The sequence below is a fragment of the Consotaella salsifontis genome (genome assembly GCF_900167365.1).
GTDB lineage: Bacteria > Pseudomonadota > Alphaproteobacteria > Rhizobiales > Rhizobiaceae > Consotaella > Consotaella salsifontis.
On sequence record NZ_FUXL01000009.1, the window covers coordinates 56,614 to 113,168 of the forward strand.

Here is a 56,555-nt window from a genome sequence, read left to right on the forward strand (position 1 = left end):
CACCAACACCGAGATGCGCGCGTGGGCCGCTTTCGCGGCGCCGGCCAAGCTGCCGGAAGACGTGCGCAGCCAGCTCGACGCGGCCTTCAAGGCGGTGGCGGCCGATCCTGAGTTCCAGGAGGCCATGAAGAAGCAGGGTATCGTTCCCGGCGACATGGTGGGCGACGACGTCGACGCCATGATGAAGCAGGACCACGAACTCTACGGAAAGCTGATCGCCGAGTCCCAGAAGGCTCAGTAAGCGACAGCGACACCACCGGGATCTGCGGCGCGCCATGCGCCGCAGACTCCCTCGGAGCGGCCAATGAGACATTACAACATCATGGTTGCAGGCCTATCGATCCTGATGGGCGGGGCAATCTTCTGGCTATCGCGCGATCTGACGGGTTTCAGCGAAACCGGCGTGCCCGGAGAGGCCTTCTGGCCGAGCATGATCGCCGGCCTTTTCATCCTGCTCGGGCTGCTCCAGCTCGCCGAAGTGGTCTTCTTCCCTTCGGTCAACGCGGGGCGCACGGTCGATCTTCACTCGGCCCCGGTGCGCACGAGCTACGTCGCCGCGCTCGTCGCGCTCGTCTTCGCGACGATCATGACCTGGCTCGGCTTCATCATCGGCGCCGTGCTCTTCATTCCGGCCATCATGCTCTTGATGGGCGAGCGCCGGCCACTGCTGATCGTCGGCGCGACGGTGGCGATCGTCGCGGTCATCTGGTTCGTCTTCGTCAATTTCTTCAACATCACGCTGCCGGTGGCAGTGTTCTTCGAGTAAGCGCGCCGGAGGCCCGAAAGTCATGAGCGACCTTTACCAAGCTCTCGGCGTCGTCTTCGGCTACGAGGCGCTGCTTCTCACCTTTCTCGGCACCCTGGCCGGCATCATCATCGGAGCGCTGCCGGGGCTGACCGTCAACATGGGCATCGCCCTGCTGATGCCCCTGACCTTCACCTTCCAGGGCATGGGCGGCATCCTGATGCTGCTGGGTGTCTATTGCGGCGCCATTTATGGCGGCTCGATCAGCGCCATTCTCATCAACACGCCGGGCACCCCGGCATCGGCGGCCACCGTGCTCGACGGCTATCCGATGGCGCTGAAGGGCGAGGCGGGGCGCGCGCTCGGCCTTTCGACGGCGAGCTCCATGTTCGGCGGCCTTTTCAGCGCCGTGGCCCTGGTCGTCGTGGCGCCGCAGCTGGCCAAGGTCGCCACCGGCCTCTCCGCGCCGGACTATTTCGCCCTCGGCGTCTTCGGTATCTCCATCATCACCTCGGTGTCCTCCTCCTCGGTGATTAAGGGACTGATCGGCGGTTGCATCGGGCTGTTCATCGCCACCATCGGACTCGATCCAATGACGGCGGGCATGCGCTTCACCTTCGGGTCGTACTACCTGATGGGCGGCATCTCGTTCGTGCCGATCCTCGTCGGCCTCTTTGCCTTCTCCCAGGCGCTGCTCGGCATCGAGGAAAACTGGATCGAGCGCAGGCAGCCGGGCGGCGCCCGCAAGGTGACGGCGCGGATCAGCCGGCTTTTGCCGAGCTGGGCGGACTTTAGGCGCGTCCTGCCCACCTATCTGCGGTCCTCGGTGATCGGCACGGCGATCGGCACCATCCCCGGCACGGGCGGCGACATCGCCTCCTTCATTTCCTACACGGAGGCCAAGCGCTGGTCGAAGCACCCCGAGGAGTTCGGGCACGGCTCCATCGAGGGCGTCTCGGCGCCGGAGGCCGGCGCCAACGCCGTGGCGGGCGGCGCCATGGTGCCACTGATGACGCTCGGCATTCCCGGCGACGGCGCCACCGCTATCATGATGGGCGCGTTCATGGTGCAGGGCCTCTCCCTCGGGCCGTTGCTCTTCACCGAGCATCCGGTGGAGGTCAACACCATCTTCATCGGGCTCTTCCTCGCCAATCTGATGATGGGAATCCTCGGCTTCTCCGGCATCCGCATCTTCACCCGGGTGATGGCCGTGCCGCGCCAGATCCTGGTGCCGATCATCCTGGTCCTGTGCGCGGTCGGCTCCTACTCGGTCAACAACACCATGACCGACGTCTTCGTCATGATGATCGCCGGCATCTTCGGCTACATCATGCTGAAGCTCGACTTCTCGATGTCTCCCATCATCATCGGCATCATTCTCGGACCGATGGCGGAGAGCAACCTCAGGCGAGCCCTGACCATGTCCGACGGTGATTTCTCGATCTTCGTCCGCAGCCCGGTCTGCGCGACCTTCCTGACGATCGCCCTTCTGACCCTCTTCCTGCCGATCGTCGGCCCGCGCATCAAGGCGTGGTGGCGCCTGCGTGGCGGAAACACCGCCGGCGACCCGTCGGCCGGCGTCTGACCTAAAATGGCCGGCGCCTGGCGCGCCGCCTCCCTTCTCGATCAATGCCGGCGAACCTCGCGAGAGGCGGCCTCGGAAGGCTTCAAACCGGCAATTCACCTCATGGGACAAAGCCAATGAACGACCGAACGACAATCGTAATGGTGGCCAGCGGCGACCTCAGGCCGAGCGCGAACGAGACGTGCTGGCCGACCCAGGAAGCAATGGAGGCACAGCTCACGGCCGCCATCGAGCGCCTTGGCGGCAAGGTCGAGCGTGGCCACGCCTACGATCCGGTGCGCAAGCACGGCTTCATCGCCAGCCAGAAGGAAGGGCTGGAGGTCTTCTCCAAGATCGACCCGAACGCGCCGCTCATCGTCGCCGAGTCGGTCTGGCAGTATTCCCAGCACGTCCTGGCCGGCCTCATCGCCCACAAGGGCCCGATCCTCACCGTCGCCAACTGGTCCGGCACCTGGCCCGGCCTCGTCGGCCTCCTGAACCTTAACGGCTCGCTGACCAAGGCTGGCGTCGCATACTCCACGCTGTGGAGCGAGACATTCGAGGACGAATGGTTCGTCGGCAAGCTCAAGCAGTGGCTCGAGGTCGGCAAGGTCGGCCACGACACCAGCCATGTGCATGCCTATGCGGGATCGCAGGACGCAGAGGCCGCGGCGCTCGCCAGGACCATCGCCGACGATCTCAGGACCCGCCGCTCCATCATGGGCATCTTCGACGAGGGCTGCATGGGCATGTACAATGCCATCATCCCAGACGAGCTGCTCTTCCCGCTGGGCGTGTTCAAGGAGCGGCTGTCGCAGTCGGCGCTCTACCATGCCACGACCCAGGTGCCCGAGGAGGAGGCGAAGGCCGCCTTCGACTGGCTGGTGGCGAAGGGTCTCAAGTTCCACTTCGGCACAGACGGCGCCAAGGAGCTGACGCCCGACCAGGTCGTGACCCAGTGCAAGATGTACATTGCCGCCGTTCGCATGGCCGAGACCTTCGGCTGCGAGACCATCGGCATCCAGTATCAGCAGGGCCTCAAGGACCTTCTCCCCGCCTCCGACCTGGTGGAAGGCCTCCTCAACAACGACGACCGCCCGCCGGTGACGGGCGCCGACGGCAAGATCATCCGTGACGGCAAGGCGGTGGTCCACTTCAACGAGGTGGACGAGTGCGCCGGCCTCGACGCGCTGATGACCAACCGCATCCACCGCGCGCTAGGCCAGCCGGTGGAAACGACGCTGCACGACTTGCGCTGGGGCGACGTCGATCGCTCCGGCTCGACGGACGATTACGTCTGGGTGTTCGAGATTTCCGGCGCCGTGCCCGCCGCCCATCATGAGGGCGGCTATGCCGGCTCCTCCTCCATGCGCCAGCCGCCGATGTTCTTCCCCTTCGGCGGCGGCACGCTGCGAGGCGTCGCGAAGGCCGGCGAGCTCGTCTGGTCGCGCATCTTCATCGAGAACGGCCAGCTCAAGATGGATATCGGCCGCGGCAAGGCCGTCACCCTGCCCGAGGAAGAGAGCGAGCGCCGCTGGAAGCTGACGGACTATGCTTGGCCGATCATGCACGGCGTCCTTTACGGCGTCTCCAGGGATCAGATGATGGCCCGTCACAAGGCGAACCACATCCAGGTGGTCTACGCCACGGACGCGGCGGCGGCCGACAAGGCCATGCGCGCAAAAGCCGCGCTGGCCGCCGAACTCGGCCTCGAGGTGGCGCTCTGCGGCACCGCCGCCGACGGCTCGCCGCTTCGCGGCTGACGGGCTGACCAACCGACGACCCTCCGCCCGAACGACAGGACTTGCCGTTCGGGCGGATCGGCTTCAAGAGTGCGCTCCAGGAGACTGTGGGGACAGCGAAGGGGGACCTGAACATGGCGGATCATTTCATCGGAATCGATGTCGGCACGGGCAGCGCGCGGGCGGGCGTATTCGACAGCGAAGGCCGGCTACTCGCCTCCGCCAAGCGCGCCATCTCGATCTGGCGCGAGGAAGGCGACATCGTCGAGCAGTCGTCGAACGACGTCTGGCAGGCCGTGGTGTTCTCGGTCCGGGAAGCGATGCGCCAGTCAGGCGTCGCGCCTGAGGACGTCAAGGGCCTCGGCTTCGATGCCACCTGCTCGCTCGTCGTGCTGGACGGCGAGGGCCGCCCCCTGCCGGTCGGCCCCTCCGAGGACCCCGAGCGCAACATCATCGTGTGGATGGACCACCGCGCCCTGGATCAGGCGCAGCGCATCAACGCCGGCGGCTACGACGTCCTGCGCTATGTCGGCGGCAGAATCTCGCCGGAAATGGAGACGCCCAAGCTCTTGTGGCTCAAGGAGAACCGGCCGCAGGTCTTCGGCGCGGCGGCGCACTTCTTCGATCTTGCCGACTATCTCTCCTGGCGCGCCACCGGCTCGACCAACCGCTCCGTTTGCACCGTCACGTGCAAATGGACCTATCTCGCCCACGAGAAGCGCTGGGACGCAGGCTACTTCAAGGCCATCGGCCTCGGCGAGCTCGCCGAGAACGACTTTGCTCGCATCGGCACCGAGGTCGTCGACATTGCGACCCCCCTGGGCAACGGATTGACGACTGATGCCGCCGAGGAACTGGGGCTGGCGCCGGGAACGCCCGTCGGCGCGTCGCTGATCGACGCCCATAGCGGGGGCGTCGGCACCTTCGCCGGCCGCCGGGCCGATGGCACGACGCTCGCCCCCGAGCGCCAGATGGCCCTGATCATGGGCACATCGGCCTGCGCCATGACGCTGTCGCGCGAGGCGACCTTCGTCGACGGCGTCTGGGGCCCCTATTCCGGCGCGATGGTTCCCGGCTTCTGGCTGCTGGAGGGCGGACAGTCCGCCTATGGCGCGGCGCTCGACCATCTCGTCACGCTGCATCCGGCCTACCCGACGGTGAAGGCGGCGGCCGATACCGCCGGCCAATCGCTGCCGGCCTATCTCGAAGCACAGGCTCTGGCGCTCGCCGGCTCCCTGGAGGAGGCCGCCCTCCTGGCGCGTTCCGTCCATGTCGTGCCGGAATTCCTCGGCAACCGCGCGCCCTATGCGGACCCCGAGGCGACGGCCGTGATCGATGGTCTCGGCCTCGACGCGAGCCCGGCGAGCCTCGTGCGCCTCTATGTCGCCGGCCTTTGCGGCCTCTGCTACGGCACGCGCCAGATCGTCGCGGCCGAACAGGCGAAGGGCGTTCCGCTGGACACGCTGGTCGTCAGCGGCGGGGCGGCGGTGAGCCCGCTCTTCCGCCAGATCCTCGCCGATGCGACCGGCCTTGCAGTGGCGCTGCCGCAGACGAGCGAGCCGGTGCTTCTGGGCGGCGCGATCGTCGGCGCGGTCGCCGCCGGCGCCTATCCCTCGATCGAGGCGGCGGCAGGCGCCATGTCGCGCATCAAGGAGACGATCTCGCCAGCAGGCGGGAGCGTCGCGGCGTTCCATGAGGCGAAGTTCAAGGCATTCTGCCTGCTTCAGGATGCCGACCGCGAGATTCGCGGCCTGATGCGCGCCGCCGGCTAAAGCATTTTCCGGTGAAAATAGGTTCACCTTCAATGCTCTAGGCCTTTGACCCATGAGCAATTCCGGACGCAAAGCCGCTTCACGCTTTTGCTGGATTTGCTCTAGGCGCAGACGAACCTGGCGGCGCGGCAGCGACCATTGCCGGCGCGCCGCCCGTGGCGCTCTATCGCTCCAGATCGCGGAATCGGCTCGGCGGCAGGCCGACCACGCGCTTGAAATCACGTGAAAAATAGAGCGGATCCTCGTAGCCGACCCGCCGCGCGATGACGCCGATGGACTCGTCCGTCTCCACCAGAAGCCGTTTGGCCTGGGCGATTCGGTATCCGCGGAGCCAAGCGTTCGGGGTCTGGCCGAAGGCCAGCTTGAACAGTCTAAAGAGATGGGACTTGCTAACCCGGCAGGTTTCGGCGAAGCGCTCCGTGGTCCAGACATCATTGTAGTGGAGATGCATCTCCTGCATGAGCCCGGCCAGGCCGCGATGTCCGGCGACGGCCGGCTCCAGGGCGCGGGTGCTGCGGCTGTCGATCAGCCTTTCCATCAGCCCCGCGGCGGTCCGCTCCGTGGCGGCCGCAGCTACCAGGGAATGCTGCTGGATCTGACCGAGCGCCTCCTCAAAAAGCCGGCGCACGTCATCCGGTGTGGCGAAGCGAAACACCGGGTCGCTGTCCACCGACAGTACCGTCGCCAGCCGCCCGAGGTTCGGGCTTTCAATCCGCAGCCACAGAATATCCCAGGGATTGGCCGGATCGGGATAATGAGCATGGGGGCGCTCGACAGGTAGCCAGACGAGTTGCCCCGCCTCGACACGGGCAAGCGTCGCTGCGATCCGCACATAACCGGCACCCTCCAGACAGAAGATGAACTCATGGCCGGGCACGCTGGCGCGCTCGATCCGGTAGTCCGCCCCCGCCATGATCCACCCGGCCCTGAGCAGCCGATAGTTGAAAGGATTGGTGCGGTTGTCGAGGCCGGAATAGTAGGAGTTGACGATCCGGGTGACCCTCAGGCTGCGGCGCAAGGCGCCCTCCGCACTCGCCGGCATCCTCGTCGCCCCCTCCTACGACCACCCTTCGGTACGCAACGCGACAGGTGCCATCACCCCATCGAGTCGTTCCGCCCTCGAATTATCGAACATGATGCCGACCGCTTTGCAACAGCGGCCCATTGGAACGCAGGACGCGGGCTCAAAGAACGCCGCTCGCCAACAGCGCCCGCCGAACCACCTCCGCGTGCTCGGGCTGCAGCGGGGTCGCCGGCGCCAGAACTGTCGTGGCGTCGCAGACGCCGGCCTGGCGCATCGCCTCCTTCACGACGGCGTAAAACGGGCTTTCGATCGCATAGAGATGGGGAACGTGGACGAGCTTCTGTTGCCAGGCGACGGACGCCCCATAGTCACCCGCGCGATAGGCCTCGTAAAGGCGGCAGGTAAGCTGGGGCGCAAAATTGGCCGAGGCGGGCACACAGCCATCGCCGCCCATGATCAGCGTTCCGAAGAGATACTCGTCGTAGCCCGCGAAGACGCGAAAGTCCGGCCGCTGGGGCTTGATCAGGTGAATGGCGCGGCGAATGTGGCTCAAGGTGTCGACGGTATCCTTCAAGCCGACGATGGAAGGGCAGTCCATGGCCAGGCGCAGAACCAGTTCCGGCCGCAGATCCTGCTTGGTGACGCCAGGAAAATTATAGACCATCAGCGGCAGCCTCACGGCTGCGGCGACATCGCGGAAGTAGCGGTAGATGCCATCCTCGGACAGGGCCGCGTAAGACGGATTGATTGCCACCACCCCGTCGGCGCCATGGTCGGCAGCGTGGTGGCCGAAGCGGATCGTTTCGGCCGTGCTCGGCACGGAGATGCCGATCAGCGCGGGCCGGCGCCCCGCCAGATACTTCAGGCAGAACTCCGCCACTTCCAGGCGCATCTCTGCCGACATGTGCGCGGCCTCGCCGGCGCTTCCAAGAAAAAACAAGCCATGGACCCCGCCATCGACGAGATGATCGATGAGCTTTCCCTGCGCCGCCGGGTCGAAGCGGCCGTCGGGGGTGAAGAGGGTGGCGACGGGCGGAATGACGCCGTGGAACTGGGGCATGGCAGCGAACCTGTAAATCGCCCGGCGGTGCGCTCGCTCAGCAACTCGGGCATAGCGGGAAAATCGGACGAAAGGGCGAGCGAGCAGCGCCTTCGCGGGTGGATCAAGGGTCGAGGCGATAGAGGCGAACGGCGTTCGCGCCGAACAACTTTTCCAGGAATCGCGCGGGGCGGCGCCGCGTCGTCTCCAGCAGGAGGTCGAGCCAGGGTCGGAACGGAATGCCAAGTTCGCAGACCGGATAGTTGGAGGCGAACATCACCCGATCCTCGCCGAAGGCATCCAGGCAGAAATCGATCCCGGCGCGGATGCGCTCAGGCTCCGCTGCCGCCGGCACCGGAAAACCGGAGATCTTGCACGAGACGTTGCGGCAGCGCGCCAGCGCCTCGATGCCGCTGCGCCATTCCTGAAGCTCGGGCGCGGACAGACCCGCCGAAAACAGTGCCTCCCCCGGATTGCCAGCGTGATCCAGCACGATCGTCGTCTCCTGGCAGGCATGGGCGAGGCGGGCGAGATCGCCGAGTTCGTCGCGCCGCATGCAGGCGTCAAAGGTCAGGCCGAGACGGCCGAGCACCAGCATGTTGGCAAGAAAATCCGGCGCCAGACAGGCGCCTCTTGGACTTGCCGGCATGTGCAGGACGTGGCGAACGCCCTTGAGGCGCGGTTCACCCAGCCAAGACGCAAGGTCCGCCTCAATGTCAGATCGGCTCAAATCGGCGGCGATCACGACACCCGCGATCGGGCTCGCCGGCTTGCGGGCGAGTGTGAAAACCAGCTCGTTTTCCCTTGCCCGGTCGGCGGGCGCCGCATCGATTTCGACATAGACGGCGCGCTTCAGGCACCATCCGTCGCCGATGCCGGCCGCCCCGCGCCAATCGTCGAAGTCGAAGCGACGCAACAGTTGCGGCGCCTTCCCGAGCCATGGCGGCACAAGGCTGGCGGGGTCCCAGAGATGCAGGTGTGAATCCACGATTTCAAGCATGACAATCGATCTTTCGACGGAGGCGCTTGGCGGGAGGGCGCCCTTTTGGGCCGGCCGCCGACTCGTCGCGACTTCAGCGGCCAGCCTTGCCGCCATTGCCCGGCAGCACATCCCAACCCGCGTTCATCACCGGCTCGAGGACGGCCTCCACCGCCTTCATAAGCTGCGGATCGGGAGCATGACCGACCCTTGCGGCGTTGGCGCGAACATTGCCGGCGTTGGCGGTGCCGACCACTGTTGTGGCGATGTCGCTTTCATGAGCCGTCGAGAGGGCGAAGCGCATGGCGAGATCGGAGATGTCGCCGCCTGCGGCACGGCAGAGGCGCGCGGCGGCATTGGCGAGTTCGATGACGCGCTCGTTGCCGGGGTGCCAGTCCGGCGCGCCGCGGTTGGTCAAGAGACCCATGCCGAGCGGAGAGGCGTTGAGGACGCCGATGCCGGCGGCGGCCAGACGCCGGGCCACCGGCGCGAGCCGGCGATCCTGCAGCGTATAGGTGCAGTAGGTCATCACCGTGTCGACCTTTTCGGCGATCGCCACGGTCTCGATAACATCGAGCTCATAGCCGGTGATGCCGATGAATCGGACGACGCCCTCCTCGCGCAGCCGGCGCAGCGCCGGCAGACATTCCGCGACGAGCTGCCGACGGTCGCCGCACTCAATGTCATGGCACTGAATGACGTCGATCACATCAACGCCGAGGCGCTTCAGGCTGGCCTCGACCGAACGCCGCGTGGCGTCGGCCGAGAAGTCCCAGTCCTTGTCGCCGTAGCGGCCTACCTTCGTGGCCAGGTGATAGCTCTCGCGCCGGACACCTGATAGCGCCTTGCCGAGCGCCGCTTCGGCCGTGGTGAGGCCGTAATAGGGCGCAACATCGAAGTAATCGAGGCCGCACCCAAGGGCGGCCTCGACGGCGGCGTTGGCTTCGTCCTGTGACACTGGATGATAGACGCTGCCGAGCGAGGCCGCGCCGAAGGACAGCGCCGGCACCTGGATTCCGGTTTCTCCCAACGGGAATCGGTTCATCATGTTTCTCTCCCTTTTGTCTTGGCGCGGCATCCGCGCCGTCTCATTCCCCGCCGTCTGGCACCAGCCTGAGGCCCGCTCGGGGCGGCCGGACATGCGGACCGGCGACGGTGGTCCAGGACGCGTCGCAGGATCGGGCGGCAATCGCGCGCTCATCGATCTCGAGACCCAGGCCCGGCCGATCGCCGAGAATGATGCTCCCGTCGACGATCTCCTGGTCGACGTCGACGCCGAAAGGCGCGCCGAGATCCTGAATCTCATGACTGAGAAGGTTGGGAACCGCCGCCGCCGCATGGGCAACTGGATTGGTGTTGTAGCCGACCGGACTGACCGGCAGATCGTAGGCATGGGCGAGCGCTGCGACCCGCAGGAAATGGGTTATGCCCCAGCAGCTTCCGGCCTGGACGATGTCGACGGCGGCGGCCGAGAGGAAGGGGCGGTACTGTTCGAGCCCGGTGAGGTTTTCGCCCGTCGCGACAGCAGCGCGCGCGCCCCGGCCAACGGCGAGATGACCATCGACATCCCAGCGCCGCACTGGCTCCTCGATCCAGCTGAGATCGACCTTTTCCTCGATAAGCGCGAGATGCCGCACGGCCTGCTTTCGCGACAGCGATTCATTGACGTCGAGCATCATGGCGGGCGCCCGGCTGTTGCGGGAAAGAACGTCGCGCACCGCCAGCAGCCGCCGAACGTCCGCCCCGGCCTCCCGCCCACCCTTCAGCTTGGCGGCGGTAAAGCCGCGTTCGGCCCAGGTCTCATAAAGGGCGACGAGCTCATCGTCGCCCAAGCCATAATCCAGCGCCGAGGCATAACCGGATACCTTGCGATCCCGACCACCGAGGAGTCGCCAAAGCGGCTCGCCCGCGAGCTTGGCCTTGAGATCCCATAAAGCCATGTCGGCAACGCCGATGGCGCCGAAGACCGAGCCGCCATGGCCGCTCTTGAACACAAATGCCTGCATGCGGTCGTAGAGCGCGGTCGCGGCCCGCGGGTCCTCTCCTTCGAGAGCTGGAAAAACCCGTGCGATGTCGGCATGCCCGCCAAGGCCGACGCCCGTCACCCCGATATCGGTTTCCAGGATCAGAATCGGGACCTCGGTGACGCCCGTTTCGATGACACCGTTGACATCGCCGATCGGGCGGCCCCAGTCGACCGTTGTGGTGAGGCTGCGATAGCCGGTAATCTTCATGGTCGGGACCTCTTCTCAGCGCGTCCAAAGGACGAACGGCTGCGATGCGAAAATTGATAATACATATTATGTACGATCTTTTAGTTATCCGCTAGGGTTGTCGATGCGTCAGATTGCGCCATCGGCGAAGTCGCCATCCGCCTCCATCCGATGCAGCGAAAGCCGCTGAATATCGTGCTATCCATCGCCAGAGATGTTTTGAGGTGCCCTGGGTCGTGGGCTGCTTCCCCGGTGGCTTGCGAGCCCTCGCAAGCACCGGACGCGGGCATGAACGGCGCCGACAGGAGATGACGCGGTTGAGTGATCCACAGGAACCGTCGGTCGTGCCCGGATTGACCCGGCCAATCGTGTTCGCGCGGCGCGGGCGCCTCGCGGAAGCCGTCGTCGAGCATCTGACGATGGCGATCGTCACCGAAGTCTATCCGGCAGGAACCTCGCTGCCGACCGAAGCCGTCCTGTGCGAAATGTACAAGGTCAGCCGCACGGTCATTCGCGAAGTGTCGACCACGCTTGCGGAAAAAGGGCTGATCGTCAGCCAGCAGGGGCGCGGCACCATCGTTCAGGACAAGTCCCACTGGAACCTCCTGGATTCGATCGTTCTTAGAGCGCTGTTCCATCGCGATGACGGCATCTCCTATCTCGACAACCTGATCGAGATCCGCCTGCTGCTCGAATGCGCGATGGCGGCCAAGGCGGCGGCGCGGATCAGCGACGACGACATCGAAAGAATGAAATCGATGCTCGGCAACATGGAAAAACTGCGAGGCGATCCGGCCGCCTACAGTCGCGCCGACGTTGAACTCCACAACTTCATCATGGCCGTGTCGGGAAACGAGCTGGGCCGCGCGATCATCAACGGCATCCAGGGCCAGGCCCTGACCAGCCGCGAGTATAACGGGCGGCCGACCCCGACCGACATCACCCAGACCCATCGCGCCCACGAGGCCATCGTCGCGGCGATCTGCCGCCGCGACAGTGCGGAGGCGGCGCGGGAGATGCGCCACCACATCGAAATATCCTGGCATCATCGCAGAACCGGGGAGAAGCCTGCGGATGCACCGCCGGCGTAGCGGCCCGCCCGCGGATTCTGTCATCGCGCCCGGTCAAGGCTGCTCGGAAAGGGAGTAGATGCGCTCCATCTCCACCCAGGTCGAGCCCTTGGGCGCGAAGGGCAACGCCTTCTGGAAACTTCTCATCAGAGCGTCCCAGGCGCGGACCTCGGCGTTCTCCGCATCGCTCTTCGACTTGGCGACCGCGTCGAACCTGTCGCCCTGCTCCATGAGCATGAACATGCGGTCACCGACGAGATAAATCTCCAGGGCGCGGATATCATCGGCGCGAATGGCGGCGGTCACGGCCGCCGGCGGTCCACCCGGCCGATGCCATTCGCGGTAGCGGGCGATGAGTTCGGGATCGTCGTGAATGTCGACGGCGAAGCACTTGCGGACGGTGCCCATGAGGTTCTCCCATAATGCCAGTGATGCGGCGGTGCGCGAAACCGCCACTGCGCGGCAAGCGGCTCGCGGGCACCACCGCCCGCGAGCCGCTTCGCTCATTTGACCGAGCGGATCGGCAGTACGAAGAAGGAGCCCAGGCCGACGAAGATCACGGCGACGATGAAGAGCACCCGGTAGTCGTGGTCGAACATGCTCAGGAGAATGGCGGCCATCGGCGGGCTGATGATCTGCGGAATGTTGATGGCCGTCGTCAGGACGCCGAGATCCTTGCCGGCATTGTCTTCGTCGGTCTTCGGCAGGACCTGCGTCATCAGCGCCAGGTCGATGGACATGAAGGCGCCGTACCCGATGCCGATGAGCGCGGCATAGATGTACATGCCCTCCACGGTCGGCATCCAAAGCGGCACGACCATGGCGGCCGTCATGAACAGGCTGGCGAAGAAGACGAAGGGTTTGCGCCGCTTCATCCAGTCGGAGAGATAGCCCCCGCCGAGCGAAGCGATGACGACGAAGACGAAGGTCAAGCTGGCAAGATTGCCGATGGTGATGTTCGCCTCTTCGTTGGACAGCTTGATGTAGTCCTGCAGGATGTAGAGCAGGTACGTGGCGATGGCCTGATAGCCCATGTAGATGACGAAGCGCCCGGCGAAGGCCCAGGCGAAGTCATGCGAGGTCAAAGGCTTCCAGAAGCCGTTCAAAAAGCTGACGAAGTCGAACTTCTCGCGCTTGGCGTCCAGCGACGGCGCCTCGCGGTTGATCAGCACGAAGGCGACGCAAGTGACGGCGATGGCGGCCGCGAAGAGGCCGTAGGCGGCCACCATCTGGTTGGCCAAGCGTCCGGCGATGAAGGGTCCTGCCGCGACGCCCGCCGTCATGCCGGCTCCCACGAAGCCGCCGGCGATGCCGCGTGAGCTGATGGCGAAACGGTCCGCCACCACGGTCGTCAAGGCCGGCTGCATGGAGTTGAGCGCCACCGTCGCCATCACCCAGATGACGGTGATCGACACCAGCGTCGTCATGAACGACACGCCGAAGAGCGCGGCCGCGCCGACCAGTGCGCCGAAGGCGATCCAGGGCGACCGCCGCCCCCAGCGGCTGCGCGTCCGATCGGAGAGGGCGCCGGCGATGGGCGTCGTGAGCGTCGAGAAGACCGAGGTGATCGCGAACAGAATGGCGAGGTTGGCGGCCTTGTTCTCCGGGTCCAGCGCGGCGATCTGATTGGGCAGCAGAACGCCGAGAACCCCGCAATAGAGGGCCAGGAGCACGAAATTGTTGATCAGCAGGGAAACCAGCAGCGTCCACCGGCGCCGCCCGCTGACGAAGGGCGTGTCGGCCTCCTCATAGCGCAAGGCGTCGCTGGTTATGTTGGGAATGGACATCCCTCACTCCTCCGTTAGTAATATATAATATGTATTACCAATTTTGAGCGAAGTGCAAGAGAGGGCGCTGCGGCAAACCGCTCCGCATTGCCCCTAACGAAGATATGCGGCGCCGTCGCAGAGCCGGAAAAATGCGAGGAGGCGTCATTTTCCTCTCCTCCTCTCGGGGGATGAAGAGACCTCGGCGGAAATCGCCTGCTCGCCAGCGAACGGTTGAGGTGGATCATCGCGCCCCCCTGCCCGGCACGGCTTCCTTGGCCGTCCGGCTGCACGGCAAAGAACCCAAGGCGCGCCGACGAACCTCTTGTCGGTGACTTCGCCGTGAGCCCCGCCTTCATGCCATTCCCGCCCGACCGCGATGAGAATCCTGTCCATACTTTTGAGAAGCCACGCTATCCTCCGCACCGGCGAGCGGCCGTACGATCCCACCAATCGAAACAAGAGGGAGAGGCGGCGATGATCGATTTTTCGGATCGCGCGCAGGTCGCCAAGGCCATCCAGTACACCAACGTTAATCCGGATCTGACCCGCGAGGGGCTGCTCGCGCACGTCAAAACCTGTGCGGAGTACGGGTTCGACGCCGCGATGGTGCCGCCCTGCTGGGTGCGGCTCGCCAAGGCAGAGCTCAAGGGAACTGGAGTCAAGGTCGCCTCGACCGTCAACTTCCCCATGGCCAACGACACGTTGGAGATGAAGCTCGCGGTGGTCCGGCTGCTCGCCAAGGAGGGCGCGGACCAGTTCGACTTTCCGCCCAATCCCGGTCTGCTGCTGGGCGGCGAGGAAAAGGAATACGCCGCCGAGCTGCGTGAAGTGACGCGGGTCGCTCACGAAGAAGGCATGGTACTCAAGGCCATGCTGGAGTTCGGCTACATCACCACGCCTGATCTCAAGGCCAAGGCGGCCCGCTTTGCCAGCGAGGCCGGCATCGACTGGGTGAAGCAGTCGAGTGGCTGGGGCAAAGGCGGCTGCGAGGCCACCGTCGAGGACGTCAAAATTCTCAAGGCAAACATCACCGCGCCGTGCAAGGTCAAGGTGTCGGGCAAGGTCAACACGCGCGAGAAGATGAAGGCGCTGTTCGAAGCCGGCGCCGAGTTGGTCGGCACGAGTTCGGGTCCGGCCATCGTCGACGGCATCGAAGGCAATCCGAACGCCTATTGACGCGATCTTTCGCAATCATCGTTCGTCGGGAGGATCAACGATGTCAGTGCTTGTTTTCGGGAGCTATGCCAAGGCGCTGGTGATGACCGCCGCGCGCATTCCGACGATCGGCGAGACCTTGCTCGGCAAGGATTTTCGCCAGACTTTCGGCGGCAAGGGCTCGGATATGGCGGTGCAGGCGGCCCGGCTCGGCTGCGCCACGGAATTCGTCGGCGTCGTCGGCGACGACGCCTTCGGCCACGAATTCATCGCACTCATGAAGGCCGAGGGCATCGGCATCGCCGGGCTCAGGGTGACGGGCGAACAGCCCACGGGTGCCGGCTTCATCATCAAGGACGAGGCGGCCCGCAACATCATCGTCGTCGACATGGGCGCGAATGCCCTTTTCGGTCGTGCCGATGTCGATCGCGCGCTTGGCGGGCTCGCCGCGCCCAAAGTGGCGCTCGCCCAGCTTGAAATTCCGCTCGATACCGCGCTGTACGGCCTTTCTGCCGCCCGCGCGAAGGGCGCGACGGCCATTCTCAATCCCGCCCCGGCGCTGCCCCTGATCGGCCAGGACCTTTCCATGGTCGATATTCTGACGCCGAACGAAACCGAGGCGCGCGTCGCGCTCGGTCTTTCGCCGGACGATCCGAGAGACAACGCCGAAATCGCCGCCGAACTGATGAAGACCGGCTGCGGCGCCGTTGTCATGACGCGCGGCGAGGATGGCGTTCTCGTTCATGACGGGCAGAAAACTCTGACCCTGCCGGCCTTCAAGGTCGACCATGTCGACAGTAACGGCGCCGGCGACAGCTTCAACGCCGCGCTCGCCGTCGCCCTCGCCGAGGGACGGGCATTGCCCGATGCCGCCCGCTTCGCATCGGCGGTAGCGGCCCTCTGCTGCACCCGCTGGGAGACGGTGCCCTCGTATCACACGCGGGCGGAGGTCGAGCGCTTTTTGAAGGAATCCGCCTGAGACAGGCAGGCGAGGCGACATGAGGAGGATCACGTCGTGAGACCAAACCGCATTCTTCACCCTGAGCTGGCGCGCGCCCTGGCGACGCTCGGCCATACGGACATCGTGCTCGTCACCGACGCGGGCTTTCCAATTCCCGCCGGTGCCAACCGCATCGATCTCGGCTTCTACGAGGGCCTGCCGGACATCTGCGACATCCTGCGCGTGCTGCGCCAGGAGATTTTCGTGGAGGAGGTCCACTTCGCGACGGAGGTGCGCGACCGCAATCCCGACCTCTACGCCAACCTCCAGGAGATCTACACCGGCGCCGGGGCCGTCTTCAAAGGCACGACGCACGAGGAGCTGTGTGCCGACTATGCGAAGCGTGCCAAGGTGATCATCCGTTCGGGATCGTTCAATCCGTGGGCCAACATCGCGCTCATCGCCAGCACCGATCCCTTCGCCTGGTTCAGCCCCGAGTCCAATACCAAGGTGCTGCCTGCCTATGAGGAGCGGCGCCGCCTGATGACGGAGAAGGTCGTTCCCGCTCTCGCCTGAGGGGGGGGGAGACGCCGCCTTACGACGACAGCCGTTCCGGCGCCGGAGCGCCGGAACGCCAAAAATCGACCATCGACAACCATGACAGGGAGGACGTCATGTTTGGCAATCCCTTCGCGGGACTGAATCTCGCGATCGACCCGGTTCTGCCGGAGCGCAAGGACGCGCGCATCGGCTGCATCGGTTCCGGCTTCATCATGCGCGACTGCCATCTCGTCGCCTACCGGGAAGCGGGCTTCAACCCGGTAGCGATCGCCTCGCGCACCCGCGACAACGCGGCCGCCGTAGCCGAGCGTCACGGCATCGGGAAGGTTCACGACAGTTGGCAAGATTTGGTCAGGGACCGCGACATCGAGATTCTCGACATCGCGCTGCCGCCGGATGCGCAGCTCGAGGTGGTGCGCGAGGCGGCCAAGGAAGCCGGCCACATACGCGGCATTCTCTGCCAGAAGCCGATGGCGATGACGCTCGCCGGTGCCCGTGAGATGGTAGAGCTTTGCGAGCGCGCCGGCATCACGCTCGCCGTCAATTCAAACATGCGCTACGACCAGTCGATCCGGGGGCTCAAGTCCCTGCTGGACCAGGGCGCTCTCGGCGAGCGTGTGCTGGCGACGATCGAGATGCGGGCGATCCCGCACTGGCAGGATTTCTGGCGCGTCTACGACCGGGTGGAAATCCTCAACATGGGCATCCACCACATCGACGCCTTCCGCTATCTCTTCGGCGATCCCGAAAAGGTCACGGCGATCACCCGGTCCGATCCGCGGACGCGGTTCAGGCATATCGACGGCATCTCGCAATACACCTTCAAATATGCCGACGACTTCATGGCCACGAGCCTTGACGACGTCTGGGCCTGGCCGGGCGGCGAGAGCGAACCCGACATCTATATCAAGTGGCGGGTCGTCGGCACGGAGGGCCTGGCGCAAGGCACCATCGGCTGGCCCAGATATCCGATCCGCACGCCGAGCACCCTCACCTTCACCTCGAATCTCATGCGGCGCGGCTGGATCAGCCCGAGCTGGGACAAGGTGTGGTTTCCCGACGCCTTCGTCGGAACCATGGCGCAGCTGCTGCGAGCGGTCGAAAGCGGCACGACGCCCGAGATTTCGGGTCGCGACAACCTGACGACGCTTGCCTGTGTGGAGGCCTGCTACCGCTCGATCGCCGAGGAGCGAACGGTGGGTCTCGGCGAGATCGTCCGGGACATGCTGGCCTGATCAAACTCAACGAAAAAGTGGGAGAGAGACAATGATACCGGTCGGAATCTTCAGCGGATATTTCCCCTACGACCTCGCCACCGTAATCGACAAGGTCAGGGGGCACGGCTTCAGCACGGTCCAGTTGGACCTGTCCTTCAAGGACCTCGACTTCACGCCGGGTAATGTCACGCGGCAGAAATGCCACAAGGTGCGCGATACCTTCCGCCGCGCCAATCTGCCGATCTGCGCAATCTCGGGCTACACCAACATCGTCCACCCCGATCGCGCCGAACGCGAGCGGCGGGTCGGCTATCTGACGGAGATCATCCGCAGCGCCCGCGATCTCGGCACGCCCTACGTCATCTCAGAGACGGGCACGTTCAACACCGAGAGCGACTGGGTCGACCATCCGCGCAACAAGACGCCGGAGGGCTACCAGGAAGCACTCGACGTCATCGCCGGCCTTGCGCAGGAGGCCTACGACCATGGGGCGATCTTCCTGGTCGAGAACTACGTCAACAACGTCGTCGGCTCGGTGAAGGAGGTCCTGCGCCTGTTCGCCGACCTGCCGCATCCGGGCCTCGGCCTGCTGATGGACCCGACGAACTATTTCGACGGCACCAACATCGACAATGTCGAGGCCACCATCAACGAGATGTTCGACGCGCTCGGAGAACGTATCAAGATCGCCCATGCCAAGGACTGCAAGCGGGCGGAGGACCAGGGCGAGAAGCATGTCGAGATCGAGGGGCCGGAAGCCAACACCTTCCGCGGCGCCGGCGCCGTCGAGCTTCCGGCCGCCGGCCTCGGCGTCCTGAACTACGAGCTCTATCTCAAGCGTCTCAGCCGGCTTCATCCGAACATTCCGCTGATCATCGAGCATCTCGACGAGGACGATGTTCCGCGCGCCAAGGCCTTCGTTGACGATACGCTGGTCAAGATCGGCGCCTGACGAGGAGCCGCGCCCTCCGACAGCGGCCGTGCCCGACGCCGAAGCACCGGGCACGGCAAGACGCTGCGGCCCTCGTGTTTTCCGACGCGGCTACTCAGCGGCGGACGTCGCGGCCGGGACCGTCTCCGCATGGGCGTGGAGCACGAAGGCGTGAGGCCGTGTCAGTTCGTCGGGCTGGAGGATCTCGTCGAGACGCTCGCGCGTCAGTAGCCCCATCGTCAGCACCACATCATAGACGCTGAGCCCGCTTGCCAGCGCGTGTTTGGCCACCGCCGTGGCGTTGGTATAGCCGATATAGGGGTTGAGCGCCGTGACGATGCCGATGGAGTTCTCGACGGTGCGGCGCAGATGCTCGCGGTTGGCGGTGATGCCGACGACGCAGCGCTCGCGCAAGGTATCGCAGGCGGCGCTGAGGTGCGTGAGGCTCTTGAACAGGCTGTAGGCGATCACCGGCTCGAAGGCGTTGAGCTGGAGCTGGCCCGCCTCGGCCGCGAAGGTCACGGTGGCGTCATTGCCGATCACCTCGAAGGCCACCTGGTTGACGACTTCCGGGATCACCGGATTGACCTTGCCCGGCATGATGCTGGACCCCGCCTGGCGCGGCGGCAGGTTGATCTCCCCGAGTCCGGCGCGCGGGCCCGAGGAGAGAAGCCTCAAGTCGTTACAGGTCTTCGAGAGCTTGACGGCAACTCTTTTCAAAACCCCCGAGAGCTGAACGAAAGCGCCGCAGTCCTGGGTTGCCTCGATCAGGTTCCCCGCCGTACTGAGCGAGACGCCCGTGATCCTTGAAAGCGTGGCGCAGACTTCAGCGGCATAGTCGGGATGAGCGGTAATGCCCGTGCCGATGGCGGTGGCGCCGAGATTGATTTCGCTGACCAGCGCCGATGCCTCGCGCAGCCGCTCCTGATCCTCGCCGAGCATGACGGCATAGGTGCGGAACTCCTGCCCGAGCGTCATCGGCACCGCGTCCTGGAGCTGAGTGCGCCCCATCTTGAGCACGTCGGAGAATTCGTCCGCCTTCGCCTCGAACGCCAGACGCAGCTCGCCCATCGCCTCGACGAGACGCCCGATCAGCCCGTGCAGCGCCAGCTTGATCGCCGTCGGGTACACGTCGTTCGTGCTCTGGCTCATGTTGACGTGTTCTATGGGATGAAGATGCGCGTATTCACCACGCTGCCGGCCGAGCAGTTCGAGCGCGCGGTTGGCGATGACCTCGTTGGCGTTCATGTTGGCAGAAGTGCCGGCACCGCCCTGGATGACGTCGACGACGAAATGGTCGTGCAGGGCGCCCTGCCGGATCTCAGTCGCGGCCTGGGCGATGGCGCGGGCTCGCTCGGCATCGATGAGGCCGAGGCGTTGATTGGTGAGCGCCGCCGCCTGCTTGATCGCGGCAAGGGCCACGATGAAGTCGGGATAGGTTTTCATCGTGATGCCGGTGATCGGAAAGTTCTCAACCGCGCGCGCGGTGTGGACGCCGAAATAGGCATCGGCTCGAACAGGCATGTCACCCAGCAAGTCGTGCTCGGTACGAAACCCTGAACCAGACATGATTTTCTCCTTCGCGGGTCTCGGTCCGACAGGACCCGCGTGTTCTTCATTCGAACGATCGGTGGCGGTCACGGCAGTAATGATCCTGGTCGAGTGCCGGGGCGGCCGACGCACCTGGATAAGCAGTTCCCGTTTGCCCCGGCAGCAACAACGACGGGTACGCTCCCGCCGAAAGACATCAACGGCCGGTCAGTTCGTGGACCAGTTCAGCCAAAACCGAGAACCTCGGTGCGAGGCTGTCCAATTCGAGATACTCCGCCTCGCTATGGGCCGCGCCGCCGATCGGCCCCATGCCGTCGAGCGTCGGGATGCCCAGCGCGGCGGTGAAGGCGCCGTCCGAGCCGCCGCCCGTCGCCTGCCACCCGATCTTCACCCCGAGGCGTGCGGCGATGGCATCGACCTTGGCACAAAGGGCCATGGTTTCCTCCGTCGGGTTCATCGGCGGCCGGGTCAGCCCGCCGGAGACGCTGGCCGTGACGCCGGCGACAAAGGGGCGGCGGACCATCTCGTCGAGCGTGGCCTGGACCAGTTCGGCCTGATCGAGCGACACCAGCCTGACGTCCAGCGCCATTTCCGCCTTGTCGGCGATAGCATTGACCGCCGTTCCGCCGGACACGAGGCCCGCATTGAGGTTCAGCCCCTTTTGCAGATCGGTCAGTCCATGCAGGGCGACCACCCAATGAGCCAATTCCTCGATCGCGCTCGCGCCCTTCTCAGGATCGACGCCGGAATGAGCGGCCTTGCCGTGGAAGGAAATCGCGTAGCGGCAGCTTCCCTTGCGCTGGTTGACGAGGTTTCCGTTCGCACGAGCGGGTTCGAGCACCAGCGCGTAGCGGCTTTTGGCACCGATTTCCTCGAGCCACGGGCGGGCATGGACCGAGCCGATCTCCTCATGGCTGTTGAGGGCAATGCAGATGGAGGGAATGGTGCCGCCGGCCTGCGAAAGAGCCTCGGCCAGATGAAGCGCATAGAGGCTGCCGGACTTCATGTCCATGACGCCAGGGCCAAATGCCCGGTCGCCTTCGGTTCTGAACGGTCGCGCCTTGGCGGTTCCCTTCGGGAAGACCGTGTCGAGGTGTCCGAGAAGCAGAATATCGTAATGATCCGCGCAACCAGGGCTCAGAACTTCCAGGCAAGGGCCGAGCGACGGCTCGACGATCCTCTCCCGGACCTGCCAGCCAATCGCGCTGAAGCGCCGCTTGAAGAACTCGGCGACCTTGGCAACGCCTTCCCGGTCACGACTGCCGCTGTCGATGTTGACGATGAATTCCAGGTCCTTGAGGTAGCCCTGGATATCAAGTGGGCGGAGAGCCATTGAAAACGCCTTTTCAGTATCACGTCTCGATTGACGATGATGCACGGGCGGATCCAAGGCCGCCCGTGCCTGGTATCGAACGCGTTTCGTCCTCAGGCGAACACGGCGAAAAGCAGGACGGTGACGATCCCGCCCATGACCGGCAGGACGGTCCGGCGAACGATCTCGAACGGTGTGCATTCACCGGCGTCGCTCACAGCGATGATCACGCCGGCGACGGGAGACATCGAGCGGGCCAGCCCGGCCGTCAGCTGCATCGGCAGCAGCATCGACACGGGAGCGGCGCCGAAGCCGGCGGCGACATTGGGCGCCAGATGTCCGAATGAGAAGAAGGCCGCGTTGCCGGAGCCGACGATGACCGTCACGACGATGACGATGAGGCACATGACCAGGGTCATCGCGGTAACGCCCAAGCCGGCGTTTTGCGCAGTGTCGATCAGGAAGCCGACCATGCCGATGGTCTTCAGGCCTGATGCAAAGACCTCCGCGCAGATGATCAACGACACGATGCGGCCGAACATGTGGCCCATGCCGTCGAAGAAGGCCATGAAGCCCTTGAACACCTTCTGGCCATTGCGATGGCGGATGAGTTCGAACACGAAGGCCAGCAGCACGCCGATCAGCATGGCCGTGACGACGTCGAGCTTAATGGAGCTGACCAAAAGCTTGCTGAAGACCAGGATCAGCGTCAGCGGCACCATGGGCAGCAGGGCATAGTAGGTCGGTGCTCGCGATCCCCCGTCATTTTCATCGGCACCCGCATGGAGAGCCTCTGCCTCGACGACGTGTCCGCGGCGACCGTCGAAATAGCGGCCGCTGACATAGGTCAGGACCATGACCACCAGAATGACGGCGATGCTGACCGGAAGCTGATATTGGACGAAATAGACCGAAACATCGAGCCCGGCGGTCTTGGCCGCGAGATTGACGTTGCCGGAGGCCGGACCGAGATCGAGCATGGCCGTCGTGCCGATCATCGCGGCGGCGGCCGCGCGACTGACGCCGAGACGAACCAAAGTGGGGAAGAAGGTTGCCAGCAGGAGCATGGCAAGTCCGGCCGCGCTTGGAATGAAGATATTGAGGACCTGTCCGACGCCATATCCCAGCGCCAGAACCACATAGGGCGCGTTGAGCAACTTCAGAGGGCGGATCGCGATGTCAACCATGGCATCGGTCGCGCCAATCTTGTCCATGTACTTCGAGAAGCCGCCAGCCGCCATGATGATCATGCCAAGGCCGGCCGTCCTGACGGACAGGTTCTCGCTGGCGTAGTTGAAGATGTCAAAGAAGGCCAGCCCCGTCGAATCAGACTTTCCGAAAAGGATCGATGTTTCCGGGGAAATGACGAGGGTGAGACCCAGCAGCAGCAGCCCCGCGACAATAAGTACGGTGTGCGGCTGATAGTTTCTTATGATGAGCCAGGCCACCGCTATCGTAACCGCGAACCCCACCAGAAAACCTAGCATAATATACTCTTCTCCCCTCCGTCTAGAAAATTACATCCGATCTAGATTTCATTGCCGTTACGTTGACCGACAGCATCCAGCGCGAGGAGCCCGGCCCATCAGCGCGGCTTTATAAGATCAGCCTGATCTATCGAGATTTCCCGCTTCCAGGCGCCGATCGGAAGCTTACCCGCCTCGTCAGGCGTTCGTTATTATAAATAATTGAATTATATATTTTTAAAACAATAGATCTATACGATGTACTTTCTGAAAAGCCTCGCTGCGCCTGTTCGGCGGCCCCTCAACCGATCGACCGCCGTTGACAAGGACCATAGTTGAAACGCTTCTATGTTGATAATGCATACCCTATATGGGATTATCGAAATTTATGATGATCTTGCATTGACGGTGCGCACCTCATGAACATCAAGGCCCTGCAGGCATTCAACGCGGTCGTGTTGGAAGGCTCGGTCAGCGCGGCGGCCCGATCGATGAATCTGGGGCAACCTGCTGTTAGCCGCCTGATCGCGCTCCTGGAGGCGGAATTGCGCCTGACGCTGTTCAAGCGCGAAAAGCAGAGGCTTTACCTCACCGAGGAAGGAGCGACGTTCAATCGCGAGGCGCGTCGCATCCTCGCCGCACTGACGGAGATTCCGAGAATCGCGGACGAGATTCGCGCCCACCGGCCCAAGCGCCTGCGGATGGTCACGATGCCGCGCACATCGCTTTCGGTGGTCGCACCGGCAGTGGCGCGCTTCTCCCGCCAGCGCCCGGACGTGAAGATGTCGCTGGACGTGCGCTCCCACCGCGACCTGGAAAGCTGGATCAACGGCCGCGAGTATGACCTGTGCTTCGGCAACGTGCCGGTTTCGCACTGGGCCGCGCAGAGCACCCCGCTGGTTCGCGCGGTTCTGGAGGTGCTGATGCCGAAGGATCATCCCTTTGCCGACAAGGAAGTCGTCACGCTCGCTGAGCTGGCAGACGAAACGCTGGTGCAGAATTTCCCTGGAATGCTGCTGCGGCGTCAGACCGATGCGATGTTCGACGCGAGCGGTATTCAGATCGAACGCGAGCTTCTCGCGGGCACCTCGCAGATCACCCAGCATCTAGTTGCCCATGGCGCCGGCCTCGCCATCATCGACCGGCTGAGCGTACTGGCGATGGATCCGGCGCTTGTTACCACCCGGCCGCTGCATCCGGCGCGATGGGTGGCCTTCGGCGTCATTCGCCACTGCAACGACGATCCAGATCCGGTCGTGGACGCGCTTGTCGACGTGCTGTGGGAGCGTGTCGCCGAATGCGTGATGCCCGGATCAATTGAGATGGTCGCGCGCGACTGATCCGCGCCGGAAGGGTGCAGGTGGACGGGTTCCGCCCTCGCCGTTTCGACGGCGACCGCCTTACTTTTTGACCTGTCCGCCTCCGGCTATTGCGATATCATCCTCGAATGCGGGCTGGAGCCCTGTGTCTCGATGGCGATGGTGCCGTGGTGGAAGGAGCCGGCGGAATGAACACCGACTGGACGGGACGCCCCCTTACCCTTTCGTCCCATGGCCGGGTGTTGGCCACGACGAGCCCCGCGCTCCATCGCGCCGCGCTCGATACGCTCGCGCAGGCGAAATACCCATGAGCTACAGCACGACGATCGAGGGCACGCGCTTTCGCTTCGACGATCTGAAGACCTTGCTGGCCAAGGCGAGTCCCGAGCGCTCGGGCGACCAGCTCGCCGGCCTGGCCGCCGAAGGGCCGGTCGAGCGCCTCGCCGCGCAGATGGCCCTCGCCGACCTTCCCTTGAAGACCTTTCTCGCCGAGGAGCTGATCCCGTCCGAGACGGACGAGGTGTCCCGTCTCATCGCCGACCAGCATGACGAGGCCGCCTTCGCGCCTGTCGCCTCGCTCACCGTCGGTGAGTTTCGCGAGTGGCTGCTGTTCGACGCCGACGACGAGGCGCTGGAATCCGTGACCTTCGGCCTGACGCCGGAGATGGTCGCCGCCGTCTCCAAGATCATGCGGGTGAAGGACCTGATCGCGGTGGCGGCCAAGCGCCAGGTGGTGACGCGCTTCCGCTCGACCATCGGCCTGAAGGGCCATCTTTCGGCCCGCAACCAGCCCAACCATCCGACCGACGATTCCGCCGGCATCGCGCTCTCAGCCATAGACGGCCTTTTGATGGGCTCCGGCGACGCGGTGATCGGCGTCAACCCCGCGACCGACACGCTCGACGACTACATCCGCATCGTCCGCCTGCTCGACGAGCTGCGAAGCCGGCTCGACATCCCGACCCAGACCTGTTGCCTCGGCCATGTCACCGTGGCCTTGAAGGCGCTGGAGCGTGGCGCGCCGGTCGATCTCGTCTTCCAGTCCATCGCCGGTTCCGAGAAGGCCAATCGCGGCTTCGGCATCGACCTTGCCCTGCTCGAGGAGGCGCACGAGGCGGCGCGCGCCGCCAAACGCGGGACGATCGGCGACAATCTCATGTATTTCGAGACGGGTCAGGGTGCTGCCCTTTCGGCCGATGCGCATTTCGGCGTCGACCAGCAGACGATGGAGGCACGCACCTATGCGGTGGCGCGTGCCTTCCGCCCGCTTCTCGTCAACACCGTCGTCGGCTTCATCGGGCCGGAGTATCTGTTCGACGGCCGCCAGATCATCCGCGCAGGGTTGGAGGATCATTTCTGCGGCAAACTGCTCGGCCTGCCGATGGGCGTCGACGTCTGCTATACCAACCACGCCGACGCCGACCAGAACGACATGGACGTGCTGCTGACGCTGCTCTGCGCGGCCGGCGTCAACTTCGTCATCACGGTACCGGGCGCCGACGATGTCATGCTCAACTATCAGTCGCTCTCGCATCAGGACGTCGTCTTCGCGCGGCAGACGCTGGGCCTGAGGCCGGCTCCGGAATTCGCCGCTTGGCTCGATCGGGTCGGACTGACGGATCAGGAAGGGCGCCTGGTCGCGTCGCCGGACGCCTTCCTCGAAACCCTCGGCGCGTCGCGCCTCTGGAACTGATGAAATGAGCAAGGAGGACGTCGCACGGCCAAGGCGCTTCGATATCGGAGCGTTCCGCGAGCTGACCGAGGCGCGCATCGCGCTCGGGCGACCTGGCGCGGCCCTTCCGACGAAGGCCGAGCAGACCTTCCTTCTCGATCATGCCCGTGCGCGGGCCGCCGTCTGGTCGGAAGTCGATTGGACTCGAATTTCCGCCGCGCTGAACGCTTCGGAGCTTCCCAGCCTCCCGGTCGCCAGCGCTGCGGCAGACAGGCAGATCTATGTCCGCCGGCCCGATCTCGGCCGCCAATTGTGCGCGGAGGGAGCCGAGGCGCTCGACCGGCTCGCTGGCTCTTTCAAAGTTGCGCCCGACATTACGATCGTTATCGGCGACGGCTTGTCGGCGACCGCCGTCGACTTCAACGCGGCCCCGCTCGCGACCGCTCTCGCCGAGCGCCTGAAGGCCCGCGGGATGACGCTCGCGCCGATCATTCTCGCCGAGCGCGCCCGCGTCGCGCTGGGCGATCCAATCGGCAAGGCTCTCGGCGCGAAGGTCGTGGTGATACTGATCGGCGAACGGCCGGGGCTATCTGCCGCCGACAGTCTCGGCGCCTATCTGACTTTCGCGCCCGAACCCGGCACGCCGGATTCCCGTCGCAACTGCCTTTCCAATATCCGCGAGGGCGGCCTCACGATCGAGCGGGCAGCCGCGTCGATCGCCGACCTATGCGCCGGCATGATCAAGGCGGGCCTCAGCGGCGTCGGCCTTCAGGCCGCGCTGGAGCGCGAAGGCTCGGCTTCCGTCTCACTCACGGCAGATGAGGGCAACGCCTGATCATCGCGCCAGCGGCCCTTCGGCGTCGTCGTTCAGAAATGCTCCCCGACCCACGGAGGCGGGCCGCTGAAGATGCGCTCGGCCATGGCAACCGCGTCGTCCGAGCCGGAAGCGAGGCCGGCGCGTCGCAGAAAGGTCGCCGAGCGGAACCCTGAAAACAGTGCCGGCAACTGGGATTGCGCGATGGTCAGATCGGCCGCGCCATGCTCCTCGCCCGTCGTGCAGTTTCCTCGCCCAGCCTGAATGGAAAGGCGCAGGAGACGACGTCGCTCCCCCTCGATCGCCAGCGTCAGAGCGGCATCCGCGCAGGCATAGCCGCGCGCGCTCAAGGCCGCCTCCGGGTCGAGGATCTTCATCAGGAACTCCTCCTGGTGGACCAGCGCCCATCCCTTGTCCGGCATGGCGAAGACAAGGGCGTCATGGGGCGCGCCGTGCCAACGCACTTTCGGGTAAACGGTGGAGAACGTGCCGATGAATTTGAGGATCTGGCGCGCCGCCGCTCCGTTCAGCGCCGTCCAGTCGCGCAGCTCCACGCGTCCGGAATCGGACGTGTCGATGATCGCATAGCCTTCCTCGTCGCCGAAGACGAAGACGTGGGGCTCGCCCCTGCCCTCGTCGAGGTGCGAATTCCAATGGGCATCATGGCGGGCGAGGACGCCGGATTCATGGAGGCACGCGCGTTGGTGAATAGGCTCCAGCGCCGCCCGCGCCTCGGTCAGGGGCACACGCCGGCAGCGAACCTCCTGGCGAACCTTGTAGAGTTCCGCCGTCTCGGCCTCGTAGACGGATTCGACGCCGGCGAGGCCGAAGCCGGCCCGGCGGTAGACCGGACGCGTCGAGGCAAAGAGGCTGACGATGGAGGCGCCACCTTTGCGAGCCTCCTCGCAGGACAGTTCAAGCAGATCTCCGGTAAGGCCCGTGCCGCGAAACTCGGGCTGGATCGCGACATGGGCGATGTTCGCCGCCGGGACGATCCGTCCGCCGAACCAGTGGCCGCAGGCGATGATCGCCAACGCCGCCGCCCGCTGTCCCCCAGTTTCGAGGATGCGGAAGCAGTCGAGGCCCGTCGTCTCGACATAGCGGCGGGTCCGCGCCTCGCCAAAGGCGAAGGCGAGCCGATAGGCATCGACGATGAACGGCAGGTCCGCCTCCGTCGCCGGTCGAACCATCATGGCGTATTCCTCCCCCGGTTACGGGCGCGGCCTATCGGGCTGGCGCCGAAAAGGCGGCGCGCGCAAGATCGCCCACGCCGAGAATGCCGGCCCGCACGCCCAGCCGGGCGCGGCAGAGCGCCACCGGAGGGACGGCGCCGAGCGGCGGCATCAGGGCGCTCACCGCGTCGATGAAGCCATCCGCCAAACCGATCCCGCCGCCCAGCACGATGCGAGGCGGATCGAGCGCGAGCTGAATGTTGCGGCAGAGTCGGGCGACGCGCCCGGCGGAGGCCGAAACGATTTCCCTTGCCCATGCCTCGCCCGAGGACGCCTGCGCGAAAACCTCGCGCGCGTCCGCCGCGTGACCCCGGCGCGCGGCTTCGGCAGCCATCCAGCGCCCCGACACCCGTTCCTCCAGGAACGTATCGTCCTCTTCGCCGGCCAGCAGCCCGAAATGGCCGGCGAGCCCTCCCAGAAGACGGCCATTCGAGACGATGCCGCCGCCGACCCCGGTCGATATGGTCAGGAACACGAGGTCCTCGCCCTCGCCCGCTCCCAGCACGTGCTCGCCCCAGGCCGCGGCCTGCGCGTCGTTGACCGCCATGGCGGGCAGCGAGAACAGCGCTTCGACCTGATGCAGGAGGGGATAATTCGACGGAATTCCAAGCGTCGCCGGGTTCATCGCCGACCAGCATCCGTCGCGCACGAAGCCCGTGACCGCGAGCCCGACGCCGGAAAACCGCCCGCGCCACGGCGCTGCCGCATCGAAGACGGCCTGCAGCCAGCGGTCCGGGCCGTCGCCCCGTTCCGTTGGAACCGTCGCTTCGCCCACCACGGCGGAGCCTTCGACGAGTGCCACCAACGTCTTGGTGCCGCCAAGATCGATGGCGAGAACCCCGGCGCCTCCCATCATCGAACGGCCTCCGTGCCGATCATCCGGCCGCTCGCGGCATCGAACAGCGAGACCTTGTCGGTCGCGATGGTCACGGGCACGACTTCCCCTTGCCGGACGCTGCCGGTTTCCATGCGCGCGACCAGCGCGTGACCGTGCAGCGATAGCGTCACGTTGTCTTCCGGCCCGGTCGATTCCACCATCTCGACCCGCGCCTCGATGGCGGGTTGGCCGTCGCGCGCCGGTCTGATGTGCTCCGGCCGGATACCGAGCAAAACCTCGCCGCCAACGCCTGCCGCTCCTGAAAGGGCCAGTTCCTGGCGCCAGCCCTTGCCGTCGTCGAAGATCAGCCTGCCATCCTCGCGGCTGAGCGCGCCGGGAAGGAAATGCATGGCCGGCGAGCCGACGAACTTGGCGACGAAGAGATTGGCCGGACGGTGATAGATCTCGTAGGGGCTGCCGATCTGCTGCACCTCGCCCTTGTTCATCACGACGATCTTCGTGGCCAGCGTCATCGCCTCGATCTGGTCATGAGTGACGTAGATCATCGTCTTGCCGATGCGCTCGTGGAGCTGCTTGATTTCGGCCCGCGTCTCGACGCGCAGCGTGGCGTCGAGGTTGGACAGCGGCTCGTCGAAGAGAAAGACCTTCGGGTCCCGCACCAGGGCCCGGCCGATGGCGACGCGTTGGCGCTGGCCGCCGGAAAGCGCGCGCGGCTTGCGGTCCAGAAGCGGCTCGATCTGCAGAAGACGCGCGACCTCGGCCACCTTGCCTTCCTTTTCCGCCGCGCCGACGCCCCGCATCCTCAGCGGGAAGGCGATGTTCTCGCCGACCGTCATGTTGGGATAGAGCGCGTAGGACTGGAAGACCATGGCCACGTCCCGCTCGCGCGTCGGCACGCTCGTCACATCCCGCCCGTCGATCTCGATCAGCCCCTCGTCGATCGGGTGAAGCCCCGCAATAGCGTGGAGCAGCGTCGACTTTCCGCACCCCGACGGCCCGAGGAGAACGATGAAGGCGCCCTCCTCCACCGCGATGTCGATGCCCTTCAGCACGGGCACGGCGCCATAGGACTTGCGGATGCCTTTCAGCAGGAGGGAGCGTTTGCCTTTGTCCGTCATGATGTCACCCCTTGATGCTGCCGAGCGACATGCCGCGCACGACCTGGCCCTGAACGAGCATTCCCAGAACCAGCATGGGCAACATCACCAGCGTCGCCGCCGCCATCAGCGGCCCCCATTGCACGCCTTGGAACGTGAGGAAGGAGGTGATGCTGACCGGCAGGGTCTGCGTGTCGCGGCCCGTCAGCACCAGCGCGATGAAGAATTCGTTCCAGGTGAAGAGCACGCACAGGATGAAGGTGGCGACGATGCCGCCGAGCGCCACGGGCAGGAAGATCTCGCGGAAAATGGTGAATTCGCGCGCGCCGTCGACCTTCGCCGCGTCCCGCAGTTCGCGCGGAATGTCCTCGAAGAACGTAATGAGCAGGGAGATCGCGAAGGGGATGTTCACGAAGGCGTAGACGCCGATGATGATCCAGTGGTTGTTGAGCAGCTTCATCTGCGCCGCAAGGAAATAGGTCGGGATGATGAAGATGAGCGGCGGCGCGATGCGCAGGCTCAGGACGAACTTCTCGTTCTGGCGCTTGATCGCCTCGTCCTGCGCGACCAGTCCGTAGGCGACGAGGGCCCCCACCCCGACCGAGATCACGCTTGCCGACAGGGATATGATCACGCTGTTGAGGAAGGCGCGGATGAAGACGCCGTTGCTCAAGACCTTCGCATAGTTCTCCCAGGTCGGCGAGAACAACCAGACCGGCGGCATGGCGAAGGCGTCGCGCTGGATCTTCAGTGATGTCGCCACAACCCAGTAGAGCGGGAAAAGCACGCAGAGGAGGAGGATGGCGAGGGCGATCCAGAACGCGATCCGGCGCATCAGGCCTGTCCTTGCTTCGGCGCCCTGAAGGCGAGGTTGTAAAGGAGAAGCAGGGCGACATTCGTCAGAATGGTCAGCACCATGGCGATCGTCAGCGAGTACGAGATGTCGAAATTGGTGAAGGCGGAGATGTAGCCGTAGAGGTTGAGCGTCTCGGTGGAGAGCGCCGGGCCGCCGCGCGTCATGATGTAGAAGATGTCGAAGGCCTTGACCGCGTCGATGGCGCGGATCAAGGCGACCACCAAGAGCGCGCGCTTCAAGGCCGGAAGCGTGATGTGCCAGAGCACCTGCCATTCCCGCGCGCCGTCGACGCGGGCGGCGTTCTGCGGGTCCTCCGGCAGGGATTCGAGCGAGGCCATGGCGAGGAGCACGACGAAGGGCGTCCACTGCCAGATGTCGGCAAGAAGCAGCGAGAACAGCGCCACATTGGGGTCGCCCAGCCAATCGACCGGCCCAAGGCCGACGATCGACAGCGCGTAGTTCATCATGCCGTTGGTCGGATTGAGCAGGAAGCGCCAGGTGAGGCCGACGACCACCGGCGTCATGACGATCGGAACGAGCAGGATGGCGCGCACGATGCGCTTGCCCCTGAAGTCGCGATCGACCAGCAGGGAGATCGCGAGGCCGATGACGAGCTCGGCGGCGGTCGCCGCGACCGTGAACAAGACCGTGCGCCCGAGTGCGTTGATGGCGCGACCGTCGGTGAGGAGGCGCAGATAGTTGTCGAGACCGATGAAGCTTTCCCGGCCTGGCCGCAGAAGGCTGATGTTGTGCAGGGTCAGCCACACCACGTAGAGCGTGAGGACCGCTGAGATCGCCCCGAACAACAGGACAACCGGCCGATAGAAATATCGTGTCGTGTCGTGCATGCCGCCCTCTCTGTCGAAAGGCCATGCCCGCCGGATCGGGCATGGCCTCGTTGTCATCGGCTGAGGGCCGCGTCGTTGGCCGCGTTGGCCTCGGCCAGGGCATCCTTGGCGGAGGCCGATCCGGCAAGCGCCTTGGAGACGGCGATGCCAGCGTTGTTGATGATCTCGTTGGCGGCCTCGACGGTCGGCAGATACTGCGGATTGCCCCGCGCGATCGAGGCGAGCATGGCATCCTTGAAGGCGCCGTAACGCTTGTTGAACTCCTCGGAATTCAGCGCCGCCTGCGAGGTGACGCCCGAATTCGGCGCGATGCCGAAGGACTTGATCTGCTGCTCCTTGGCCGTTGCCCAGGAGGCGAAGAGCCAGGCCGCTTCCTTCTGCTGCGAGGCCTCGGCGATGTAGAGGCTGTGAACGGCGAGCGAGGAGGAACCGCCCTTCAACTTGTCGGTTTCGACCGGCACCGGGGTATAGCCGACCTTGCCGACGACGGAGGAGATCGATGGGTCCTCGTTGAACGCGCCGTTGACCGTGGCGTCCATCGTCATGCCCGCCTTGCCCTGCTGGAAGAGGACGCGGTTCTCCTCCCAGCCGAAATTCGCGACGCCGACCGGGCCATAGTCGCGCAGCACCCTGGCGTAGGCGTCGAGCGAGGCCGCCGCCTCGTCGGAGCCGAGCGCGGACTTGCCGTCCTCGGTGATGAACTGACCGCCATAGCCCCACAGCCAGCCCGCCCAGACATAGACGTTCTGGATCCCCTGGGCGCCGCGCATGGTGATGCCCGCGATTTCGCCGTTCGACTTCTCCTTGATGGTCTTGGCCGCCTCGGCCACCTCGGTGAAGGTCTTGGGCGGCGTCAGGCCGTATTCCTCGAAGAGATCCTTCCGGTACATGAGGAAGGTGCTCTCGCCATAGACCGGCAGGCCGTAGAGCTTGCCGTCGACGATGCTGGTGTTGAGGTAGCCCGGCACGAAGTCGGCCTTATCGTAATTGTCGGGCAGCTTGGCCGCCAGATCGTCGAGGGGCACGATGTAGCCGGCCTGAACGAAGCCCGGAATGTAGATGATGTTGTTCTGGACCACGTCATAGCGGCCGGAGCCGGAGGAGAACTCGAGCAGCATCTTGGCGGTGATGTCGGATTCCGGCACGACCTCGAGATCGACCTCTATGCCTGTCGCCTTGGTGAATTCCGGCAGCAGCGCCTGGATGCCGTCGGTGGTCGGATGGCCCTCCATGAGAACGGCCAGGTGGGCTCCCTTGTAGGGCTGGGCCGCATCCTCGGCAAAAGCCGGCATCGCCACGGACGAGGATAATGCGAGGGCAAGTGCGATGAAGTCACGCCTTTTCATGTCATTCCCCTTCTTGATGTCGCTCGCCTACGAGCCGGTTGCCTACGCCAGCGGCGCCGGGCGCCGCGTCTGCCTGAACTCCTTTTTCGCGGATCACGAGAACCGCTGAACCTCGCCGGTGTCGGCCGAGCGAACCAGCGCCTGCGTCAATTCCAGCGAAAGGAGCGCCTCCTCGCCGGTCGCCACATGGCAATCGGCGCCGCCGATCCAATCGAGAACGCTGGAAAGCTCGATGCGCAGATCGCCGCCCACCTTGCCGCCCATCTCGGGCCAGTGCTGCGTGTCGATCTCGCGCGAGGTCTGGTTGTCGGCGAAGTAGAGGCCGCTGTCGCCACACTGAACCTCGAACGAGCCCTCCGTGCCGATCATTTCAAGCCGTGCGTCGATCATGTGGCGGGCGCCCGCCGGCAGCGACCATGCGCTCTCGAACGTCACGACGGTGCCGCCGGAAAAGCGCACGACGCCGGCCAGCGTATCCTGGGTGCCCATCTCGCCGAGCAGGATCTCGGTCTGCTGCGCATAGGCGGTGACCGGCGTCTGCCCCTTCAACATCCACAGCACCATGTCGACGTCGTGGACGGTGACGTGCATGGCGAGCGGCAAGGTGCCGGCGTAGCGCTTCGGCCCCTCCGTGCGGGCGCTGTTGCGACGGGCATAGACGTGAATGGGCGTGCCGATCTTGCCGGTCTCGATCAGCTCGCGCGCCTTATAGTAGCGGGGATCGAAGCGCAGCAGATAGCCGACGCCGAGCTTCACACCGCTCGCCTGGCAGGCGGCCACGATCTTGCGGCCTTCCTCCAGCGTCGACGCGATCGGCTTTTCGACGAAGAGATTGATACCCTTGGCGGCGATCGCCAAAGCGGGCTCCAGATGCAGATGGTCCGGCGTGCAGATGCTGACGAGGTCGAGCGTCTCATTGGCGAGCAGCTCTTCATGCGATCCGTAGACGCGAACGCCGCCGCCAAGGCCGTCGGCGACCGCCTTCGCCCGCGCCGTATCCCGATCGACCACGGCCACCAGCTCGGCCCGAGGATCGCCGGCGAAGATCGAGGCGTGCATCGAGCCCATGAAACCCGCGCCGATGACGGCGACCTTGATTGTCCTCATCACTCCAACCTCCAGTTCTCAGCGCGCGGCGCCGGCGATGGCGTCGGCGAAACGCCGCGTAATCTCGTCCGGACGCGTGATGGCGGAGCCGATGACGACGAAGCGGGCGCCGATCTCGAGGGCGCGCAGCGCCTCGCCCGGCTCCCAGATCCGCCCCTCGGCGACGAAGGGAATATTCTCCGCCGCAAGAGCGCTCATCAGCGCAAAATCGGGCGCGGGCGCATCGACCGTATAGGGCGTATAGCCGGAGAGCGTGGTGCCGACGAGGTTCGCCCCGGCCGCGATGGCCTGCCGGGCCTCCTCCAGCGTGCTGATGTCGGCCATGCTGATCTTGTCGAGCCGGGCGATCTCACGGGCGATCTCGGCAACGGGCACGGGGCGGGTCCGGCTGGTCGCGTCGAAGGCGACGATGTCGGCGCCCACCGCCGCGATGCTGCGCACATCGTCCAGCGTCGGGGTGATGTAGACGTCGGAGCCGGTCTGGGCGATCTTCGTGATGCCGATGATCGGCACCTCCACGGCCTGACGGACGGCCTCGACATTGCGCACGCCCTCGATCCTGACGCCATGGGCGCCGCCTTGAACGGCGGCGCGGGCGAGCGCGACGATATGCTGTGTGGCGTGGAGGGGGCTGGTTTCGGCCGCCTGACAGGATACGACGAGCCTGCCCCTCAAACTTTCCAGGATGTCCATGAACGCCGCGTCTCCCTGAATGACACGACGGTATGCGCTGTGACGAAATCCGTCAATAAGTTTCTTCGTCTGAAAATTATCTTCAGAACTTTCCTTCAGATGTTGCGGTCGCTGACGCTTTCGGCGGTTTCCTTGATCGTCTTCAGTCGTCCTGGATCCAGCTTGGTGATGGTGTTCGCCAGGGCATCCACGATGAGGAGCTGGCTGATCTTGGAGGGAAACGCCCCGCCTGTCAGCGGCGTCTCGGGCGAAGAGGCAAGAAGCTTGAAATCGCAGATCGCCGCCAGCGGGCTCTTCGTTCGGTTGGTGATCGCCACCAGCCGGGCGCCCCGCCCGTGGGCGCTCTCGGCCACGCGCAAGGTGTCGATGGTCGATCCCGAGCTCGAGATCAGGATATAGAGGTCGTCGGCCGACGCGGAGACGGAGGTCATCGTGGCCAGATGGGCGTCGCGCGGGCTGTGGGCATGGATGCCGAGGCGGGAGAGCTTGTATTCCAGGTATTGCGCGGTGATCGCGGAGGCCGCCACGCCGAAGATCTCGACATGGCGCGCCGACATGAGAAGCGCGGACACCGCCTCGATGGTCTTACGGTCGAGCAGGCGTTCCGTTTCCTGAAGCGCGGTCTGGGCGGTTTCGACGAGTTCCTGGACGATGTCGCCGGGGGTGCCGCTCGGCGCGGGCTGCTGGAGCGTCGCCAGCTCATGGGCGAGCGCCAGCTTGAAGTTCTGAAATCCGTGATACCCGAGCTCCCGGCAGAAGCGGATCACGCTCGCTTCGGAGGACTCGGCCTCGTCCGCCAGCTCCGTGATGCTCTTGTAGAGAACCGCGTGGGGATCGGCGAGGACGAAGGAGGCGACCCGCTCGAGGGCGCGCGTCATGGTGGGCGCATGGGAGCGGATGCGCGCGATGAGGGGAGGCTGCGAATGGACGTCCACGGCGTGGTCCTGAAGCGGTTGGGCCTCCACGCCGTACATGCGGCCCATCTTCCCGGCAAGCCGGCCATCGGCCCGATGGGCCGGCGTGCGGGGCGGGAGAGGACTTCGCTTCTTCATGGCGCCTGGATGTGCCCGGATGAAGAGGAACGCTACCATGACGACAGCGGGCATTGCCATCCTGCGCGTCCACGTCGCAGCGCGATCATGCTCAAGCGGGACGAGAAGGGAACGGGCGGGCGCCGCCGCCCGTCGAGGAGCATCGGACGATCCCCGATGGCCGTGAGCGCGAAAGCATGGATGCTCCGCGCTCGCCGGCTTTCGTTCATGCCGGCCGCGGGGCGGGCGCTGCTGCCGCCGCAAACTCGCGATAGGAGTGAAGCGGCCGGCCGAGCATCGCCGTAAGCCGTTCGACATCACCCGGCTCGGGCAACATGCCGTCGCTGACATACCGTTCGGCCATCAGACGCATCTCGTACGCCATCCATTTCGGCATGAAGCCCGCCATGGTCTGCTCGAACCCGCTGGGGTCGTCGCCGCCATAGGCGATGGGCCGGCCGAGAACCTGCGACCAGATGTTCGCCACGTCCTCGCCGGTCAGCGTATCGGGACCGACGAGGTTGATCGTCTCGATCGGGAGCTTGCCCGGCGCCTGGTCGCGCCGGATCAATTCGATGGCGGCGACCTCGGCGATATCGCGTGCATCGACCATCGCGACGCCCTTGCTGCCGATCGGCATCGGATAGACCCCGTGCTCGAGCACCACGTCCTTGATCATCGCCTCGTTGTCGATGAAGTAGGACGGGCGCAGGATGGTGGCGCTGAAGTCCATCATCTCCAGCATCCTTTCCGCGCCGAGCTTCACGGCGAAGTGGGGCACGTTCACGGAGCGGTCGGCGTGCAGAACCGACTGGTAGACCACCCGCTCCACCCCGGCGTCGCGAGCGACGTTGAGGGTGATGATGGCCTGGGTGTATTCGTCGCCCGACACGGCGTTCAGGAGAAACAGCGTTCTGATGCCGGTGAAGGCCCTGCGCAGCGCGTCGAGGTCCAGGAGCTCGCCTTGCGCCACCTCCACGCCCGCCGGAAAATTCGCCTTGGACGGATCGCGGGTGAGGACGCGCACGGCGGCGCCGCGAGAGACGAGCTGGTCGACGACGTGGCGCCCGACACGGCCGGTCGCGCCGATCACGAGAATGGTCATTTGATTGCCTCCTTGGTGCAAACTTGCTGACAGGAGGGAGAATGAGTGATCTACCTGTGCGTCGATAGCCGCGATATCTGGACGGACCGTCCCACGGGTGAAACACATGGATCTTCTCGCGCTCTCCGACTTCAACCTCGTCGCCAAACATGGCGGGTTCGGCCGCGCCGCCCGCGCGGCACGGCGGCCGAAGGCGACGCTGTCGCGGCGTGTCGCCGAGCTGGAGGCAGCGCTTGGGCTACGACTCTTCGAGCGCGGTGGGCGGGAGATCAAACTCACCCAGGAGGGCAAGGCGCTTTACGAACGAACCGCGGCATTGCTGACCGAGATCGACGAAACGGCGGCGATGATCACGTCGGGCGGCGATCGTCCAAAGGGCAAATTGCGGATCAGCGTGCCGCTCCTCTTCGCGCAGACGGCAATGGGAAAGCTGGCGGCCCAGTTCTCGCTGCTCTTCCCTCAGATCCGGCTGGAGATCAGCGCAGAGGATCGCGAGGTGGACATGATCGAGGAGGGCTACGACCTCATCATCCGCGTCAATCCCGCGCCCGATACCAGTCTTGTCGGACGTGCCTTCCTCCGGGATCGGCTGGTCGTCGTCGCAAGCCCGGATGTGCCGCGTCCAGACGAGGGCGAGGCGGTCAACGCTCTGGTTCGCGGCGCGCTCGAGCCCGCGCGATCCTGGACCATCGCCACCGACGCCGGTCCGCTGGTCTTGGACGCCATCCCCGTGCTCAGCCTGTCGTCGATGATCATGCTGCGGGACGCGGCCCGGGCCGGAGCCGGCGTCGCGCAGCTCCCCATCTCGCTGGTCAGCCGCGACATCGCAACCGGGGCATTGGTCCGGTGGGGAGACGTGGAAGGCTCCGACATCGCGCTTTGGGCGCTCTACCCGTCACGACGACTGTTGAGCTCGCGCGTCTCCGCCTTCCTGAAATTCCTGCAGCAATCCTTTCCGCAAGGCGCGCCCGAGGATCTGGCCAGCTTCCTGTCGAGTTGACGCTGGGAACATCGACGCCGCCCTCCTGCGCGCGAACGCGCTTCCTTGATCGATCGTGGCCCATCGGATCATGTTCTAGCGAAGTAGCGTGTCGGCGTGGTTCCGAGAGCCTTCTTGAACATCACGATGAACGCCGTTGGCGATTCATAGCCCAGGTCGCTCGAGACCTTTTGCACCGTGGCGCCGCTGGCGAGTTCACGCAGCGCGACAATGAGGTGAAGTTGCCGCCGCCATTGGCCGAACGTCAGCCCGGTCTCGCGCACGATCAGCCGCTTCAAGGATCGCTCGCTCATGGCGACGTGTTCAGCCCATTCGCGCAGGGTGCGACGGTCGCTCGGGTCGATAGCCAACGCGGCGGCGATCACGGCGATCTTGGGATGACCGGACACGGGCAGCTCCAGCCCGCCGCCCGGCATGAGCGCCAGCTCGTCCAGCAACACCCGCACAAGCCGGCCGACATGATCATCCGGAGAATATCGCTCCGGCGAGTCCGCCAGGCGCAGGATCATCTCGCGGAGCATCGGCGACACGGACAGCGCGCAACACTTCCGCGGCAGCTCCACCGCGTCTGGCTCGACGAACAGATAGGACAGGCGCGCGTTGGGCGTGGCTCGGTTGCTGTGCGGCACCTCGCCTGGAATCCACACTGCGAAACCCGGCGGCACGATCCACAGCGCGTCGGCGGCCGTGCATGTGACAGCGCCGTGCAAGGCCAGGATAAGCTGCCCTTGCCGATGCTGGTGAAAAGGCACCTCGGCTTCATACTCACTAAAATCGACGCGCAGCGCCCTCGCCGGCCCATCCAATTGGCAGGGATCAAAGTCGTCGCTGCACGGACGAGGCTTCGTTTGCGATTGGCCCGATTTTGAGATCATATGGCATTATCTCCAAATACAGGCGCAGCGCAATCCGCTACCGCTGGTGATCGACAAACGATGGAGATCGCCATGCGAATTGCTGTTGTCGGCGCGACCGGACGGATCGGCGCCAAGCTCACACGAACCCTGCTTGCTCAAGGTCATCAGGTGAAGGCGCTGTCGAGGGGTGGCCCCGCCCTCGAGGCTCTGGTTCGGGACGGCGCCGAGCCATTTGTCGGAAGCTTCGACACGGGGGCCGGAGACCTCGGCAGGTTTTTCGAGGATGCCGATGCGGCGTTCCTGATGGTCAAGACCGACTGGAACAATATCGAGGGACATTATCCGGCGGTTGCGCAGCGCTTCGTGGATGCGCTCCGGCCCTCCCCCGTCAAGCGGGCCGTCAGCCTGTCGGCGATGGGGTCCGAAGTGGACGGGAAGACCGGCCACTTCGAGGTGTTTCACCATCTCGACCAAAAGCTCAACGAGCTGGGCGCCGTCGACCTCGTCCATCTTCGGGCAGCCTGGTTCATGGAGAACACCCTGGCCTGGACAGGCTCCGTCGCGAAGTATGGGCGTCTCGCATGGTATTTCGAGCCGGATCTGAAGACGCCCTGGGTGGCGACGGACGACATTGCCGACCTCGCGGCCAGGGAATTGACCGGCCCCACCCGTGGGCATCGCGCGTTCCTGGAAGTCGGCTCGGAAGATCTGACCATGCGCGAACTCGCCGCGATCATCGGTCGCGAGATCGGCAAGCCGGTGGAATACCGCTTCGTCGATCGATCGCGGAAGGACGTCGAGGACGAATTCCTCAAGAGGTTCGGCACGCCCGAACAATGGCTGGACGACACCCGGACTGCCGACGCCCTGAACCGCGGCGTGGTGCGCTTCCACGGGGGAGACGGCGTGCGCCCTGCCCTTCCGACCACCATGGAGGCTTTAATCCGAACGGTCTGGAAGCCGCGCTACCTCGAGGCGCTCACCAACGGCAATGAGCCCGAAACATTTCCAATGTGGTGCGCCCGGTAAAAAGGCGGCGAACGGACCCTGAATTAGCGGTCAGCTTGCCGTCTCGCCCGCCTCCCGCCCTTCGCTCGCCAACCAGTCGACGAAGGTGGCGAGGATCGGGATCTGTGCTGCGTGCTCGGGAACGAGCGCGACATAGCCGGTTCGGCGTACGCGGATCTTTGGCAACGGCATCGCGAGCTTGCCGGCGGCGACGTCGATCAACAGCATCGGCATGGGGCCGATGCCGATGCCGAGCCCGTCCTCGACGGCCTGCCGCGTCACGAAGAAATGGTCGAAGACCTGACGGGGATGGCCGATCAGATGGGGCAATCCCGCCGCTTCCAGCCAGTCGATCCAGTCGCCCGGGCGCGTCTCGCTCGCCAGCAGCACATGTCCCTCGATATCCTCGGCCCGCTCGATCGGGCGGCGTTCGAGCAGAGCGGGGCTGGCGATCAGCGTGTCGACATCCTCGAGGACCGGCACCGCGCGGTGTCCCGGCCACGCCCCTTCGCGCGCCACGCCACGGCGGATCGCGACATCGAAGCCGCCGCGCAGATCCTCGAGGACGGTCGAGACCGTCCCGACCTCGACCTCGACCTGCGGGTGGTCCGCGTGAAAGCGGCCCAGCCGGGGGATGAGCCACCGCATGGCGAAGCTCGTCGGCGCGCTGACGCGAAGGATGCGGCGCGTCGCCGGCCGGCCGCAGGCCTCGGCGGCGCGGCTGATCCGGTCGAAGGCATGGGCGACCTCGTCGGCGAACATCGCGGCGATGGGCGTCGCAACCATGCGGCGGCCATCCTTGCGGAACAGCTTCTGCCCGAGCCAAGCCTCCAGGGCAGCGATTTGCCGGCTAACCGCACCATGAGTGAGGCCAAGCTCCGCCGCCGCGGCCGCATAGCTACCCGTTCGGGCGGCGACCTCGAAGACTCGCAAGGCATTGAGAGGCGGTAACTGGCGCATCAATCCTTGAATAAAGCTCACGGGTATCGTGAGCAAGCGGCCTCTGGCTCCAAAAACCTCTCGGGTCTATGCGTGGGGCAGGACCGGAGGCTGCCCTTGGACATTGCGCGCGATCGCGAAACCCATGATGAGACGTGGCTTGCATCCGGGCGGGACAAGTCGCGCAATCTTTGGGCGGCCTGCATCGTTCACGCCCTGCACGACGGCTATACCGACAGCCTCTACGCCTTTCTGCCGATCTGGCAGACGCAGTTCCAACTGTCCTATGCCGGCCTCGCGGTCATCCGCTCGCTCTACTATGCCACGATGGGCGGCCTGCAGATTCCGGCCAACCGGCTGCTGCGGCACTTGAAGCCGTGCGCGGCTCTCGCCATCGCGACGCTGGTCGCGGCGGCCGGCTTCCTCATCATGGCTCTGCCGCTCGGCTTCACCGGCTTGTGCGTCGGTCTCGTCATCGCCGGATTCGGATCGAGCATTCAGCACCCCCGCGGATCAATGCTCGTCGCCGAGACCTATGGCGAGGCATCGCGCCGGCCGCTGGGCATCTACAACTTCTCCGGCGATCTCGGCAAAGCCGTTCTCCCGGCATTCGCCGCGCTGCTTCTTCCGCTCCTTGCATGGCGGCCGATCCTCGCGCTCATGGCGCTGGTCGGACTGGGTACAACCGGCGCGCTCATGGTGCTTGCGCCCACCGTCGCGAGCCGCAGCCGGCTCCGGGAAGAGCGCTCTCACGCTGGTCACGCACGGAGGCGAGGCTTCGTCCTTTTGACCGTGATCGGCGGTCTCGATACGGCGACCCGCATGGGATATCTCCTCTTCCTGCCCTTTCTTGTTCAGGAGCGGGACGGCGGCTCGGCCTCGGTCGGCGTCGCCCTTGCGCTGCTCTTTGTCGGTGGAGCGTTGGGCAAGGTGACGTCCACCTGGCTGAGCGAGCGGCTTGGCGTCGTCGGAAGCGTCGTCGCGACCGAGGCAGCGACCGCGCTTCTGATCGGCCTCACCCTCTTCACGCCGCTCGGCGCTACGCTGGTCGTACTGTTTCCGCTCGGCGTCTTCCTCAACGGGACGTCGTCGATCCTCTACGGCACCGTCCCGGAACTTGCGACCGGCGATGCCAGCCACGCATTTGCGATCTTTTATACGAGCGTCATTGGATCGGGTGGTATCGCTCCCATCCTCTACGGCGCCATCGCCGATCACAGCAGTCAGTTCACGGGGGTCGTGGCCTCCGCACTGACCGCCGCGGCGGTCATTCCCATGGTCCTCGCCCTGCGGCCCGCGCTGGATCGAAAGGCTTGAACCGGATTTTCATGGAGATTGGAACATGGCTGGAGAACGCACGATACGGAAAGGGCAGTGCCATTGCGGCGCCGTCCGTTTCGAGGCCGAGCTCGTCGACGACCTCAACACGATCCGCCGGTGCACCTGCTCCTATTGCCGGATGCGGGGCGCGGTGGTCGTCTCCGCAGTGACGGGCGGCGTCAGGGTCCTTGAGGGCGCGGAAGTCCTGACCAGCTACCGGTTCAACACCAGGACCGCCGAACACTTCTTCTGTTCGCGCTGTGGCATCTACACGCACCATCAGCGACGCTCCGACCCGCTTCAGTACGGCGTCAACGTGGCGTGTCTGGAGGGCCTGAGTCCGTTCGACTTCGAAGCGGTGCCGGTCGTGGACGGCGTGCGGCATCCGAACGATACGGGCCAGCCCGCGCGCCAGGCCGGCATTCTGCGCTTCATCCCCACCGACGAAACCGCGAACCAGTAAACGACGCTTCCCGATGAACGAGACGCGTTCACCGGGAGGCGCCCGCCCCTCCATGCCCCGCAATGACGGACAGGAACGCCGGGCCGTAGCGGTCGAGCTTGGCTTCGCCGACGCCAGGAACCTTCGCCATCTCGGCCCGCGAGGTGGGCCGCGCCGCCGCCAATTCGGCCAGCGTCTTGTCGTGAAAGATCACGTAGGGCGGTACATTCTGCGTGCGCGCGATCTCCAGGCGCTTCTGCCGCAGCATCTGGAACAGGTTCTGATCCGCCTCAGGCACGGCCGCCTGCGCCGCGCTGCGCTCCACCTTGCCGCGCCGCGCGCGGCGGGGGGCCGGCACCCGCAGCATGAGCGTCGGCTTGTCGCGCAGAAAGTCCCGGCCCGCCGGCGCGATCGACAGGCCGCCATGGCCAGCAAGGTCGACATCGACGAGGCGCAACGCGATCAGCTGGCGCAGGATCGCCCGCCACATCCGGCTGTCGTGCTCGGTGCCGATGCCGAAGGTGGAAATCTTGTCGTGGCCGAACTGGGCGATGCGTTCGTTGTCGGCGCCGAGCAGCACGTCGACGATATAGGCCTGCCCGAAGCGCTCGCCGGTGCGGTAGATGCAGGACAGCGCCTTCTGCGCCGCGATCGCGCCGTCGAAGAGTTCCGGCGGCTCGGCGCAGGTGTCGCAATTGCCGCACGGCTCGCAATGGTCGCCGAAATAGCCGAGCAACACCTGGCGACGACAGCTTGCCGTCTCGGAAAGCCCCAGGAGCGCGTCGAGCTTCTGGCGTTCCGTGCGCTTGCGCTCCTCGGGCGCGTCGGATTCCTCGATGAAGCGGGCGCGCAGCGCGATATCCTCGGCGCCGTAGAGCATCAGCGCTTCTGCCGGGAGGCCATCGCGACCGGCGCGCCCGGTTTCCTGGTAATAGGCCTCGATGCTTGCCGGCAGGTCGAGATGCGCGACAAAGCGCACGTCGGGCTTGTCGATGCCCATGCCGAAGGCGATGGTGGCGACCATGATCACCGCCTCGCCATGCTGGAAGCGCTGCTGGTTGGCCTCACGGGCGGCCTTGTCCATGCCGGCATGATAGCTGAGCGCGTCGTACCCCTCGGCGCGGAGCCAGGCCGCCGTTTCGTCGGTCTTGCGCTTGGACAGGCAGTAGACGATGCCGCTCTCGCTGTCATGGCGCCTGAGGAAGTCCTTCAGCTGGGCGCGCGGATTGTCCTTTTCGGCGATGGCGTAGCGGATGTTCGGGCGGTCGAAGCCGGCGATGAAGGCGTCGGCCTCGGCAATCTCGAGATGCGCCAGGATTTCCGCACGGGTCGGCTCGTCGGCGGTCGCCGTCAGCGCCATGCGCGGCGTGTCGGGAAACTGGCGGACGAGGACGTCGAGTTGGCGGTAGGAGGGGCGGAAGTCGTGGCCCCATTGCGACAGGCAGTGGGCCTCGTCGATGGCGATCAGCGACAGCCGCGCCCGGGAGAGCCTTTCGAGGACGCCTTCACGCAGAAGCGTCTCCGGCGCGACATAGAGAAGGTCGAGCGCCCCTGCCCCGATGTCTCGCCACAAAGCGCGCCGCTCGTCGGGCGGCAGATCGGAATTCAGAGCGGCCGCCCTTACGCCGGCCTGGCGCAGCGCGGCCACCTGGTCCGCCATCAGCGCAAGCAGCGGCGAGACGACCAGCCCCATGCCGGGTCGGGCAATGGCGGGGATCTGGTAGCACAGCGACTTGCCGCCGCCCGTCGGCATCAGCACGAAGGCGTTGTGACCAGAAATCACATGCTCGACGATCCACGCCTGCGGCCCCCGAAACGCATCGTAGCCATAAACGGTCTTAAGGATTTCGAGGGCGCTGGCGGGCATCTAGGATCGCATAAAGAATCGCGGGGGGGCCTCCATAGCATCTTTGGGAGGTGGCCGATCGGAATTCCCTTAACCGGACGCGAGGCTGTGCCCAAAGGCGAGTCCACCAATGCGCCTCGATTATTTGGATTCGCCGGCTAACGGTGGTCTGTGATTCGGCTGCCTGAAATCGTCGGGCCGCCCCCTCTTTCGGTGAGGCGAAGCCAGTTTCCATGCGCAAACGCGGTGCGGTCCGCTTCGTCCAACCCGCAGTCCGCCAGAAAACGCCGCGCGTCGCAGCCCGGACGATACTGGTAGGGATAATCGGTGGAGAAGAGGAGCCTATCGGCTCCGACGATCGCCGCCGCTCTCGCCAGATATTCCGGCGAGAACATCCCGCTGGCCGTGACATAGAGGTTGCGGCGCAGATAAGTCGCGACTGGATGCTCAAGCCCTGAAAAGCGGTCCAGTACCGCCAAGCGTTCAGCGTAAAAGAGCACGACCTCGCCCCAGTGACCGAGGATCACCTGCAATCCGGGAAGCCGGTCGAACGTCCCGCTCAGCACCAGACGCAGGAACTGGATGCCCGCGTCATAATGCCAGCCGAGGCCGAACATGGAGAATGCGGCATCGATCTCCGCCGAGAAGCCGGAATAGTAGGCGGCTCGAACCTCCGGGGCCGGCGTGCGGGGATGGAGAAGCAGGGGAACGCCCAACGCGGCTGCGCTTTCGAACATGGGACGAAGATCCGGATGATCGAGATTTCGATGCCCTACCCGGCCACACAGGACCGCGCCCTTGAAGCCAAGGCTTAGAACGCAGCGCTCCAGCTCCAGCGCGGCCTCGTCCGGCATCGCCACCGGCAGCGTCGCCAACGCCTCCAGACGATCGGGCCGCCGCGCTATTGCCTCCGCCACCATGTCGTTGGCGCGCTTCGCAAGGCCGACGCTCTCCACCCCCAGGTCATGCAGGGCGGGCGTCGTCAGCGACAGCACCTGGACGTCGAGCCCGGTCTCGTCCATCAGCGCGATTCGCTCGTCGGCAAGGTCGAGCAGGCGCCGTTCGATCCCCCCCGAGTGGATGGAAACGCTGGGATCTGCCGACGCCAGGTCGATGGCATTCCAGGCGTCGCGCACCTCTGCCGTCAGAGTGTGTTCCTCGATGCCGATCAGTTTCATAGGTCGCGCTCCGATTTTCGAACGATCACCACGGCACGCTCTCGCCGGACTGATCAATGACGCGCAGCCTACCGCGCTTCGTGGAAGCGGTTCATCTGGCTGCCCTTTGCCTCCAATTATGCAGCGGCCCTGAAGATGCACCAGACGCATCATGCTCAAAGTGTTGTTGCGTGAAACGCTATGCATGGCGGAAGGCTGCGGTATGATCGCGCCATGACCCCCATCGACCTCAATCTGCTGACGGCACTCGATATCCTGCTCAATGAGCGCAGCGTGACGTCTGCCGCCAAGCGGCTCGGGCTTAGCCCTTCCGCCATGAGCCGAACGCTGGCGCGGCTGCGGGTCGCGACAGGCGACCCTCTATTGGTGCGGGCGGGGCGCACACTGGTTCCAACTCCGCATGCCGAGCAATTGGCGACGCGCGTCCATCTCCTCGCTCGCGACGCGCGTTCGGTGCTGACACCGCCGACAGAGGGGCTCGACCTGACTTCTCTCGACCGAACCTTCACGATCCGCGCCAACGAAGGCTTCGTGTCACTGTTTGCCGCCGCGATTGTCACGGCGATTACACGCGAGGCGCCGCATGTCCGGTTCCGCTTTGCTCCGAAGCCCGACAAGGACGCGACACCGTTGCGGGAGGGAACGATCGACCTGGAAGTCGGCACAACCGGCGCCTCCGCCCCGGAGATGCGTAGCTTGCTGATCTTGCGCGATCGCTTCATCGGCGCCGCCCGGCTCGGGCATCCCTTGCTTCAGCGGCCGATGACGCCGCAACGGTACGCCGATTGCGGTCATGTCGTCGCATCGCGCCGGGGTTCATGGACAGGTCCGGTCGATGAGGCGCTGCACGACATCGGGGTGACGCGCAGGGTCGTCACGATCGTGCCGGGTTTCCTGGATGCAATGTCGATTGCACGTCAGTCCGACCTCGTCGCCCTCGTGCCGCGCTCCTGCCTTCGCGACGGGCAAGTGGCTGCGCAAGGCCTGAAAGGGTTCGATCTTCCCGTCCCCACTCCCGAGCTGACGATCAGCCTCATGTGGCACCCGCGCCTTGACGCAGACCCGGCTCACCGATGGTTTCGGCAGAAAATCGCCGAGCTCTGCCGGACGACTCCCTAGAACAATCCACCCGCCCAGCCCGTTGCCGGCCTCGATGATGTCGCAGTGGTGGGTCAACCGATCGACTATGGTCGCAGCGGTCGCCGGCCTCGTCAGCGGTCGTTCAGGTGGCAGGCGCTGCGGTGGTCCGCCGCCACGTCTCGCAGGGCGGGCTTTTCCATTTTGCACCGGTCGAAAGCATTCGGGCAGCGCGGATGGAACGGACAGCCCGGCGGCGGCGCCAGCGGGCTCGGCAACTCTCCCTTCAGGGCGGTGTAGGCGCGCTTCTGCGTCTCGATCCGGGGGATCTCCTCCAGCAGCGCCTGCGTGTAGGGATGGTTAGGCCGGGAGAATATCTCCTCCACCGTCGCCTCCTCGACGATCCGGCCGAGATACATGATGGCGACCCGGTCGGAGAGATGCTCGACGACACCGAGATCGTGGCTGATGAACAGGTAGGTCAGGTCGAGCTGCTCACGCAGGTCCATGAACAGATTGAGGATCTGCGCCTGGATTGAGACGTCGAGCGCCGCCACGGCCTCATCGCACACCAGGAATTCCGGCTGCACGGCCAGGGCGCGGGCGATGCCGATGCGCTGGCGCTGGCCGCCGCTGAACTGATGCGGAAAGCGGCTCTTGAAGCTTGGGTCTAGACCGGCGCGGCGCAGCTGTTCGTCCACATAGGCGCCCTCGTCCCCCTCGATCAGATGGTGGATGCGGGGCGCCTCGCCGACAATCTCGGCGACCGAGGCGCGCGGATTGAGCGAGGCGAACGGATTCTGGAAGATCATCTGGATGCGCAGCTTGGCGGCGCGCCGTTCCCGCGGCGAAAGCTCGGACAGCCGGCGGCCCCGCCACAGGACCTCGCCCGAGGACGGCGGCATGATGCCGGCGATGATGCGCCCGAGCGTGGACTTGCCGCAGCCCGACTCTCCGACCAGACCCAGCACCTCGCCTTTTCGCACCGTGAGGTCGACCGAATCGACGGCGTGCACGATGGTGGGTTTGGACTTGGCCCCGCCGAAACGCTCGGCGAAACGGGCCAGGGCGCTTGGCGGTGTGCCGAACGTCCTGGAGACCCCGCGCAGCGTGATCACCGGCTGGCGATTCGCGACGGTTGGCTCGAGAACCTCGGGAGCGAGCGCTTGTTCGACCATCAGGCATCCTCTCTGCACGGATGAAAACAGCGATGGACATGCCCGTGCCGAGCGAACAGGCCAGGTTCGCGGCGGCAGGCCTCGTCGGCGTGGTCGCAGCGGGTGCGGAAGGCGCAGCCTTCCGGAAGGTCCAGCAGATTGGGCGTCATGCCGTGGATCTGGCGCAGCCGTTCGCCGCGCCGGTTCCGGCTCGGCAGCGAGCCGATCAGGCCCGCAGTATAGGGGTGCCGCGGCGCGTTGATGACCTCGGCGACCGGGCCCGCTTCGACGATGCGGCCGGCATACATAACGGCGACCTCGTCGGCCATGCCGGAGACCACCGACAGATCGTGGCTGATCCAGATCACCGCCGTATTGGTGTCGCGCGTGAGCTTCTGCACCTCCGCGAGGATCTGGGCCTGGATGGTGACGTCGAGCGCCGTCGTAGGCTCGTCGGCGATGATCAGGTCCGGCTGGTTCAGCAGCGCGGTGGCGATCGCCACGCGCTGCCGCATGCCGCCGGAGAACTGGTGCGGATAGGCCTTGAGACGCTCCTCCGGGCTCGGGATGCCGACCTTGCCCAGGGCGTCGCGGGCGCGGGCGCGGGCCTCGGCGATCGGAACCCGCTCGTGCGCCTGGATCGCCTCGATCATCTGGGTGTCGATGCGCAGCACGGGATTGAGCGTCATCATCGGATCCTGGAAGATCATCGCGATGTGCCGGCCGCGCAGCCGCCGCATCTCCTCCAGCGAGGCGCCGGTCAGTTCCTGGCCCTTGAAGCTTATCTCGCCGCCGACGATCCGGCCAGGCGGCTCGATCAGCCGGACGATGGAAAAGCCGGTGACGGATTTTCCGGAGCCGCTCTCGCCAACCAGGCCGAGTACCTGGCCGGCTCTCAGATCGAACGACAGGCCGTCCACGGCTTTGACTTCGCCGGCCGGCGTGGCGAAATAGGTCTTCAGGTCGCGCACCGAGAGGATCGCGCCTCGCCGCGACGAAGCGGCGACCCCGGCTGTCTGCTCGAGCACCGCCGTCATGCCTGGCTCCGCGGGTTCAGGACGTCGCGAAGCTGATCGCCGACGAGATTGATGGATACAATCATGACGAGTAGCGCGACGCCGGGATAGAAGCTGATCCAGTACTCGCCGGACAGCATGTACTCATAGCCGTTGGCGATCAGCAGCCCGAGGCTCGGTTCGGTGACCGGGACGCCGAGGCCGAGGAAGGAGAGGGTTGCCTCCAGGGTGATCGCCCGGGCGATCTGAACCGTCGCGATGACGATCAGCGGCGGCAGGCAATTGGGCAGCAGATGGCGGAAAAGAATGCGCCAGGTTGGGATCGCCAGGCACTCGGCGGCTTCGATGTATTCCTTGCGTCGCTCGATGAGGGCGCCGCTGCGCGCGGTGCGGGCATAGGCGGCCCACTCCACGATGACCAGGGCGAGAACGACGTTGGTCACGCCCTTGCCGAGGAAGGCCAGGATCATCAGCGCGACGAGGATCGAGGGAAAGGACAGCTGGAGATCGACGATGCGCATGATGATGCTCTCGATCCAGCCGCCGACATAGGCGGCGATCAGCCCCAGCGCCGAGCCGACGGCTGCCGCCGCCATGGCCGACAGGAAGCCGACGAGCAGGGAGATGCGCAGGCCGTAGAGGATGGCAGAGAGCATGTCGCGGCCCTGCGAGTCCGTCCCCAACGTGAACACCATGCTGCCGTCCATCGACCCGGCGCCCGGAGCGAGCCGTCCGTCCATGATGCTGAGCTGCATCAGATCGTAGGGGTCCTGCGGCGCGATGGCTGGCGCCAGGATCGCCAACAGGATGACGATCGCCAGCGCGAGCAGGCCGAGTACGGCCAGCTTGGAGCGCGTGAATTCGCGAAGGACGCGGCGCAGCGGCGTCTCCACGGCGGGCCGGCGTTCGGCGGTGGTTTCGATGGTCATGGTCATCGTTCAGCCCCCGCTCTCGAGACGGACGCGCGGGTCGAGCACCGTATAGAGAAAGTCCACGATCAGGTTGATGGTCGTGAAGAAGATCACGATGATCACCAGGTAGGCCACGATCATCGGCCGATCGAGCGAGTTGATGCTGTCGATGATCAGCTTGCCCATGCCCGGCCATGCGAAGATGGTCTCGGTCACCACCGCGAAGGCGATCAACGACCCGAACTCGAGGCCGATGACGGTGATGATCGGGATCAGGATGTTCTTCAGGACATGGACCGAGATGATCCGGCGCTCGGTCAATCCCTTGGCGCGGGCGAACTTGATGTATTCCTGCGGCATCACCTCGCGGACGCCGGCGCGGGTGAGGCGGATCACCAGGGATATCTTGAACAGCGCCAGGTTGAGGGCCGGCAGGATCAGGTGACGCAGACCATCCGCCGTCAGGAACGACCACCGGACGCCGAGCACGTCCACCGTCTCGCCGCGCCCGCCGCTCGGCAGCCAGCCGAGTTGGACCGCGAACAGCATGATCATCATCAGGCCCACCCAGAAGGTGGGCAGCGAAAACCCGAGAATGCTGCCCGCCATGATGCTGCGGGACAGCAGGCCGTGCGGCCTGAGACCGGCATAGAGCCCGAGCGGAATGCCGAAGAGGATGGCGAGAATGAGGGCGCTGAAGGCCAGTTCGAACGTCGCCGGCATCCGCTGAAGGATGACCTTCAGGGCCGGCTCGCCGAACACGAAGCTGGTGCCGAGATCACCGTGCAGGGCGTTGCCGATGAAGCTGAGATACTGCTTCCAGAGCGGCTGATCGAGGCCGAGCGCGGTGACGATACGCAGCCGTTCGACCTGATCGGCGTCGGGCGGCACGAGGATGTCGGCCGGGTTGCCGATGACACTGACGCCGACGAACACGATGATCGTCATGGCGAAGACGATCAACAGGGCTCCGAACAGGCGCTTGATGAACCAGAAGGGCATGGATGATCTTCCTGCGTACCGCCTCGACCCTTTCCCTCAAGCCGCTGCAAATTCCTTCGGAACGGAAGGCATGATCTCCGGCGGCAGCGGACAGCGATAGGGCTGGCCGTTGGTGCGCTGCGCCCACTCCGCCTTGGCGTCGCTCAGCAATTCCGGAGTTTCGCAGGCCCGCAGCGCCGTCAGCGCCAAAGCCTTGGCCGCGTGGACCATCGCCTTGTGGGCGCCAGGGCTCTTTCCCTGCGCCACCACCTGCCAAGTGTGGACCGGCGTGCCGATCGCCCAGCACGGCGTCCAGACCTGCGCGGTCGGCACGGTCCAGCTCACGTCGCCCACGTCGGTGGAGCCGGCGCGGAAGTGCGAATGCCCGTCGAAAGCGAGCAGGCCTCGATGCAGCGGGCTGTCCCGGTCGAGACTGTTGAGAAGCGCGTCGCCCTGGACTTTGTAGAGCTTGTAGCTGCTGCGGATGGCCTCATCGCTGAGCGTCGCGCGGATCGCCTGGGCGAACTCCAGATCCGCGTCGTCGAACGGAACCGGTCCGAGGTCCTTCATCGTGGCGTGGAGCGCCGTCTCCAGTGCGTGGTTGGGCAGCAGGTTGGAGGTGGCGCGATCGAAGGTGATGGCAACCTCGGTGTCGGTCATCATCGCCGCGCCCTTGGCGATCCGGTCGATCCGCTCGCGGAGCGCGATGGCACCCGGCAGTTCGGGGCTGCGGATGTAGTAGAAGGCCTCAGCCTGGGCCTGGACGACGTTTGGCGCCGCGCCACCCGGGTCGGTGATCGCATAGTGCACGCGGGCGTCGCTCGGCATGTGCTCGCGCAGAAAGTTCACCCCGACGTTCATCAACTCCAGCGCGTCGAGCGCGCTGCGGCCGAGGTGCGGTGCGTTGGAGGCGTGCGCGGCCGTGCCCTTGAAGCGATAGTAGATACCCAGGACCGACAGGTTCGTCGTCGACCGCACACCGCAGAACGGCGCGGGATGCCAGGTGAAGGCGGCGTCGACGTCGTCGAAGCATCCTTCCCGCGCCATGAAGGTCTTGCCCGAGCCGCCTTCCTCGGCGGGGCAGGCATAATAGCGCACGGTGCCGGCGATGCCCTTGTTGTCGAGGTGGCGCGCCAGGGCGGTCGCCGCCAGCATGGCGCCGACACCCAGCAGGTTATGGCCGCAGCCGTGGCCGCTGCCGCCCGGCTCCAGCGCCTCCTCGGCCGCCACGCCGGCCTTCTGGCTCAAGCCCGCCAGGGCGTCGAACTCGCCGAGAAAGGCGATGACCGGACCGCCCTCGCCACGTTCGGCGACGAAGGCGGTCGGCATGCCGGCCAGGTTCCGCGTCAGGCGGAAGCCGTGGCGCTCCAGCAGCGCGGCCTGGGCCGCACTGGATCTGGCCTCGCAAAAGCGAAGCTCTGCGAAGTCCCAGATGCTGTCGCTCACCGCGGCGAAGGCCGGCGTCAAGTCGTCGATAAGGGCAGTCAGATCGTTCATCCGTTCATCCACTGGAAGCTGGGTTCTCGCCGAGGCGGCGTTGGAGAAGGCGGCGGCGCCTACTCCGCGGCTGGCTCGATGTTGGTGGCCATGGTGTACATGTCACCGCGCGGCTTCAGCGTGAGCCCGTCGCGCACACCCCAGGCGCCCTTCAGGAAGAAGATCGGCACGATGGCGACGTCGTCGATCGCGGTCTTGGCGGCCTGCTGCAGGAGTTCCTGGCGCTGGTCGTCGTCGACCGTCGAGGTCGCCTTCTTGATCAACGCGTTCAGCTCCGGGTTGTCGTAGCCGCCGGCGTTGTTGCGGCCGGTTCCGGCGACCGGGTCCCATTTCGCCGCGAGCACGTCCAAGGCGTTGCTGGAAAGACCGGCAGCGCTGCCGAAAATCGCGAGGTAGCTGCTGAACTGCGGGTTTTCGCCCGTCGCCTTCGACCAGAACACCGAGGAGGGCATGGTCTCGACCTTGGTGTGGATGCCGACCGCTGTCAGCATCTGGGCGATCGCCTGGCAGGTCTGGACGTCGCCGGTGAAGCGGTCGTTCAGGCAATGGATGGTCAGTCCGAACCCGTCGGGATAGCCGGCCTCCTCCAGGAGCTTGCGCGACTGATCCGGATCGTAGCTGGCCGGTAACAGGTCGGGATTGTGGCCGTCGAACCCGTCCGGCGTGAACTGCCCGGCCGGCTCGGCCCCGCCGCCCATGATGCGCTCGGCCAAGCCGTCGCGGTTGATCGCATGGGTGACCGCCTGGCGCACCTTGAGGTCGTTGAAGGGGTTCTTGGTGACAGGCTTGCCGTCGATATCGGTGACGAAGGGCGGGTTGTCGCGTCGGTCGATCGTCATGTAGTGCAGAAAGACCGACGTGCCGGAGACAATCTTGGCCCGACCGCTGTTGTTGACGCGCTGGAAGAGCGAGGCCGGAATGGCGTCGGCCACGTCGACATCACCCGACAGGAGGGCGGCGGTGCGGGCGCTGTCGTCGGTGATGAAGCGGAATTTCACATGATCCCACGGGGCCGGATCGCCGCGGTAGGTATCGCTGCGCTCCAGCGTGACGTCCTGACCGGGCGTCCAGCGGACCCAACGATAGGGACCCGTTCCGATGGCGGCCGGTCCGCCGTTGAAGTCGTCGGAGGACGCGCCCTCCACCGCGTGCTTGGCGACGATGGCGATTGTCGCCAGATTGGCCGGCAGTTCCGGCGAGGGAACCTTGGTGGTGATCCGCACGGCGTGGTCGCCGCTTGCCTCCACCGATGCCACGTCCGCCACATAGGCGTGGAAGGTGCGCACTCCCTCGATGGTCTGGGCGCGGTGGATGGAGAAAATCACGTCCTCGGGCGTCAGCGGCGTTCCGTCCTGGAACTTGACGTCATCGCGGAGCTGGAACTCCCAGGTCGTCGGGTTGATCACCTTCCAGGATGTGGCGAGGTCGGGAACCGGACGCAGGTTGTTGTCCTGGGCGACCAGCGCCTCGTAGACATGCAGCTGCATATTGCGGTTCGGCGAATACAGAAGATGCGGATCGGCGCCGGTGATCGGCGCCTTGATGGCGACCGTCAGGTCTTCGGCAAGGGCCGGCGTGACCGACTGCGTCAAGCCGGCCGCTGCCAGCAGACACCCCAAGGCAAGCGCAGCCTGCAAGCGTATGGTCATCATGCTTCTCCTGAGTTGTGAACGCTCTCCAGGCAGAGCGCCGGATCGATGATCTTCCGCGACAGGATCGCTCCCCCCGTCCTGGTCAGATCAGTCTGCATAGGATTGTACAGCGGTCAATAGAGGTTCACTGTGCGGAAAACATAAATCTGCAGTTTCGACCGATCAATGATCGACCAAAATGTCTATTTTGGCATCATCCTGTCGATTAATGCACCATCTCCGCACTTTTCTGTCACCTCTCGACATAGTTCAGTCTTCTATTGCTGCGGCGCGTGAACTCAAATAGAATCGAATCGGTTTGCACAACGAAACTGTCCGTGTTCGGATCGGGGAGCCCGATGACCGAGCCGTGGAAAGGTCGATGCCGATGCCCGATGCCGTCTCTCGTGCGCTCTGTGAGCAAGTTTCCGCCGATCTCATGATGGAGGCCCTGGGCGAGCTTCAGCATTGGGTGAAGCTCTCCGGATCGGCGGAGGAGCTCACCAGTCTCGAACTCGTCCGCAAGCGGATCGAAACCTACGGCTACCGCACCGAAATCATTCTCCACGACGCGATGATCAGTCTGCCCGGCGCCGCGCGGCTGGAGACCGGCGGCCGCACCTGGACATGCATCACCCACTCGCACGCTCGACCGACGCCGGCCGGCGGACTGACCGCGCCGCTCGTCGACGTCGGCGAGGGAAGCCAGGCCGATTTCGACGCCGCCGACGTGCGGGGTCGCGTCGTGCTGGTCGCCGGCCTGGCCAGCCCGGCGGTGACCGCCCGGGCATCGGCGGCGGGGGCGGCCGGACAGATCCACTTCACGCGCGACGGCCACATCCACGAGATGTGTGTATCGCCGGTCTGGGGCAGCCCGTCGGTTGAAACCGTCGACCGGCTGCCCTGCACGGTCGTCGTCACGGTGGGCCTGGACGACGGCGAAGAGCTCCGCGCCATGCTGCGGGACGGGCGCCTGAGCGAGGTCACGCTGTTTGCCGAGGTCGATACCGGCTGGCGCAAAACGCCGATCCTAATCGCCGAGATGGAGGCGCCGGAGGCGCCGGAGGACGCGCCCTTCGTGTTGTTTTCGGGCCACCACGACACCTGGTACTACGGCGTGATGGACAACGGCGCCGCCAACGCCACCATGCTGGAGGTGGCCCGGCTGATGGCCTCGCGGCACGCCGACTGGAAGCGCGGCCTTCGCTTTGCCTTCTGGTCCGGCCATTCGCATGGCCGCTACTCGGGATCGGCCTGGTATGCCGACCACCATTGGGACGAGCTGGAGCGGCGCTGCGTCGCCCATGTCAACGTCGACTCGACCGGCGGCCGCGACGCCAACATCCTGACCGGCTCGGGATGCGCCGCCGAGCTGCGCCAGGTGGCGATCGACGCGATCCGCGATCAGGCGGGCCAGACCTACAAGGGCAAACGCTTCGGCCGGCAGGGCGACGAGTCGTTCTGGGGCGTCGGCGTGCCATCGATTTTCAACAGCATCAGCCATCATGCCCAGAACGTCGGGGCCGAGCCGGGCGCGATGAAGCTCGGCTGGTGGTGGCACACGCCGCAGGACACGCTCGACAAGATCGACGCTCAGAACCTGGTGCGCGACACCAGGATCTTCGTCCAGGTCGTCTCCAGGCTTCTTTTCTCGCCGGTCCTGCCGCTCGACTACCGGGCCCATGCCGCCGATCTGAGGAGCGTGCTGTCGGGCCTCGGCGAGGAGCTCGGGGATCGGTTCGACATGAGCGAGCTGATGGCGCGGCTCGACGAGTTCTCGGTGCTTGCGGAGCGGACAGCGGCGACGGCGGAGCGGAGCGCTTCGTCGGAACAGGCCGAGCGGCTGAATCGGGCGCTGCTGCGGACCTCGCGCGCGCTCGTGCCGATGGATTACACGCAAGGCGATCGCTTCGTGCACGACCCGGCGCTGGCCCAGGCGGCCTGGCCGGTACTGCAGCCGTTGCGCGCCCTGGCCCGGAGCGCGCCGGAGGGCGCCGAGGCCGCCCTTTGCTATGTCAGCGCCCGGCGCGCGGCCAATCGCATGGCGCATGCGCTGCGCTCCGCCTGCGAGACGCTGGCGGGCTGCTGACGCCGACGCCGAAAGGCGGCCGTTCGTCCTGTTGCGCTCGAACTTCATTCGGTGCACGTATCACCGCCGGCCCGTCACCCGGGTGACGGGCCGGCGGTTGCGGTTGTCCTCCGAGATGACCCCGGTTGCGAACCTTGTTCGCGCGCCGGAGACATCTCTCGATGATGGATGCAGAACTTGGATTATACCATTTCATCGGTCGAGAAGGCATTGCAACTCTTGTCGCTGATCGGAGACATGCCTGGTCGGGGCCTGTCCGAGCTGTCCCGCGCTTCGGGAAATTCCAAGGCGCGGACCTATCGTCTTCTGCAGACGATGGAGGCGGCCGGCTTCGTCCTGAGGTCCGACAACGAGCCGCGCTATTGGCTCGGCGATCGGTCGCGGCGGCTGGGCGAGCAGGCGCGCGATCAGGTGGATATCGTGGCGGCTGCAGTTCCCATCGTCGAAAGGATCGCCGCCCGCTGCAATGAGACGGTGCAGGTCCGTGTGCGTCAGGGAACGAACAGCTGCTGTGTGCTGGCGCGCGAGCCCGACCGCACCATCCGCCACCACGCGGAGGAGGGCCGACTGTCGCCCATCCACGTCGGCACCTCCAAGC

52 protein-coding genes (2 of these 52 only partly in view) are annotated in these 56,555 nt (G+C 65.4%); 22 read left to right on the forward strand and 30 right to left on the reverse strand.

Features of this window, described 5'->3' with window-relative positions; genetic code table 11:
• The 5 genes from B5D38_RS13695 to B5D38_RS13715 all read left to right on the forward strand — a co-directional run.
• Nucleotides 1–241 carry the 3' end of a tripartite tricarboxylate transporter substrate binding protein gene (locus tag B5D38_RS13695; protein ID WP_078708995.1) on the forward strand. 737 nt of this gene lie to the left of the window's left edge, so only the last 241 of its 978 coding nucleotides appear in the window; the start codon falls outside the window, past its left edge; its stop codon occupies nucleotides 239–241.
• A 63-nt stretch (nucleotides 242–304) separates the two neighbouring features.
• Nucleotides 305–766 (forward strand): tripartite tricarboxylate transporter TctB family protein, encoded by a 462-nt coding sequence (locus tag B5D38_RS13700; RefSeq protein WP_078708996.1) that lies wholly within the window; start codon nucleotides 305–307, stop codon nucleotides 764–766.
• A gap of 22 nt (nucleotides 767–788) precedes the next feature.
• On the forward strand, nucleotides 789–2,330 hold the full coding sequence (locus B5D38_RS13705; protein ID WP_078708997.1) for a tripartite tricarboxylate transporter permease: 1,542 nt from the start codon (nucleotides 789–791) through the stop codon (nucleotides 2,328–2,330).
• A gap of 116 nt (nucleotides 2,331–2,446) precedes the next feature.
• Complete coding sequence (locus B5D38_RS13710) at nucleotides 2,447–4,072, forward strand: fucose isomerase (RefSeq protein WP_078708998.1); 1,626 nt, start codon at nucleotides 2,447–2,449, stop codon at nucleotides 4,070–4,072.
• A 113-nt stretch (nucleotides 4,073–4,185) separates the two neighbouring features.
• Entirely contained in the window at nucleotides 4,186–5,823 is a 1,638-nt protein-coding gene (locus B5D38_RS13715) for an FGGY-family carbohydrate kinase (RefSeq protein ID WP_078709106.1), read from the forward strand.
• A gap of 163 nt (nucleotides 5,824–5,986) precedes the next feature.
• On the opposite strand, the gene B5D38_RS13720 is transcribed toward B5D38_RS13715, so the two are convergent.
• The 5 genes from B5D38_RS13720 to B5D38_RS13740 all read right to left on the reverse strand — a co-directional run bounded on the left by B5D38_RS13720 (nucleotide 5,987) and on the right by B5D38_RS13740 (nucleotide 11,099).
• Nucleotides 5,987–6,865: a helix-turn-helix transcriptional regulator gene (locus B5D38_RS13720; RefSeq protein ID WP_078708999.1), complete on the reverse strand. Its 879-nt coding sequence runs from the start codon at nucleotides 6,863–6,865 to the stop codon at nucleotides 5,987–5,989.
• Between the two features lie 142 nt (nucleotides 6,866–7,007).
• Nucleotides 7,008–7,907: a dihydrodipicolinate synthase family protein gene (locus B5D38_RS13725; RefSeq protein ID WP_078709000.1), complete on the reverse strand. Its 900-nt coding sequence runs from the start codon at nucleotides 7,905–7,907 to the stop codon at nucleotides 7,008–7,010.
• Between the two features lie 103 nt (nucleotides 7,908–8,010).
• Nucleotides 8,011–8,886 (reverse strand): amidohydrolase family protein, encoded by an 876-nt coding sequence (locus tag B5D38_RS13730; RefSeq protein ID WP_165690866.1) that lies wholly within the window; start codon nucleotides 8,884–8,886, stop codon nucleotides 8,011–8,013.
• A 73-nt stretch (nucleotides 8,887–8,959) separates the two neighbouring features.
• Complete coding sequence (locus B5D38_RS13735; protein ID WP_207552951.1) at nucleotides 8,960–9,913, reverse strand: aldo/keto reductase; 954 nt, start codon at nucleotides 9,911–9,913, stop codon at nucleotides 8,960–8,962.
• 40 nt (nucleotides 9,914–9,953) lie between these two features.
• Complete coding sequence (locus B5D38_RS13740) at nucleotides 9,954–11,099, reverse strand: mandelate racemase/muconate lactonizing enzyme family protein (RefSeq protein ID WP_078709002.1); 1,146 nt, start codon at nucleotides 11,097–11,099, stop codon at nucleotides 9,954–9,956.
• Nucleotides 11,100–11,395: 296 nt separating this feature from the next.
• On the opposite strand from B5D38_RS13740, the gene B5D38_RS13745 reads away from it, so the two are divergent.
• A complete protein-coding gene (locus B5D38_RS13745) occupies nucleotides 11,396–12,169 on the forward strand; it encodes a FadR/GntR family transcriptional regulator (RefSeq protein ID WP_207552952.1) in 774 nt (257 codons plus the stop codon).
• A gap of 33 nt (nucleotides 12,170–12,202) precedes the next feature.
• Here the strand turns inward: B5D38_RS13745 and B5D38_RS13750 are convergent, their stop codons facing one another.
• Both B5D38_RS13750 and B5D38_RS13755 read right to left on the reverse strand, forming a co-directional pair.
• Nucleotides 12,203–12,556, reverse strand: coding sequence for an L-rhamnose mutarotase (locus tag B5D38_RS13750; RefSeq protein ID WP_078709004.1), 354 nt, complete (start codon nucleotides 12,554–12,556; stop codon nucleotides 12,203–12,205).
• 95 nt (nucleotides 12,557–12,651) lie between these two features.
• Nucleotides 12,652–13,935 (reverse strand): MFS transporter, encoded by a 1,284-nt coding sequence (locus B5D38_RS13755; protein WP_078709005.1) that lies wholly within the window; start codon nucleotides 13,933–13,935, stop codon nucleotides 12,652–12,654.
• A 456-nt stretch (nucleotides 13,936–14,391) separates the two neighbouring features.
• Between B5D38_RS13755 and deoC the strand changes: the two genes are divergently transcribed.
• From deoC to B5D38_RS13780, 5 genes are all read left to right on the forward strand, one after another.
• Nucleotides 14,392–15,093 (forward strand): deoxyribose-phosphate aldolase, encoded by a 702-nt coding sequence (gene deoC, locus B5D38_RS13760; RefSeq protein ID WP_078709006.1) that lies wholly within the window; start codon nucleotides 14,392–14,394, stop codon nucleotides 15,091–15,093.
• Between the two features lie 40 nt (nucleotides 15,094–15,133).
• Nucleotides 15,134–16,051 carry a ribokinase gene (locus B5D38_RS13765; RefSeq protein WP_078709007.1) on the forward strand — a complete coding sequence of 306 codons (918 nt, stop codon included), beginning with the start codon at nucleotides 15,134–15,136 and terminating at the stop codon, nucleotides 16,049–16,051.
• A 36-nt stretch (nucleotides 16,052–16,087) separates the two neighbouring features.
• On the forward strand, nucleotides 16,088–16,588 hold the full coding sequence (rbsD, locus tag B5D38_RS13770) for a D-ribose pyranase (protein ID WP_078709008.1): 501 nt from the start codon (nucleotides 16,088–16,090) through the stop codon (nucleotides 16,586–16,588).
• A 98-nt stretch (nucleotides 16,589–16,686) separates the two neighbouring features.
• Nucleotides 16,687–17,808 carry a Gfo/Idh/MocA family protein gene (locus tag B5D38_RS13775; RefSeq protein ID WP_078709009.1) on the forward strand — a complete coding sequence of 374 codons (1,122 nt, stop codon included), beginning with the start codon at nucleotides 16,687–16,689 and terminating at the stop codon, nucleotides 17,806–17,808.
• Nucleotides 17,809–17,839: 31 nt separating this feature from the next.
• A complete protein-coding gene (locus B5D38_RS13780) occupies nucleotides 17,840–18,742 on the forward strand; it encodes a sugar phosphate isomerase/epimerase family protein (RefSeq protein ID WP_078709010.1) in 903 nt (300 codons plus the stop codon).
• 90 nt (nucleotides 18,743–18,832) lie between these two features.
• Here the strand turns inward: B5D38_RS13780 and aspA are convergent, their stop codons facing one another.
• From aspA to dcuC, 3 genes are all read right to left on the reverse strand, one after another.
• Entirely contained in the window at nucleotides 18,833–20,290 is a 1,458-nt protein-coding gene (aspA, locus tag B5D38_RS13785) for an aspartate ammonia-lyase (protein ID WP_078709011.1), read from the reverse strand.
• Between the two features lie 178 nt (nucleotides 20,291–20,468).
• Nucleotides 20,469–21,605 (reverse strand): M20 family metallopeptidase, encoded by a 1,137-nt coding sequence (locus tag B5D38_RS13790; RefSeq protein ID WP_078709012.1) that lies wholly within the window; start codon nucleotides 21,603–21,605, stop codon nucleotides 20,469–20,471.
• Between the two features lie 92 nt (nucleotides 21,606–21,697).
• Nucleotides 21,698–23,071 (reverse strand): C4-dicarboxylate transporter DcuC, encoded by a 1,374-nt coding sequence (gene dcuC / locus B5D38_RS13795; protein WP_078709013.1) that lies wholly within the window; start codon nucleotides 23,069–23,071, stop codon nucleotides 21,698–21,700.
• Nucleotides 23,072–23,469: 398 nt separating this feature from the next.
• On the opposite strand from dcuC, the gene B5D38_RS13800 reads away from it, so the two are divergent.
• From B5D38_RS13800 to eutC, 4 genes are all read left to right on the forward strand, one after another.
• Nucleotides 23,470–24,390, forward strand: coding sequence for a LysR family transcriptional regulator (locus B5D38_RS13800; RefSeq protein WP_078709014.1), 921 nt, complete (start codon nucleotides 23,470–23,472; stop codon nucleotides 24,388–24,390).
• 167 nt (nucleotides 24,391–24,557) lie between these two features.
• Complete coding sequence (locus B5D38_RS22745) at nucleotides 24,558–24,680, forward strand: hypothetical protein (protein WP_280949393.1); 123 nt, start codon at nucleotides 24,558–24,560, stop codon at nucleotides 24,678–24,680.
• Complete coding sequence (locus B5D38_RS13805; protein ID WP_078709015.1) at nucleotides 24,677–26,062, forward strand: ethanolamine ammonia-lyase subunit EutB; 1,386 nt, start codon at nucleotides 24,677–24,679, stop codon at nucleotides 26,060–26,062. Before B5D38_RS22745 ends, B5D38_RS13805 begins: the two co-directional genes overlap by 4 nt.
• Nucleotides 26,063–26,066: 4 nt before the next feature.
• A complete protein-coding gene (gene eutC / locus B5D38_RS13810) occupies nucleotides 26,067–26,876 on the forward strand; it encodes an ethanolamine ammonia-lyase subunit EutC (RefSeq protein WP_078709016.1) in 810 nt (269 codons plus the stop codon).
• A 32-nt stretch (nucleotides 26,877–26,908) separates the two neighbouring features.
• Here the strand turns inward: eutC and B5D38_RS13815 are convergent, their stop codons facing one another.
• The 10 genes from B5D38_RS13815 to B5D38_RS13860 form a co-directional block, all read right to left on the reverse strand.
• A complete protein-coding gene (locus B5D38_RS13815) occupies nucleotides 26,909–28,048 on the reverse strand; it encodes a GNAT family N-acetyltransferase (protein WP_078709017.1) in 1,140 nt (379 codons plus the stop codon).
• 31 nt (nucleotides 28,049–28,079) lie between these two features.
• On the reverse strand, nucleotides 28,080–28,943 hold the full coding sequence (locus tag B5D38_RS13820) for an ROK family protein (RefSeq protein ID WP_078709018.1): 864 nt from the start codon (nucleotides 28,941–28,943) through the stop codon (nucleotides 28,080–28,082).
• Nucleotides 28,940–30,043, reverse strand: coding sequence for an ABC transporter ATP-binding protein (locus tag B5D38_RS13825; protein WP_078709019.1), 1,104 nt, complete (start codon nucleotides 30,041–30,043; stop codon nucleotides 28,940–28,942). Before B5D38_RS13825 ends, B5D38_RS13820 begins: the two co-directional genes overlap by 4 nt.
• A 4-nt stretch (nucleotides 30,044–30,047) precedes the next feature.
• A complete protein-coding gene (locus B5D38_RS13830; protein WP_078709020.1) occupies nucleotides 30,048–30,857 on the reverse strand; it encodes a carbohydrate ABC transporter permease in 810 nt (269 codons plus the stop codon).
• Nucleotides 30,857–31,726, reverse strand: coding sequence for a carbohydrate ABC transporter permease (locus B5D38_RS13835; RefSeq protein WP_078709021.1), 870 nt, complete (start codon nucleotides 31,724–31,726; stop codon nucleotides 30,857–30,859). Before B5D38_RS13835 ends, B5D38_RS13830 begins: the two co-directional genes overlap by 1 nt.
• 53 nt (nucleotides 31,727–31,779) lie before the next feature.
• On the reverse strand, nucleotides 31,780–33,072 hold the full coding sequence (locus tag B5D38_RS13840) for an ABC transporter substrate-binding protein (protein WP_078709022.1): 1,293 nt from the start codon (nucleotides 33,070–33,072) through the stop codon (nucleotides 31,780–31,782).
• A 93-nt stretch (nucleotides 33,073–33,165) separates the two neighbouring features.
• The gene (locus B5D38_RS13845; protein WP_245319225.1) at nucleotides 33,166–34,179 is read right to left on the reverse strand and encodes a Gfo/Idh/MocA family protein; all 1,014 of its coding nucleotides are present in this window, start codon (nucleotides 34,177–34,179) and stop codon (nucleotides 33,166–33,168) included.
• 18 nt (nucleotides 34,180–34,197) lie between these two features.
• Nucleotides 34,198–34,872, reverse strand: a complete 675-nt coding sequence (locus B5D38_RS13850; protein ID WP_078709024.1) for an N-acetylmannosamine-6-phosphate 2-epimerase — start codon at nucleotides 34,870–34,872, stop codon at nucleotides 34,198–34,200.
• Between the two features lie 95 nt (nucleotides 34,873–34,967).
• Nucleotides 34,968–35,978: a MurR/RpiR family transcriptional regulator gene (locus B5D38_RS13855; RefSeq protein WP_245319226.1), complete on the reverse strand. Its 1,011-nt coding sequence runs from the start codon at nucleotides 35,976–35,978 to the stop codon at nucleotides 34,968–34,970.
• A gap of 151 nt (nucleotides 35,979–36,129) precedes the next feature.
• Complete coding sequence (locus B5D38_RS13860; protein WP_078709025.1) at nucleotides 36,130–37,008, reverse strand: SDR family oxidoreductase; 879 nt, start codon at nucleotides 37,006–37,008, stop codon at nucleotides 36,130–36,132.
• A 106-nt stretch (nucleotides 37,009–37,114) separates the two neighbouring features.
• Here B5D38_RS13860 and B5D38_RS13865 point away from each other — a divergent pair, with 106 nt between their 5' ends.
• Nucleotides 37,115–38,008: a LysR family transcriptional regulator gene (locus tag B5D38_RS13865; protein WP_078709026.1), complete on the forward strand. Its 894-nt coding sequence runs from the start codon at nucleotides 37,115–37,117 to the stop codon at nucleotides 38,006–38,008.
• A gap of 68 nt (nucleotides 38,009–38,076) precedes the next feature.
• On the opposite strand, the gene B5D38_RS13870 is transcribed toward B5D38_RS13865, so the two are convergent.
• A complete protein-coding gene (locus tag B5D38_RS13870; RefSeq protein WP_078709027.1) occupies nucleotides 38,077–38,883 on the reverse strand; it encodes an AraC family transcriptional regulator in 807 nt (268 codons plus the stop codon).
• A 72-nt stretch (nucleotides 38,884–38,955) separates the two neighbouring features.
• Between B5D38_RS13870 and B5D38_RS13875 the strand changes: the two genes are divergently transcribed.
• Nucleotides 38,956–39,894, forward strand: a complete 939-nt coding sequence (locus B5D38_RS13875; protein ID WP_078709109.1) for an NmrA family NAD(P)-binding protein — start codon at nucleotides 38,956–38,958, stop codon at nucleotides 39,892–39,894.
• 30 nt (nucleotides 39,895–39,924) lie between these two features.
• On the opposite strand, the gene B5D38_RS13880 is transcribed toward B5D38_RS13875, so the two are convergent.
• On the reverse strand, nucleotides 39,925–40,833 hold the full coding sequence (locus B5D38_RS13880) for a LysR substrate-binding domain-containing protein (protein WP_078709028.1): 909 nt from the start codon (nucleotides 40,831–40,833) through the stop codon (nucleotides 39,925–39,927).
• A gap of 96 nt (nucleotides 40,834–40,929) precedes the next feature.
• Here B5D38_RS13880 and B5D38_RS13885 point away from each other — a divergent pair, with 96 nt between their 5' ends.
• Together B5D38_RS13885 and B5D38_RS13890 are read left to right on the forward strand one after the other, a co-directional pair.
• On the forward strand, nucleotides 40,930–42,129 hold the full coding sequence (locus B5D38_RS13885; protein WP_078709029.1) for an MFS transporter: 1,200 nt from the start codon (nucleotides 40,930–40,932) through the stop codon (nucleotides 42,127–42,129).
• 25 nt (nucleotides 42,130–42,154) lie between these two features.
• On the forward strand, nucleotides 42,155–42,595 hold the full coding sequence (locus B5D38_RS13890; RefSeq protein ID WP_078709030.1) for a GFA family protein: 441 nt from the start codon (nucleotides 42,155–42,157) through the stop codon (nucleotides 42,593–42,595).
• Nucleotides 42,596–42,623: 28 nt separating this feature from the next.
• Here the strand turns inward: B5D38_RS13890 and recQ are convergent, their stop codons facing one another.
• Together recQ and B5D38_RS13900 are read right to left on the reverse strand one after the other, a co-directional pair.
• Nucleotides 42,624–44,441 (reverse strand): DNA helicase RecQ, encoded by a 1,818-nt coding sequence (gene recQ / locus B5D38_RS13895; RefSeq protein WP_078709031.1) that lies wholly within the window; start codon nucleotides 44,439–44,441, stop codon nucleotides 42,624–42,626.
• Nucleotides 44,442–44,578: 137 nt separating this feature from the next.
• On the reverse strand, nucleotides 44,579–45,598 hold the full coding sequence (locus tag B5D38_RS13900) for an amidohydrolase family protein (RefSeq protein WP_078709032.1): 1,020 nt from the start codon (nucleotides 45,596–45,598) through the stop codon (nucleotides 44,579–44,581).
• Between the two features lie 213 nt (nucleotides 45,599–45,811).
• Between B5D38_RS13900 and B5D38_RS13905 the strand changes: the two genes are divergently transcribed.
• Nucleotides 45,812–46,717: a LysR family transcriptional regulator gene (locus B5D38_RS13905; protein WP_078709110.1), complete on the forward strand. Its 906-nt coding sequence runs from the start codon at nucleotides 45,812–45,814 to the stop codon at nucleotides 46,715–46,717.
• 92 nt (nucleotides 46,718–46,809) lie between these two features.
• On the opposite strand, the gene B5D38_RS13910 is transcribed toward B5D38_RS13905, so the two are convergent.
• The 6 genes from B5D38_RS13910 to B5D38_RS13935 are packed head-to-tail and all read right to left on the reverse strand — an operon-like array spanning nucleotide 46,810 to nucleotide 53,886.
• Complete coding sequence (locus B5D38_RS13910) at nucleotides 46,810–47,853, reverse strand: ABC transporter ATP-binding protein (RefSeq protein ID WP_078709033.1); 1,044 nt, start codon at nucleotides 47,851–47,853, stop codon at nucleotides 46,810–46,812.
• Nucleotides 47,853–48,869 carry an ABC transporter ATP-binding protein gene (locus tag B5D38_RS13915; protein WP_078709034.1) on the reverse strand — a complete coding sequence of 339 codons (1,017 nt, stop codon included), beginning with the start codon at nucleotides 48,867–48,869 and terminating at the stop codon, nucleotides 47,853–47,855. Before B5D38_RS13915 ends, B5D38_RS13910 begins: the two co-directional genes overlap by 1 nt.
• A complete protein-coding gene (locus B5D38_RS13920) occupies nucleotides 48,866–49,777 on the reverse strand; it encodes an ABC transporter permease (protein WP_078709035.1) in 912 nt (303 codons plus the stop codon). Before B5D38_RS13920 ends, B5D38_RS13915 begins: the two co-directional genes overlap by 4 nt.
• 9 nt (nucleotides 49,778–49,786) lie before the next feature.
• Entirely contained in the window at nucleotides 49,787–50,761 is a 975-nt protein-coding gene (locus tag B5D38_RS13925; protein WP_078709036.1) for an ABC transporter permease, read from the reverse strand.
• A 36-nt stretch (nucleotides 50,762–50,797) separates the two neighbouring features.
• A complete protein-coding gene (locus B5D38_RS13930; protein WP_078709037.1) occupies nucleotides 50,798–52,237 on the reverse strand; it encodes a M20 family metallopeptidase in 1,440 nt (479 codons plus the stop codon).
• Between the two features lie 59 nt (nucleotides 52,238–52,296).
• A complete protein-coding gene (locus B5D38_RS13935) occupies nucleotides 52,297–53,886 on the reverse strand; it encodes an ABC transporter substrate-binding protein (protein ID WP_165690867.1) in 1,590 nt (529 codons plus the stop codon).
• A 364-nt stretch (nucleotides 53,887–54,250) separates the two neighbouring features.
• Between B5D38_RS13935 and B5D38_RS13940 the strand changes: the two genes are divergently transcribed.
• Together B5D38_RS13940 and B5D38_RS13945 are read left to right on the forward strand one after the other, a co-directional pair.
• Nucleotides 54,251–55,957, forward strand: coding sequence for a M28 family peptidase (locus B5D38_RS13940; RefSeq protein ID WP_245319227.1), 1,707 nt, complete (start codon nucleotides 54,251–54,253; stop codon nucleotides 55,955–55,957).
• A 177-nt stretch (nucleotides 55,958–56,134) separates the two neighbouring features.
• Nucleotides 56,135–56,555 carry the 5' portion of an IclR family transcriptional regulator gene (locus B5D38_RS13945; protein ID WP_165690868.1) on the forward strand. 344 nt of this gene lie beyond the right edge of the window, so 421 of the gene's 765 nt are visible here — the first part of the coding sequence; its start codon is at nucleotides 56,135–56,137; its stop codon lies beyond the right edge, outside the window.

Coding starts and splice junctions, on each gene's coding strand:
- B5D38_RS13775 (WP_078709009.1), top strand. CDS start 16,687: ATGTTTGGCAATCCCTTCGCGGGACTGAATCTCGCGATCGACCCGGTT.
- B5D38_RS13845 (WP_245319225.1), bottom strand. CDS start 34,179: ATGAGGACAATCAAGGTCGCCGTCATCGGCGCGGGTTTCATGGGCTCG.
- B5D38_RS13890 (WP_078709030.1), top strand. CDS start 42,155: ATGGCTGGAGAACGCACGATACGGAAAGGGCAGTGCCATTGCGGCGCC.
- B5D38_RS13765 (WP_078709007.1), top strand. CDS start 15,134: ATGTCAGTGCTTGTTTTCGGGAGCTATGCCAAGGCGCTGGTGATGACC.
- B5D38_RS13700 (WP_078708996.1), top strand. CDS start 305: ATGAGACATTACAACATCATGGTTGCAGGCCTATCGATCCTGATGGGC.
- B5D38_RS13930 (WP_078709037.1), bottom strand. CDS start 52,237: ATGAACGATCTGACTGCCCTTATCGACGACTTGACGCCGGCCTTCGCC.
- B5D38_RS13920 (WP_078709035.1), bottom strand. CDS start 49,777: ATGACCATCGAAACCACCGCCGAACGCCGGCCCGCCGTGGAGACGCCG.
- B5D38_RS13755 (WP_078709005.1), bottom strand. CDS start 13,935: ATGTCCATTCCCAACATAACCAGCGACGCCTTGCGCTATGAGGAGGCC.
- B5D38_RS13865 (WP_078709026.1), top strand. CDS start 37,115: ATGGATCTTCTCGCGCTCTCCGACTTCAACCTCGTCGCCAAACATGGC.
- B5D38_RS13715 (WP_078709106.1), top strand. CDS start 4,186: ATGGCGGATCATTTCATCGGAATCGATGTCGGCACGGGCAGCGCGCGG.
- B5D38_RS13815 (WP_078709017.1), bottom strand. CDS start 28,048: ATGATGGTTCGACCGGCGACGGAGGCGGACCTGCCGTTCATCGTCGAT.
- aspA (WP_078709011.1), bottom strand. CDS start 20,290: ATGTCTGGTTCAGGGTTTCGTACCGAGCACGACTTGCTGGGTGACATG.
- B5D38_RS13830 (WP_078709020.1), bottom strand. CDS start 30,857: ATGCGCCGGATCGCGTTCTGGATCGCCCTCGCCATCCTCCTCCTCTGC.
- B5D38_RS13705 (WP_078708997.1), top strand. CDS start 789: ATGAGCGACCTTTACCAAGCTCTCGGCGTCGTCTTCGGCTACGAGGCG.
- B5D38_RS13840 (WP_078709022.1), bottom strand. CDS start 33,072: ATGAAAAGGCGTGACTTCATCGCACTTGCCCTCGCATTATCCTCGTCC.
- B5D38_RS22745 (WP_280949393.1), top strand. CDS start 24,558: ATGAACACCGACTGGACGGGACGCCCCCTTACCCTTTCGTCCCATGGC.
- B5D38_RS13720 (WP_078708999.1), bottom strand. CDS start 6,865: ATGCCGGCGAGTGCGGAGGGCGCCTTGCGCCGCAGCCTGAGGGTCACC.
- deoC (WP_078709006.1), top strand. CDS start 14,392: ATGATCGATTTTTCGGATCGCGCGCAGGTCGCCAAGGCCATCCAGTAC.
- B5D38_RS13725 (WP_078709000.1), bottom strand. CDS start 7,907: ATGCCCCAGTTCCACGGCGTCATTCCGCCCGTCGCCACCCTCTTCACC.
- B5D38_RS13875 (WP_078709109.1), top strand. CDS start 38,956: ATGCGAATTGCTGTTGTCGGCGCGACCGGACGGATCGGCGCCAAGCTC.
- B5D38_RS13780 (WP_078709010.1), top strand. CDS start 17,840: ATGATACCGGTCGGAATCTTCAGCGGATATTTCCCCTACGACCTCGCC.
- B5D38_RS13915 (WP_078709034.1), bottom strand. CDS start 48,869: ATGACGGCGGTGCTCGAGCAGACAGCCGGGGTCGCCGCTTCGTCGCGG.
- B5D38_RS13910 (WP_078709033.1), bottom strand. CDS start 47,853: ATGGTCGAACAAGCGCTCGCTCCCGAGGTTCTCGAGCCAACCGTCGCG.
- B5D38_RS13800 (WP_078709014.1), top strand. CDS start 23,470: ATGAACATCAAGGCCCTGCAGGCATTCAACGCGGTCGTGTTGGAAGGC.
- B5D38_RS13790 (WP_078709012.1), bottom strand. CDS start 21,605: ATGGCTCTCCGCCCACTTGATATCCAGGGCTACCTCAAGGACCTGGAA.
- B5D38_RS13825 (WP_078709019.1), bottom strand. CDS start 30,043: ATGACGGACAAAGGCAAACGCTCCCTCCTGCTGAAAGGCATCCGCAAG.
- B5D38_RS13870 (WP_078709027.1), bottom strand. CDS start 38,883: ATGATCTCAAAATCGGGCCAATCGCAAACGAAGCCTCGTCCGTGCAGC.
- B5D38_RS13925 (WP_078709036.1), bottom strand. CDS start 50,761: ATGCCCTTCTGGTTCATCAAGCGCCTGTTCGGAGCCCTGTTGATCGTC.
- recQ (WP_078709031.1), bottom strand. CDS start 44,441: ATGCCCGCCAGCGCCCTCGAAATCCTTAAGACCGTTTATGGCTACGAT.
- B5D38_RS13820 (WP_078709018.1), bottom strand. CDS start 28,943: ATGATGGGAGGCGCCGGGGTTCTCGCCATCGATCTTGGCGGCACCAAG.
- B5D38_RS13735 (WP_207552951.1), bottom strand. CDS start 9,913: ATGATGAACCGATTCCCGTTGGGAGAAACCGGAATCCAGGTGCCGGCG.
- B5D38_RS13860 (WP_078709025.1), bottom strand. CDS start 37,008: ATGACCATTCTCGTGATCGGCGCGACCGGCCGTGTCGGGCGCCACGTC.
- B5D38_RS13740 (WP_078709002.1), bottom strand. CDS start 11,099: ATGAAGATTACCGGCTATCGCAGCCTCACCACAACGGTCGACTGGGGC.
- B5D38_RS13905 (WP_078709110.1), top strand. CDS start 45,812: ATGACCCCCATCGACCTCAATCTGCTGACGGCACTCGATATCCTGCTC.
- B5D38_RS13935 (WP_165690867.1), bottom strand. CDS start 53,886: ATGACCATACGCTTGCAGGCTGCGCTTGCCTTGGGGTGTCTGCTGGCA.
- B5D38_RS13900 (WP_078709032.1), bottom strand. CDS start 45,598: ATGAAACTGATCGGCATCGAGGAACACACTCTGACGGCAGAGGTGCGC.
- B5D38_RS13850 (WP_078709024.1), bottom strand. CDS start 34,872: ATGGACATCCTGGAAAGTTTGAGGGGCAGGCTCGTCGTATCCTGTCAG.
- B5D38_RS13940 (WP_245319227.1), top strand. CDS start 54,251: ATGCCGATGCCCGATGCCGTCTCTCGTGCGCTCTGTGAGCAAGTTTCC.
- B5D38_RS13710 (WP_078708998.1), top strand. CDS start 2,447: ATGAACGACCGAACGACAATCGTAATGGTGGCCAGCGGCGACCTCAGG.
- B5D38_RS13730 (WP_165690866.1), bottom strand. CDS start 8,886: ATGCTTGAAATCGTGGATTCACACCTGCATCTCTGGGACCCCGCCAGC.
- B5D38_RS13855 (WP_245319226.1), bottom strand. CDS start 35,978: ATGCCCGCTGTCGTCATGGTAGCGTTCCTCTTCATCCGGGCACATCCA.
- B5D38_RS13880 (WP_078709028.1), bottom strand. CDS start 40,833: ATGCGCCAGTTACCGCCTCTCAATGCCTTGCGAGTCTTCGAGGTCGCC.
- eutC (WP_078709016.1), top strand. CDS start 26,067: ATGAGCAAGGAGGACGTCGCACGGCCAAGGCGCTTCGATATCGGAGCG.
- B5D38_RS13835 (WP_078709021.1), bottom strand. CDS start 31,726: ATGCACGACACGACACGATATTTCTATCGGCCGGTTGTCCTGTTGTTC.
- B5D38_RS13750 (WP_078709004.1), bottom strand. CDS start 12,556: ATGGGCACCGTCCGCAAGTGCTTCGCCGTCGACATTCACGACGATCCC.
- dcuC (WP_078709013.1), bottom strand. CDS start 23,071: ATGCTAGGTTTTCTGGTGGGGTTCGCGGTTACGATAGCGGTGGCCTGG.
- B5D38_RS13805 (WP_078709015.1), top strand. CDS start 24,677: ATGAGCTACAGCACGACGATCGAGGGCACGCGCTTTCGCTTCGACGAT.